This window comes from Methylobacterium sp. J-070 (genome assembly GCF_022829385.1).
Taxonomy (GTDB): Bacteria; Pseudomonadota; Alphaproteobacteria; order Rhizobiales; family Beijerinckiaceae; genus Methylobacterium.
Window position 1 is genome coordinate 1 of record NZ_JAKSXX010000026.1, and the last position, 46,530, is coordinate 46,530.

The window sequence follows — 46,530 nt, forward strand, 5'->3', positions numbered from 1 at the left end:
GTCCGACCCGCGTCCATGAGGGTCGAACACCGCCAATTTGGCAAGCATCGGACCTTTTGAACCAAGGAGCCTCGTCATGAACACGCAGATCCGTCAGGTCCTCGGGATCGTTTCGGGGCAAAGATCCAACCGCATCGGCCTCCGCCCGCGCGGCCGCCGCGAGGGCGTCGAGATCCGGCGGCGGCGCCGGCGCCGGCGCCGGATCGGCCCCCGCACGCTTGGGCGTCAGCGCCGAGAAGGCCGAGGAGGCGCGCTGGCCCTTGCCCGAGAAGACGGTCCAGACCGGAGGTGCCGCCGCCATCACGCGGCCTCTTCGCGGGTGAGCCATTGCTTCAGGATGTTGGCGACCTGCTCCTCGTCGAGCTCGACCAGCTGCTCAAGTCGGCGGATCGGCGAGCGTGCCATCTGATCGGTCAGATCCTCGATGAGGTTGGGCTGCTGGGCCGCCTCCTCCTCGGCGTGCAGCGCGTCGAACGCCACCGCGCCGTCCGGCGTGGCCAGCGCGAGCTCGGTACCCGTGTCGGACCCGTGGGCGAGGATCGCGTTCACGGCCGGGCGCAGGCCGAACCAGATCAGCAGGCAGCCGACGATCAGGATCGTGGCGGCGTTGATCAGGGTTCCGGACTGGCGCATCAGCACGTCGCCGAAGCCGAGCGACGGGGCGGGGGCGAGCGGCTGACCGTCGTTCACGAAACTGACCGCCGCCACCTTGATCTGGTCGCCCCGGCCCTTGTTGAAGCCCGACGCCGAGGCGACGAGCTGCTCGATCTCGGCGATCTGCGGTTCGACCTCGACCTTGACCGCGTCCTTGGTGCCGTCCTTCGCGCCGTCCTTGGCCCCGCCGGCGAGGGATTCGAGCCGGGACCGGTTCACCAGCACGGCGACCGACAGGTTCTTGACGGAGTAGCCGTCGCTGACGGTCGAGACCGTCTTCGAGGAGATCTCGAAGTTCGACAGCTCCTCGCGGCGCTGGCTCTCGGAATTCGAACTCTCGTTCCCCGCGGACTGGACGTTCTGGCCGGGCAGGTTCTGCTGGGCGGTGGTCGGCTTCTGCGGGGCGCGGTTCTGCGAGTTCTCCGATTCCTTGATGGTCCGCAGCGAGCGCTCGACCTTCTGGTCCGGGTTGAAGATCGTCTCGTCGGTCTTGGTCTTGTCCGTGTTCAGTCGCGCGACGACGCTGACCTCGAAGTTGTTCGGGCCGAGATAGGGGGTGAGTGTCCGGCGGATATTGTCCTGGATCTCCCGGTTGACGGTCTGCTCCAGGGTCGCCAGGCGCCCGGCCGGCGCCGTCGTGGCGTCGTCCCCGGCGAGCAGGACCGTCCCGTCGGTGTTGAGCACGGTGACCTTGTCGGGCTTCATGCCGGGGATCGCCGCGGCCACCAGCTGGCGGATGGCGGGGCGACCGACGGATCGTTGGCCGGCTCCGTCCGCACCACCACCGAGGCCGAGGCGGGCTGCTGCTCGCGGCGGAACGAGCCCGGATCCGGCATCACGATGTGGACGCGGGCCGCCTTGACGCCCTTGAGGGTCTGGATGGTGCGGGCGATCTCGCCCTCCAGGGCGCGGACCCGGGTGATGTCCTGCATGAACGAGGTCAGGCCCAGGGAGCCCAGGTCGTTGAACAGCTCGTAGCCGGCCTTGCCGCTCTGGGGCAGGCCCTTCTCGGCGAGCAGCATGCGCGCCTGGGCGGTCTGCCCGTAGCTGACCAGGACCGCGGTCCCGTCCGCGCTGACGTCGAACGGGATGCCGGCATCCTTGAGCGCGGCCCCCATGCGGGTCACGTCGTCGCGGCTCAGGCCGGCGTAGAGGGTCTCCCGCAGGGGACGGCTGAGGTAATAGGCGCCCAGGCCGACGGCCAGGAACACGGTCAGTCCGACAAGTCCCAGGGCGATCAGCCGCCGGGGGCCGAGCTCCAGAATATTGGTCCAAAGCTTTTCGAGGTGCGCGCGACCGGGCATCGACGGGACTCAGACCTCCAGCACCCCACGGGCTCGTCGTCAGCCTTGGCCGATCAACCTTGCGCGGAGATGGCGGCGCGCGCCGGACCACGACGAAAAAGGGCCGCGCGCCCGAAGACGCGCGGCCCGCATCCGCCCGGGGGCGGATGCTGTCGTTGCTGTGCGTTCCGCCTTACGAGCGGAACAGGCTCAGGATCGACTGCGTGCTCTGGTTGGCGATCGTGAGCGCCTGGATGCCGAGCTGCTGCTGGGTCTGCAGGGCCTTCAGGCGGGTCGACTCCTCCTCCATATCGGCATCCACCAGGGTGCCGATGCTGGTCGTGTTGGCCTTCGTCAGGGCGTCGATGAAGTTCTTCTGCGACTCAACCTGGAGCTGCATCGAGCCGAGCACGCTGGCCGAGTCCTGGATCGACTTCTGAGCCCGGTCGACGACCTGGATGAACGCGCGGATCTTCGAGAGGTCCGTGTTCTGGCTGGTCGTGATATCGATGTCCTTGACCGCCAGCTGGTACTGCTTCCGGAAGCCGTTCTCGTCCGTACCGAAGACGGCGTACTGGGTATTCAGGATGCCGCCCTTGCCGTCTGCGCCCTTCGTGGCCGCCTTGTTGGCGGTTTCCACGGCCGTATCGAAGGTCGACTTGGCCGTGTTGTAGGTATTCGTCGCATTCGTCCACGTCGTGAGATCGCCGGCGGTCTGCGCGCTGGTCTTGTAGGTCGTCGCGGCCGCGTCGTAGCTGGACTTGGCGGTCTGGTAGGTGGCGAGGGACGTCTGCGAGGCGTCCGTGCCGCTCGTGCCGGCGGTGGTGTTCTTGTCGTAGAGCTTGACCGTGTTCAGATCGACTTCGAGGTTGTCGACCTGGATGTTGCCCTGAACGCGGGTGAAGGACGACACGATCTTGCGGATGTTCTGATAGCCGCTGCCGCTGGTCGAGTCGATCGAGAGCCAGGACTCGCCGCCCTGGGACGCGCCGGTCGCGACCTGCTTCAGCTGGGTCAGAAGGGAGTTGATCTCGGTCTGCGTCTTGAACTTGTCCGTTCCGGGCGACAGCGAGAGGTTCAGCTTGCCCTGGATCGACTTCAGGATGTCGTTCGCCTGGTTCAGGCCCTGGTAGGCGATGTTCACGGAGTTTCCGCCGAGGCCGAGGCCCTGCTTGACGGCGCCGATGCTGTTGTTGTCCGAGCGGAGGGAGGTGGCGATCGACCAGTAGGCCGCGCCGTCCTTAGCGGTGTTGATCGAAAGGCCCGTCGAGACGCGCTCGTTCGATTGCTCCAACGACTGGTTGGTGCTCTTGAGGGTTTGCAGCGCCGTCAGCGCGGAGGTGTTGGTCAGCAGGCTCGACATGAAGATGTCCCTTCAATGATGAAGACGTTCGGGGGACATGTCGGGTTTTCACCGGCATGGCAGGGCGGCATCATGCCTTCGACCCGTCGCGCCGAGCACGGGGTCAACCTGCCATCAATCTCGTAGGCACTGTCGCGATCGCACCGGCGTGGGCGGATCGCTCTTCTGCCTTCCGACACTGTTCACATGGACAACTCCGCGAGACAAGTCAACGACGGATTCATAATTTTGCTTGCCCGCGGAGTGTCGATGCCCGTTATGAAGTAAAAATTCGACGTATAATTAGAAATAAGACTTTACGAGACCGCTGATAAGCATGTTCCAGCCGTCGATCAAGACGAAGAACAGGATCTTGAACGGTAGAGAGATCACCGTCGGCGGGAGCATCATCATGCCCATCGACATGACCACGACGGCGATGACCATGTCGATGACCAGGAAGGGCAGCGCGATCAGGAACCCGATCTCGAAGCCGCGGCGCAATTCGGAGATCATGAAGGCCGGGATCAGCACCCGGAGGTCCGTCCGGCCGCCGTCCGGGGCGTTGGGCAGATTCGCCGCCGCGATCTCCGCGAAGGTGTCGAGGTCCTTCGGGCGGACATGCGCCAGCATGAAGTCCCGGAACGGCGCGGTCACCTTGGCGAAGGCCTCCTCCTCGGTGATCCTGTTCTCGGTCAGCGGGCGGACGCCGTCCTGCCACGCGCGGTCGAAGGTCGGCCCCATGACGTAGAAGGTCATGAACAGCGACAGGCTGATCAGCACGAGGTTCGCCGGGGAGCTCTGCAGGCCGAGGCCCGACCGGAGGAAGGAGAGCGCGACGACGAATCGGGTGAAGCTCGTCACCATGACGAGCAGGCCCGGCGCGATCGACAGCACGGTCATCAGCGCGATGAGCTGGATCATCCGGCCGCTGATTGACCCGTTCCCCGGGGGCAGCACCTGATCGAGGCCGAAGCCCTGGGCGCTCGCGGCCGTGGCGGCGAGGAGCAGCGGGCTCGCCAGAAAGACGCGACGCAGCATGGCGGGACCGGTCCTGATGTTCGTTCGGCGGCGGGTGCGCTTGGCGCCGGGTGGGGCCGGTCCCGGCGACGGGGCGCGCGTTGAAGCGAGGCCGCCCCGGGGATCGGCCGGTCGCGCTACTGGACGATCAGCGTCTCGATGAAGAAGTCGCGGGCCTGACCCTTGCTGCGCACCTGGACCCGCTCGGCCAGGTCCTCGCGCAGGTGGCTCAGGCCGCTCGGCCCCTCGATCTGGGCGAGCGACAGGGTCCGCAGGTAGGCGACGATGTCCTGGCGGATCTCCGCCGCCATGGCCTCGGGGTTGGTGAAGGTTCCGGACTTCACCACGAAGGACGATTCGAGCCGGATCCAGACGTCGCTGGGGCTCGCGATGTTCGTCACCACGGTGCCGAGATTCGTCACGGCGGAGCCGGCCTCGTAGGTGGCCACCTCCTGGACCTTCTCCTCCTGGGCCTTCTTCCGCTCGTCCACGGCCTGCTCGGCCCGGTTCATCATGTAGAGGCCGCTGGCGCCGCCGACGCCGACCGCCAGGAGCGTGAGGACCGCGAGGAGCAGCAGCCAGCGGGTCCTGGCCGGGCCGGATTCGGTGTCTGATGCCATGAGCCTGTCCGATGCCGCTTCAGAACGGCGTGACCAGGTCGTAGACCTGCTGAACCACGGCCGGCTGCTGCACCTCCATGAGCCGCCCCCGTCCGCCGTAGGAGACCCGCGCCTCCGCGATCTTGTCGTAGTCGATCGTGTTCCGGCGCGAGATGTCGCGCGGCCGGACGATGCCGGCGATGTTCAGGACCCGGACCTCGTAATTGACCCGCACCTCCTGGGAGCCGCTGATCAGGATGTTGCCGTTGGGGAAGACGTGCGTGACCACCGCCGCCACCGACAGCCGGAGCTGTTCCTTGCGGTCGATGGTGCCCTGCCCCTTGGTCGACGAGTTGCCGTTGACCTCGTAGTGGTTCTTCGACTCCGGCGACAGGCCGAACAGGTCGAGCTGGACGTCGAGGCTCGACTTCTCCCGCGAATCCCGCGACCGGTCGGTGGCGTTGTCGAACTGGGCCTTGTCGTTCATCGCGACCATCACGGTCAGGACGTCGCCGACGTTCTTGGCGCGGGGGTCCTGGAACAGGTCGGCGCTCTGCTGGGCCCAGGTCGAGTGGTAACCCGGCCGCGCCGATCCGACGTAGAGCTGCGGCACCGAATCGTGGTTCGGATCGATGCCGAGGCCCACGGGACTCAACGCCGGCGCCTTGCCGATCTCCTGGATGGGTGTCGCGCAGGCCCCGAGAGCGGTGAGCACCGCGAGGGCGGCGACGGCCGCCCCCGCACGCGCCGCCACCGCCAACGGGTCCGGGCCCTCGACCCGGCGCGCGCCCCTGCGCTGCGCCGGCTGCCGCGTCGGCGGGGAGCGTTCCAGCCGCTTCATCCTGATGTCTCGCTGTCCTGCGGGCGGCGTTCCCCCTGATCCTGGCGCGGCTCGGAGGGCGCCTTGGTTGTCTCGGCGGGCCGGAACGGCACCGGTTCCTTCGGGGGGGTGTTGGTGATGACGTTGGCCAGGCGCGCGGCCCGGCCGGGATCCATCTCGTTCATGATCGCGCTGGCGACGCGCGGCTCGAGGCGGGTCAGGATCGCGGCGGCCGCCTCGGTGTCCATGGCGGTCAGTTGCTGCGACGCGGCCTCGGGGCGCATCTTGGCGTAGATCGCCGTGACGCTCTCGTCCGCCTTGGCGAGGAAGGCCTGCCGGCGCTTCAGCCACGTCTCGTACTCGGCGCGCTTGGCCTCCAGCTGGCCGATGCGCGCCTCGACGTCCTTGGCCAGGGCCGCGAGCGCTTCCTTCTGCCAGGTGAAGCGGGCGTCGGCGGCGGCGCTGGCGATGCCCGCGCAGTACTGCGCGGACCGCGCCTCCTCGGCCTTCGGTTCGGCCGGCTTCTGCTGGGCCGTCGCGCGGTCCGCCGGCAGCAGCCCCCCCGGCAGCAGGGCAAGTGCCCCGAGGGCGAGGCCAAGCCGGCGGTGCCGGTTGCCTGTGCGGCGCACGGGGGCGGAGCCGGTCATTGGATCACCAGCTCCGCCTGAAGGGCGCCCGCCGTCTTCACGGCCTGCAGGATGGCGATCACGTCCGTCGGCTTCATGCCCACGTTGTTCAGGCCGCGAATCAGGGTCTGCAGGTCGGGTCCCGACACGATGGCCAGGCGGCCCAGCTGCTCGGCCGCCTGGATGTCGGTGCGCGGCACCACGGTCGTCTGCCCGTCCGAGAACGGGGCCGGCTGCGACACCTGCGGCGTCTCCGTGATGCGCACCGTCAGGTCGCCGTGCGTCACCGCCACGGTGGAGACCTGGACGTTGCGGCCGATGACGACGGTGCCGGTCCGCTGGTCGATCACCACCTTCGCGGGGATGTCCGGCTGGACCTGCAATTCGCCGATCTCCGCCATGAACCGCGTCCGCCCGACCTGGCCGGGCCGGGACAGGACCACGGTGCGGTAGTCGCGCGGGCTCGCGGCGCGCCGGCCGTACTTCCGCAGCGTGTAGGCGTTGATCGCGTCCGAGATCAGGACGGCGGTCTGGAAGTCCGGGTTCTTCAGTTCGAGGGCCATGCCGGGCAGGTCCCTGAAGGTGCCGGCCACCGCGTGCTCCACCAGGGCGCCGTTGGGGATCCGCGCGGCCGTCGACACGCCCGAGATCAGCGATTCGGCTTGCCCGGTGGCGCTGAAGCCCGAGACCACGAGGGCGCCCTGGGCCACCGCGTAGACCTGACCGTCGCCGCCCGAGAGGGGGGTCATCAGCAGGGTGCCGCCGCGCAGGGAGGTCGCGTCGCCCATGGAGTTCACCGCGACGTCGACCCGCGAACCCGGCTCGACATAGGCCGGGAGGTTGGCCGTCACCATCACGGCCGCGACGTTGCGGGTCCGCAGCCGCTGGTCGCGGACATTGATGCCCAGCCGGTCGAGCATCGATTGCAGGGATTGCTCGGTGAACTGCGAGTTGCGCAGGGTGTCGCCGGTGCTCTGCAGGCCGGTGACGAGCCCGTAGCCGACGATCTGGTTGTCGCGCACGCCCTGGAGCGCCGCGATGTCCTTGATCCGCGTCGCCGCCGCGGGGGCGGGCCAGAGGGCGAGGCCGGCCAGGACGAGGAGGACGAGCCCGCGCATCACGGCTGCCCCGTCCGCACCCGGCCGTCGGGCTGGACGACGCCCTGGACCACCCGCCCCGTGGCGGTGTTCCGGACGTTGACCGCCTCGTTGACCGCCGCGTTCGCCAGGGCCGTGCCCAGGGTCGAGATCGAGACGCCGTGCTCCTCGAAGACGATCGTGGTCGGCGCGCCGCGGGTCACCAGCCTCGCCTCCTCGATGGCGATGGACGGGATCGTCTCGCCGGGCAGCAGCGTCCGCCGCGCGATCCGGCCGACGGCGCGCCCCGTCGAATCGACGACTGGCAGACGCGGCCTGTAGTTCTCCGGGAACGCCTGCTCCCGGAGCATCGCCGGCTTGATCACGTCGCCCGCGTAGATCGTCGCCACCGGGACCGGCAGGGTCTGCTCCCCTGCCGCGGCCGGGGCGGCGGCGAGGCCGACCGCCCAGGCGGCGCCCAGGGTCCGGGCGATCCGGGCCGCGATTCGCACGGGGCGAGCGTCCTGAGCCATGACGTCAGCGGATGCCCTTCGAGACCGTGCCGGCCATCTCGTCCGCCGCCTGGATCACCTTGGAGTTCATCTCGAACGCCCGCTGAGCCGAGATCAGGTTGGTGATCTCCTTGACCGGATCGACGTTCGACATCTCCAGATAGCCCTGATTGACCTTGCCGAAGCCCGGATCGGCGGCGAACCCGGTCACCGGCAGGCCCGAGGCCGCCGTCTCGCGGTACAGGCCGTTGCCGAGGGGCTCGAGGCCGGCATCGTTGGTGAAGTTGGCGAGCTGCAGCTGGCCGATCGTCTGCGGCAGCTGCTGGCCGTCGATCTTGACCATCACCTGGCCGGTCTCGTTGACCACCACGTCGATGGCGTTCTGCGGGATGATGATCGCCGGATCGACGCTGTAGCCTTCGGCCGTGACCAGGCGCCCGTCGGCGTTCTTGTTGAAGGAGCCGGCGCGGGTGTAGTTGATCTCGCCGTTCGGCATCGTGACCTGGAACCAGCCGCGGCCGTTGATCGCCAGGTCGAGGGGGTTGGTGGTGTTGGTGAGCGGGCCCTGGCGGTGCAGGTTCCGGATCGCCGTGTTGCGGACGCCGAGGCCCAGCATGGCGCCCTCGGGGATCGCCGCCTCGCCGGCCTGGATCGGGACGCCCGCGGGCCGCTCGGCCTGATAGATCAGGTCCTTGAACTCCGCGCGGGCCGCCTTGAACGCCGTGGTGTTCAGGTTCGAGATGTTGTTGGCGATGACTTCGACGTTCAGCTGCTGGGCGTTCATGCCCGTGGCCGCGATGGCGAGCGCTCTCATGATCAGGTCCTTGCGCCGGAAAAGAAGGGGGCCGTGTTTGGGGGATCGGCGGCGCATCGTCCCTGGGCGGGGGCGCCGCCGGGGCGGGTTGCCGGGTCAGATCGCCATGCGGACGATTTCCAGGTAGGCCGACACGACCTTGTCGCGGATCGCCACCGCGGTCTGGAGCGTCTGCTCGGCCGACATGACCGCCTCGACCACCGACTGGGTCGAGGCCTTGCCCTGGATCCCCGAGATCGCGGTCGCTTCGCCGGTCTTCACGGTGTCGCGCATGTGACCGGCGACCTGGGCCATGAGATCGCCGAAGCTGGCGGCGCCCGCCGCGGGGGCGGTCTGCCGGACCCCCGGTATCGCGAGGCCGAAGTCGCTCGGCCCGAAGACGGAGGTCTTGTCGGACGTGCTTGCGAGGGCGGCGAGAGACTGAAGCATCACGTCCTCAGCAGTTCGATGATGCCGGCGACCATCGAGCGGGTCTGCTTGATCATCTGCAGATTGGCCTCGTAGGACCGGTTGGCCTCCCGCATGTCGGCCATCTCGATCAGCATGTTCACGTTCGGCAGCTTGACGTTGCCGTTCTGATCCGCCGCCGGATGGCCGGGATCGTACTCGACCCGGAACGGCGCCTTGTCCTCGCCGATCTGGCGGACCGCGACGGCCGCGGTCCCGGAGGCGCGGTCGAGGGCGGTGCGGAACGTGATCGTCTTGCGCGTGTAGGGATCCGAGCCCGCCGTCTGCCCCGTCGACTGGGCGTTGGCGATGTTCTCCGCGATGACCCGCATGCGCTCGGACTGGGCCCCCATGCCGGAGCCGGCGATCCGCGAGGAGGCGACCAGGGGATCGATCACTGCCCGCTCCTCACGCTCATGGCCAGCATCCGGTTGAACGACTTGACGATGCCGCCGTTGAGGGCCTGATCCCGGCTCACCTCGCCGGCCTTCATCAGCTGTTCCTCGATGTTGACCGAGTTGCCGGAATGCACGACGTCCCAGCCGTCCGAGGAGGCCGCCCGGGCCGGCCGCGCGCCGGGCCCGTCGATCTCCAGGTGGCTGGCATGCGTGGCCGCCATCGACAGGGCGGTCTTGTTCAGCACGTCCCTGAACGGGGTCAGGTCCCGGGCCTGGTAGCCGGGCGTGTTGACGTTGGCGACGTTCCCCGAGATCACGGCCTGGCGCGCCGTGAGGTGCTGCAGCTGCCGGGATGCGAGATTGAACAGGAAGATCGGGTTCATGACCGGTCGGCTTTCCGTCTTGGCGAATGCGAGGCGGTTCCCGGCGTCGGGGGACCGACCCCCGCCCGCCGCGTTGGGTGGGTGGCCCGCTCTGGCGTGACAGTTCGCTGTCGGCGGATCTTTGCGCGGGCTGTCTTGTCCGAAGCTTGCGGTGGTGCGGGCCTGGCTGGCCAGGATCGTCCGGCTCAGGGCGCCGGGCCGGACAGCGCAGGCCGGCCCGATCAGTTCACGAAGGCGTATCCGAGATAGCGCCGCACCTCGATCGGATCGAAGCTCAGTTTCTGCCGAAGCTTCTTCCGAAGCTTGCTGATGTGCCCCTCGATCACGCTCTCGTCCACGTCGTCGGTGAAGGCGCCGTAGACCGCGTTGAACACCTGCTCTTTGGTCATCCGGCGTCCGCGGTTGCGCACCAGGAATTCGAGGATCTGGCGCTCGCGCCGCGGCAGCGTGATCTTCTCGCCGTCGATGTCCGGGTCGCGGCCGTCGAAATAGACCTTCAGCCGTGCCGTCCGATCCGCCATCGCGGTGTCCTTGGCGGACTCGCGCTGCGACCGCCGCCAGACCGCCTCGGTCCGGGCGAGGATCTCGCGGACATGAACCGGCTTGCGGACGACGTCGTCGATACCGGATCCGAAGAGCTGCAGGGTCTCGGTCAGGCAGCGCGTCTCGATCATCGCGATGATCGGCGCGCTCGACCGCTTCTGGATCAGCTCCGGCCATTCCGATCGCTGCGCGCAGTCGCCCAGGAGGAAGCCCTGGACCGCATCGAGATCCGTCCCGGGCGCGGTCTGCAGCCAGTCCTTGAAATCGGAGGCCAGTAATCCGACTGAAGAAACACCTTCTCTACAAAAATTGGCGACATATCCATCTGTCACCATCGGTCTCTCATCGACAATGACGTACATTGTCCAAAGATCCTTTCCGTCAATAACGCAGTAATTGATGGTCAAGACGCTGGGTGATTGAGTTACTGCGACGTGTTATGCAAGGCTGAACCAAATGGAACGGTGGGTCAACAATTTGACGGCATCGTTGTTGTCCGCGTCGATCTTCAAAAACATAGAAAAAATTCAAGATCCATGGCGAAGTTGAGAGCATTTTGACAAAAATTATACGCACGATCACTGATCGGGAACAACATAGATCTGTCATGCTGCGGTATCGCTGCGGCGGTCTGGTGCCGCGCCGGCCTCGAGAGTTTCGCCTGATCCGATGCACGAACGACACGCTCTGAGGCCCGCATCGGCGCGAGCGGATGCCGGCGCACCCCACCCGGCCGCCACGGACCACGTCGTCGGCAACCGGAATCGCTGGTCGCGGGTGGTCCTCGCCTTCGCGGGCCTCGCCGCGGACCAGTGGTATGAGTTCGGCGCATGCATGCTCTGCGAGTCCGTGGAGGCGGCCGCCGCCGCCAAGGACTTCGCGGCGATCGGCCTCGCCTTCCTCGCCGAGGACCGGTCGGAGATCGATTTCGCGCATGTGCCGGGGCTGGCCCGGACCTCCATGGATGCACACGGAGACTGGCTCGCCGGGCCCGGGGCGGGCGATGGCGCGCGCGTCCTCCCGGTCCGGCGCCGCTTCTACCTTCCCGACCCCGCCGCCGAGGTGGCGGTCGTCATCCGGAGCTGGCGCAACACCCGGCCGTTCCGAATCATCGACCCGGAGATAAGGCCGGCCGGGCCCGGCGCAGCCCCGCCGGCGGACGCGGTTTTGCCGCCGGCGGGCCGGCTGACGCGGGACGGCCGGATCCGCCTCGGTGTCCGGCCCGTCTGGTTCCGGCACGGGCTCGTCCCGGGCCGCGGCCTCGTCGTCAAGGGGCAGGTGCTCGCGCGGGGGCCGTCGCAGGGCGCCCTGGCCCGAATCGTCTTCCGCGACGCGCGCGGCGGCCCGCTCCCGCCGCCCTACCCCGACACCCTGGCCACGCTGGCAAACCCCGCCTTCCTGGACATCCCGGTCCATCGGCAGGCCTATCGCTTCACCTTGAAGATCTCACCGCCGCCGCAGGCCGCGACCCTGGAGATCGGCTTCGCCGTCTGGGAGGCGGGCGCGGACCTCGCCCTGGCGGGGCCGCCGGACGTGTTCCTCGACGACGACCTGAGGCTGGCGGACCTGGCGGACGACGCGGATCCGGGCGCCGGGGCGTTCCTGGCGCGGCTGCTCGGCCGCCTCGGCGGCTCCGGGGCGGAGGGTGCCGCCCCCCCGGCGTCGATCCGGCCCTACCTCGATCCCGCCCGCCTGGCGGAAAGGCCTTCGCCGCTGCGCGGCTTCGCGCGCCTGCGCGACGGACGCGCCGCGTGCGTCCTCGCGGAGGGGGCGGTCCGGATCGCGCCCCAGCCGGCCTGGACGCTCCCGGAGGTGCCAGACTGGGCGGCCGATCCGTTCCGGTCGCGGGCGTGGCGGCTGGCGTTCCAGTCCCTCGCCTGGGCCGGCGCCGCCGCCGAGGACCCGGACCGCGGGGTTCGCGCGGGCGCGGTCGCCGCCGCCGTGTCGTGGTCCCGGGCGAATCCCTGGGGCCGGCCGGCGGACGGGCTGAGCCTGCATCCGGCCTGCATGGCGCTGCGTCTCGAGGCGATGCTGGGCCTGCTGGGGGCCGCCACGCAGGACCCGGCGGCGGGTCTCGCGGTCGAGACCCTGGGCGGCGAGGTCGTCCGGCACGCCGCGGCCCTGGCGGAGATCCTCGCCCAGCACACGGTGGCGGGATCGCTGCTGGATGTTCAGGTCGCCGCCGCCCTGCTGTCGGCCGGTCTCGCCCTCCCGGATTTCCCGATGGCGCGGCACTGGACCGATCTGGCCGCCACCGCCCTGCGCGGCGGCTTCGCGGCGCTGATCGGGCCCGACGGCACCGTGGCGGAGCCGTCCTATCACCGCAGCCTGGAACTCCTCACCCTCGCGATCGCCCTCGCGCCCGCCCTGAGCGGCCGGCCGGATCTGGCCGCCCTCGCCGAACTCCTCGACCAGCGCCTCCCCAGGGTCTGGGCCGGCCTCGCCGCGCTGATCGAGCCGGACGGCGCCCTCCCCCCGTTCGACGACGCCCCCGATCACCCCGACCGGACGGGCTGGCTGCGGCGGCTGGCGGCGTCGCGGGCCTGGCCCGAGGCGCCGTCCGCTGTGCCGGGGCCGGCGGGCGGCGGGCCGAGCCCCTCCGACGCGGGCCGGCCCGGCACCCTCGCGGTGCGCAGGCCGGACGACGGGGCGGGATGGTCCGCCTTCACGGCGGATTTCTCCGAGCAGGTCCATCCGCAGGATCACCGGGATTGCACCGCGTTCACCTTCGCCACCGGCGGCCTGCGCTGGATCACCGAGGGGGCGGGCCGGCACGCGGTGACGGCCCGGGCGCACAACGTCGTCATCCCGGACGGCCGCGAGCCGGGGGCGGGCGGGGCCTTCGCCCGCGCCCCCGTCCGGCTGGGCGCGGCCACCCTGCACCGCATCGAGACCGGCGTGCACGGGCCGGATTATGGGCACCTCCGCGCCTTCGTCCTGCTGGAGGATCTCTCCGGCCTGGCCGTCCTCGACCGGTTCCTGGCCGGGGACCGTCCCGTCTCGGTCGAGGGGTTCCTGCATTTCGACCCGTCCGCGGCGGTCGCCCTCGACGCGTCCCGGCGGGTGTTCTGCCTGCGCGGCCAGCGGCAGCTGCACGTGGTGCCCCACACCGTCTCCGGGCGTCTCGCCGACCTGGCGGTGAGCCGCGCCTGGGCCGGTCCGGGATCGAATCACGGGGCGTCGGGCGGCGCCGTGGTCCGCTACGGATTGTCGGGCGTGCGGAGCGTGGCCGGCGGCGTGCTGATCGCCGCGTCGGCGGACAGCCTGAGCCGCCTCGCGCGGGCGGTGGAGGACGACGCGTTCCGGCAAGCCTTCGCGGACTGACGCGCCCGCGCGGCGGACGCGACCGGGGCTGCGGCGGTCCCTGCATCCGGTCCGCGCCACCGCGCCGGGACCCCGGACAGCCCGCGGCGGCACCCGGTCGACGGTCAACGCGGCCGCCGGGTCGGGCCGCCGCGCATCCGCCTAGCTGCGGATGTCCTTCCTGGTGACGAAGTTGAAGTTCTCGACCATCACGTCCTTGACGATGTCGGAACCCAGCCGCTCATTGACCCGCCGCTTGATCTCCTCCAGGCGCCTGTTGATGTCGTACTTCTTGAGATTGCGAAAATCGAGGTCGCCGTCGCCGTAGATTTGCCGGAACGATTCGTCCATCACGAACGGCGCCGGCGTCACGCCCATGCCCTTGATGAGGTGCGAATCGGCCGTGAAGATCATCGTGGCCATGACGTAGCCCTGGACGCTGCCCTCGGCGATGATCGGAATGTTGAGCGGGCGCAGCTTCTGGTAGATCAGGCCCTCCAGGTACTCCTCGGCCTTCGGCTTGGGCAGGGCCGGCAACCAGGTGATCACCGCGAAGCTGGACAGGACCGTGATCGCGCAGATCCAGAGTCCGGTGACGACGATCCGGGTCACGGGCGATCACTCCTGGAAGCGCAGGGCGGCGGAGTAGGTGCCGTCGGATTCCGCGCTCTGGATCATGGTCGAGACGATATCCGAGACCTCCTGCATGGCGCGCAGCTGGATGCCGAGGAGTTCGTGGTTGCGCCGGAGCTTGCCGCGGAGGCGTTCCAGGCAGTCGATCTCCGGGGGGCTGAGCTGCGTGCCATCGACCGCCCGGCCGAGACGCGCGAGTTCCACCAGACTCTGGCTCTTGCGCCGGTTGAACTCGTCCTGCTCCCGCAGGTCGTGCGCCGCGAGCGCGGCGGTCTCGGCATCGATAATGGATTCGAGGCGGCTCAGGGATGACAGCAGCATGGTCCGGGTCCGTTGAAGGGGCGCTCTCAGGCCGTCGGCGTCCGGCCGCCGGGCGCCGGCTCGCCCGATCCGGGATGCGCGGCGTCGATCATCCGGGCGATGCCGATGCCGCCGGCCTTGGCGAGCTGGGCGCCGAGCTGCTCCGCCAGCATCGACTTCCAGATCGCCCCGGCATTGCCCTTGCCGAACACCGCCGCGGCCCCCTGCGGCAGCATCGAATCGACGAAGCTCTGCAGGACGAAGGCCTCGAATTGCTGGGCCGGGCTCCCCTTGGGACGCGGGGCCGCGAGGGTCGCGGCGGTGCGGAAGCGGGTCAGCACCGTGTCGGGGCTCGGCTGCGCCATGGCGGGGACGCCGGGCCGGCCGGCCGCGGCCGCGCCGAGCGCGTCGGCGAAGGTCGCCGGGGCGCCCTGCGCGAGAGTGCTGACGGCCGCCTGATAGCGGGCCGGGTCGGCGGCGCGCGCCACGTCAAGGACGATGTCGGAGGGCGGTTGGACGCTCACGGCACGCTCGTATCCGGATGGGCGGGACCGCGACCGGCCTGGTCTTCGGGGCCGGTCGAACCCTGCGCGGTGGCGGGACTATCGGGCTCGTCCGGATGCCTATCCGGCTTGGCTGGCGGGAGGCTTGCCTCGGCGGTGGAGAGGCGGTCGAGCCGCTCGGCCCAGTCGCGCTTCTCCAGGTGCTGCCGGTGCTCGGCTTCGAGGCGGCCGGTCCACAGCTCGGTCTGCCGGTGCTGGCTTGCCCGCTCGAGGAGCTTCCGCGCGGAGACCTCCCGCTCGGCCCGCAGTCCCTGGGCCGTGACCGCGAGGCTCTTCAGGCGCGGGATCGCGGTCGCCCGGAGCGGCTCGTGGAACGCGGAGGCCTCGTTGAGCGCGCGAATCAGATCCGCCTGCGCGGCGTCGGCCGCCTGAACCCGGCGCTCCAGGACGGCGAGTTCCCGCTCGGCGAGCTGGCGCATCCGGTCCTGGAGGCGCAGGAGCCGCGTGGCCCGGCGGAGCCGCGTCTGCATGTCAGCCCCTCCTGAGCCAGTGCTCGTAGGCGCCGATGAACTGCGCGAGCATGTCGTTGGAGAGGAACATCAGCAGGAGCAGGCCGCCGAACAGGACGAACGGGGTCGCGATGAAGAAGACCGGGATCTGCGGCGTGAGCTTGTTGGCAAGCCCCATGGCGAGGTTCACCAGCACGGAATAGATCACGAACGGGCTCGTCACCCGCACGGCCATGATGAACGCCTCGGTGATCCGGTCGACGAAGCCCGCCAGCATCGGCCCCGCTCCGAACGGGGTCCCGGCCGGGATGCGGTCGTAGGAGGCGACCAGGCCGCGCAGCAGCTCCCAGTGCAGATCCATGGCGAAGATCAGCATCGTCGCCGCGATCATGACCAGCGATCCGGCCAGCGACACCCCCTCGCTCTCGGCGACCGGGTTGCCCGGGATGCCGCCGAGGCCGATCATGGTCGCCAGGGCGCTCGCCATCGTCTCGAGGGCGAAATGGAAGGCCCGGCCGAAGAAGCCGATGGCGAGGCCGGTGAGCGTCTCGCAGCCGATCCACCACAGGGTGTCGGCCGGCGCGGCGTCCCGCAGCTGCGTGCCGAACTTCGGCAGCAGCAGCGGCGCCACCGCGAGGGTCACCGTCAGGGCGATGAACAGGCGGACGCGCTGGGCCACCCGGGTGCTCGACAGGCCCGGGGCGACCATCAGGCAGCCGCCGACGCGGCAGAAGATCACGAACACGCCGAGGAGCGCCTCCGGGATCATCGGCGGTCAGGAGACCGTGCCGAGGGACTTGATCTCGACGCCCCGGGCGATCTCGACGTGCGACAGCACCGCGACCGTGGGGAAGAGGCGTTCGATGATCATCCGCACGTAGCTGCGGACCTCCGGCGCGGTGACCAGGGCGAATCGGTGGGCGGTCTTCATGTGGGTGCGGATCGCCTCGGAGGCCTCGACGCCGAACTGCTCGATGAGCCGGGGATCCATGTCGATCTCCGCCACGTCGCCCTTGGTGTCGCGCTTGAGGGCCTGGTGGAAGCTGAGATCCCAGCGGCTTCCCAGGCGCAGGACGCTGAGGACACCGTTCTCGGCGATGTCGCCGCAGATCTGCTGCGCGATCCTGAGGCGGACATGCTCGGCGATCTGCTCGGCCCGGCGCGCGTGGGGGACGATCTCCGCGATGGCCTCGATGATCAGGTGCAGGTTCCGGATCGACACCCGCTCGGCGACCAGCAGCTTGAGCACCGCCTGCAGCCCCGAATACGAGATCTGCGACGGGCAGATGTCGTCGACCAGGCGCTTGTACTCCGGATCGAGCCGGTCGATCAGCATCCGCATGTCCTTGTAGGACAGGAGCTGCGGCAGGTTGTTGCGGATGACCTCGCTGACATGGGTCAGCATGACGGAGTGCCAATCGATCGGGCTGAAGCCCTCGCGCCGCGCCTCCTGGGCATAGGCCTCCGGCACCCAGACCGCCCGCATCCCGAAGGCCGGCTCGCGCACCTCCTCGCCCGCGATGGTGGGCAGCGGCCCGTCGCCCACGACGATCATCGTCTCGCCGGGGCGGACCTGCTGCGCGGCGATGACGGTCCCGTGGATCGCGATCTCGTAGGTCTTGCTCGGGACCATGACCGATTCGACGAGCTTGATGTCCGGAATGACGAACCCGTACTGCTGGGCGAATTTCCGGCGCATCCGGCCGACCCGGTGGGCCAGTTCCTCCTGCGTCGGCTGGATCTGGACCGCGAGGTGCTTGCCGAGGCGGAGCTCGATCTCGGCGGTCTTCAGCGAGTCCTTCACGGCCTCGCTCTCCTGGCGCTCGAGCAGGAGCTGCCGCTCCTTGGCCTCGGTCTCGGCCTCGACCTTCGACTTCGCCTCGGCGATGCGGCGGGGGATCAGGTAGGCGATCGTGGCCATCAGGGCGCTCAGGACGGCGAACGGCACGAACGGCATTCCGGGCATGATCGCGAAGACCAGCATCAGCCCGGCGGCGACGTAGAGCGCCCGGGGATAGGCGCCGAGCTGGCCGAGGACCGCCTGCTCGGCCGTGCCGCGGGTCCCGCCCTTGGACACCAGCAGACCCGCGGCCAGGGACACGATCAGGGCCGGGATCTGCGAGACGAGGCCGTCACCCACGGAGAGCTTGGTGAACACGTCGGCCGCCTTCGCCAGCGGCAGGCCGTGGCGGGTGACGCCGATGATGATCCCGCCGAAGATGTTGACCGCGATGACGATCAGGCTGGCGACCGCCTCGCCGCGCACGAACTTCGAGGCGCCGTCCATGGAGCCGAAGAATGCGCTCTCCTCCTCGAGCTCGCGCCGCCGCTGCTGGGCTTCCTTGTCGTCGATGAGGCCCGCCGACAGGTCCGCGTCGATCGCCATCTGCTTGCCGGGGATCGCGTCCAGGGTGAAGCGCGCCCCGACCTCGGCGATCCGGGTCGCGCCCTTGGTGATCACCAGGAAGTTGACCGTGATCAGGATGGCGAAGACCACCAGCCCGATCACGAAGTCGCCGCTCATGACGAACTGCGAGAAGCCCTGGATCACGTGGCCGGCCGCGTCGACGCCCGCATCGCCGTTGGCGAGGATCAGGCGCGTCGTCGCGATCCCGAGCGCCAGGCGCAGGAGCGTCGCGATCAGCAGGATCGTCGGAAAGGACGAGAATTCCAGCGGCTTCTGGATCCAGAGCGCGACCATCAGGATCAGCACGGCCAGCGCGATGGAGAGCGCCAGCCCGATGTCGATCAGCACCGCCGGAACCGGCAGGAACAGGACCGCGAGGATCGCGATGATCCCGATCGCGAACCACACATCGCGCCGGACCCTGCCCTCCGGCGCGAGCGCTTCTACGGCCGCTGCCACGCTCTCGACCCCCTCTGTCTCGAAGCCGCTTCTGGACCAGCAAGCTTGCGCCTGGGTTGCGCCGCGCCCGGCCCCCGTCCGGCGGGGCGTCCGGTCTTCCGGCGCCGCTCAGAAGCCGGACACGATCCGGCCGTAGACCAGCTCGGTGAAGGCGTAGATCTGACCGCCGACGAAGGACCCGGTGACGATCATCACGATCAGGACCACCACGATCTTCGGCACGAAGGTGAGGGTGACTTCCTGGATCTGGGTCAGCGCCTGGAACAGGGCGATCAGCACCCCCACGATCATCGCCGCCGCCACCGACGGTCCGGAGGCGATGATGATCGTCCAGATCGCCGTGCGGACGAGTTCAAGGGCATCGATCTCGTTCATGATACCGGCCGGATATGACGGGGACGGCGGCGTGCGCCGGGAGCGCGGGTCATCGGATCCGGGCCGATCGGCGCGCCCGGGGGCACGGGCGTCCCGGGATCACGGACCAGGGGGTGCATCAGCGATGGCGCCGCATGGTCTTACCCGAACCGGCCTCCCCTGCGGCGGACCGTGCGCCCGGGCGCGCCGCGCCTTCGGGGCCGTCGGCCGTGCGGGACCGCGCGTCGCGCAGGCCCGCGTGTGCCGCTCCGGCTCGGACGGTCCCGACGGCGCCGCGACCGGTTCAGGCCCGGCCCATCGTGCCAAACGTCCGGATCGGCAGGACGCGCCACGTCTTCGATCCGCGTGGTCCCGTTCCGGAAGCCCTCGGCCGCCGCCCGGGATGCTCCCCCCGGGCCGGCCGCGCGGGACCGACCGCTACGAGATGATCATGCCGGCCTCGTACGGGACCTCCTTGCCGGTATCGAGATGCGTGAGCAGGCCGTTGTTGACGACCTCGACCGAGGCGACGGTTCCCGTGGTCTTCCCATCCGCCGAGGTCACGGTGCGCCCGACGAGGTTCCCGGCCTGCGACATCGTCGAGGATGCGAGCAGCGCGTCGAGCTTGCTGTTCGTGTTGACCCCCTGCTCGACCTGCGAGAACGTCGCGAGCTGGCTCATATACTCCGTCGACTTCATCGGGTCGGTCGGATTCTGGTTCTTCATCTGAGCCAGGAGGAGTTTCAGGAAGTTGTCGTAGTTCAGCGTCGCCTGCTTCGCCGCAGTCGCGGTGCGGTTCGGCGTGGCCGGCGTCGGCGTCTTGGGCGTCGTCGCGTTGGTCTGGGGTACGGACATGGTTCGCTCTCCCTCCGGTATGGGTGTTGGGACCTCGGGACGCCCTCAGGCGACCCGATCGGCGATCGCGCCCGCGAGGTCGGACGTCCGTGAGCCGTCCGATTCGAACAAGCCCCGCAGGATCCGCAGGCCCTCGAAGGGCCGGGCCACCGTGAGAAGGTCCCGGACCGCCGCCAGGGCCGACACGACCTCGGGCCCGGGATCGTTCGCGAGGATCGCGCTGTCGACCTCGTCGTAGGCCGCCCGGACCCGGTCCGCGTTGCTCGGGTCGATCAGCATGGCCTGGGCGATGAAGTAGAGCTGGCGGATCGGCGTGGTCGCCTGTTCCGCCTGCAGCACGTGGGCTTCCAAGAGGAACGTGGCGTCGTTGAGCAGCTCGATCGTCACCTTGCGGTCGACCCGGAGCACGGCGCCGTTGACGAAGATCCGCTCGTTGCCCCGCAGGCTGAGATTGATGGAGCGGCTCATTGCAGACCGTCGCGGATGAGAGAGTTGACGTAGATCAGGGCCTCGAAGCCGCTGGCGTCGCCCTGCAGGATCTGGTCGGTCCGGCGCATGTTCCACAGGCCGATCGAGATCAGGTCCGCCCGCAACTGCTTCGGCAGGCCGTTCTCCGGTTTGACCAGATCGTCGATCAGCAGGCTCCAGAGGCGCTGCAGGTAGCTCGTGGCCTCCTGGTGCAGCGCCAGCGGGGCATCCGCGGCCGCGGCCCGCCGCATCAGGTTGATGGCCCGGTCGAAGGCGGCCCGCTCCCGCTCCCGGGCGAGCGCGGGCGAATCCTCCATGATTTCTGCGTAAGACGCGCCGTACATCGCGGAAGTGCCTCTTGCGTGAATGCGTGACACGATTTCAGGGCGGCCGTCGAAGACTGCGCGGCCTTGAACGGTTCGGAATGGCGTGACTACCGGACGTAGTCCATCAGGCTGAGCTTGTTCACCTGGCTCGTCAGTGAATAGGCGATCTCCAATTGCTTCTTGAGATCGTTCACGCGGGTCGCGGCTTCGGCCTGATCCACCGCTTCGAGGGCGTTGACCCCCTCCTGCAGGATGGTTTTCTTCGCATCCATCTGCTGTGCGACGGTCGCGACGCGCGCCTGGACGGTGCCCACGTCCGACTGCAGCCCCGTGACACCCCAGGTCGCGCTGGCGGCCAGGGCGCGCATCTTGTCGTACACGACCGTCTGGGCGACGGCGGACAGACTCGACAGGCCGATCGACGAGCCCAGGGTGTAGAGCATCGCCAATTGCCGCAGGGGCTGGGCATTGGCGCTCACGGAGGTGTCGCCCATCTCATTGCGGGCGATCTCGCTGCGGATCTTCACGTCCGACGCCGAGGACCATTTGGCGGCCCATTGCGCGTCGGTGAAGAGGTTGGCGAAGCGGCCGCCGTCCGCCAGGAAGGTCTTCATCTGCGTGTCGGTGATGCTGCCGGAGTCCGGCTGCTTGCCCGGAGGCGCGAAGCCGAATTCGGCCTGGAACGCATCCAGGAAGGCCTGCTTGGCGGGCGAGGTCGTCGCGTCTTCGTAACTCGCGATCGGGCGCACCCCCGTGTTGATCCCGCCGAACAGGTACTGTCCGCCGGAGCCGGAATTCATCTGCGCGATGAGGGCCGCGAGCCTTGAGGCGGCCGCCTTCTCCACCGTGGGACCGCTGTCGCCCGTCAGCTTTCCCGGCATGACGATCGCGAGGAAGGACTCCCCATCCAACCGGACCTGATTGAGGGCCTGGTACGTGGTGTCGAGTCGGTTTTTCGTCAGGCCGTTGCGCTGACGCTGCGCCTCGAGGTCATCGAGTTCCTGACGGAAGTCCAGGGTCTCTCCGGTCCGATATCCCAGTTCGAAGCCGACATCGGCGTAGCGGCCGGACCCGGCCTCGATGTTGGCCTTGTCGAGATCCGCCTGGAGGCGGCCCATGCTGGACCGCGGCGTGTTCAGGAACGTGGCTGTCGAGATGTAGCTCGTCCGCATGGGACTACCTCACCGCATCGAGGAGGGTTTGCAGCATCGCGTTCACCGTCGCGATGATCTTGGCGGAGGCCGCATAGGACTTCTCGAGCTCGAGCATCGTCGCGGTCTCCTCGTCGCGGTTCACCCCCGTCGCGTTCGACAGGGCCGTGGAGGTGCGACTCAGGAAGGCCGATTCGGTGTCGACCTGCGTCGAGGCCGCCTTGCGGGTGGCTTCCAGCCAGCTCGCCGACGACTGGGCGGCCGTCAGCACCGAGGCCGACAGAGGCAGTTCCGAATCGGCGGGGTAGGTCTGGTCCGCCCGGAGCGCCGACTGGAGGGCGCGCAGGTGGTCCGAGAAGGCGGCGGCGTTCGTCGTGTTGTAGAGATATTGCGCCCCCACATTCATGCCGCCGTCCCGCAGCGTGAACGGATTGCCGCCCTGTTCGGGGTCGGCCGTCGGGTTGACCCGGATGGAGGCCGCCAGTCCCGCGGTCCCGGCGGCCGGCAGGGTCGGGCCGCCCTCGTAGGTCAGGAGGCCCGCCAGGGCCGTCCCGGTCGCGGAATTCTTGTCGGTCTCGGCGAAGGCGACGATCACCCCCCGGGCGACCGCGTCGAGCTGCTTCTGATACGTGACCGCGATGTCGTCGCGCACCGCCATCTGCCCGACGATGCGCCCGGTCTGGAGGGGCATCAGCGACCCGCTGCCGGTGGCCCGCACCCCGTCGATGTACACGGCGTTGCCGGTGGTCCCGGCCCCGAAGGCGGCGGTCGGCGCGAAGGTCACGGTCCGGGGGATCTTGTCGAAGAGCGGCGAGCCGTTGTCGGCGTAGATCGCCATGTCGTTGTTGGCCCGGACGATCGTGTTGATGCCCAGTTCCTCAGACAGCTGCGCGAGGATCTTGTCGCGATTGTCCAGCGCGTCGCTGATGTCGGCTCCGACGACCGTCCCGACCACCACCGCCTTGTTGGCCGCGTCGAACCGCGTCAGCAGGTCGTTGATCGTCGTGACCGAATTGTCGATCTCCTTGTCGGCCGCCGCGCGGACGGATTGGACCTTGCCGCTGCCCTGGTTCAACGACCGGGACAGGTCCTTCGCGGCCGCGACGGCGGCCTTGGCCAGGTTGAGATCGCTGGGGGCGTTCGCGGCGTTGTCCAGCGCCGCGCTCAGGGCGCCGACCTTGGCGGCGATGGAGCCGCTCACCTCCGTGTCGCCCACCGTCTCTTCCAGACTCTTCAGGGCGGTCAGGACCGCCTTGCGTCCGGCCAGTTCCGACGTGCTGCCGAGCATCCGGTCGAACAGCGCCGTGTTGCTGGCGCGGTTGACGACGACCCGGACGGGGCCGTCGGTCGTGACCATCGAGGCGATCTTGCGCGAATAGGCCGCATCGCCGACGCCCGCGATGTTGCGGGACACGACGTCCGTCTGCGTCCCGTTCGCCAGCAGCGACCCGCGCGCGGTGTTCAGCGCAACAGAGAGACTCATCTCGCCCGTCCTCTCATCACCGTCAGCGCTTGAGGTTCACGAGCGTTTCGAGCATCTCGGTCCCGGTCTGGAAGACCTTCGAGTTGGCCCCGTAGCTCGTCTGCGAGGCGATCATGGTCGCCAACTCGTCGCCCAGATCGACCGTGGATTGTTCGAGTCGGCTCGACAGGATCGACCCGCGGCCCCCGATATTCGGGAAGTCGGTCTTCACCACGCCGGAGGTGGCGCTGACGTCGTAGACGTTGCCGGCGCGCGGGGTCAGGTTGTCCGGGCTCGCCACCGTCACCAGCGGGATCCGGTAGGCGGCGTAGCGCGAGCCGTCCTCGTAGACCGCGTAGACCGTGCCGTCCGTGGCGATATCGGTGCTCTTGACCGCGCTCGGCTTGTTGCCGTCGATCGCCTTGACCTCGACGTTGAAGTCGCCCGCGACCTGCGTGATCGTCGACAGGTCGAGGGTGAAGGGCTGACCGTTGGGAACGGTCCAGGTCAACTTCGGGGTGCCGGTCGGCTTGCCGCTGCCGTCGAAGGCCATCGCGGTGGTCGCGAGCTGGGCGACGGGGGGGCCGCGATCGTAGGCGGCGACCTGCCACGTGCCGCTGCCCGTCTTCAGGTAGTAGATGTCGGCCAGGACCGCGTGACCGAGATTGTCGTACGTGGTGATCGACTTCGTCTTCGTGTAATTGTTCGGCCCGGGGGCCCCCGTCCCGGCGACGTCGTCGCTGTTGAGGTTGCCCTGCAGCGTTCCCTTCGTCGACGGGGTGGTCTTCATGTTCAGGCTCGCCGTGTTGACCGGCACGAGGCCGTCATAGCTGTTCAGCGACACCTTCGGATCGCCGTTGGCGAGGCTGTAGCCCTGCAGCGTCATGCCGGCGGCATTGACGAGGTTGCCCGACGATCCGTCCACGACGTAATTGCCCGCCCGGGTGAGGTGCGGGGTGCCGCCCCGGTCCTTGACGATGAAGAACCCCTCGCCATTGATCGCGAGGTCGGTGTTCGACGTCGTATCCATGGTCGTGCCCTGGTTCTGCAGGCCACCGATCCCGTACCGGATCACGGTGTTGACCGATCCGGCATTGTAGGAGCCGGCATTCGAATCGGTCAGCATGGAGGTGAACTGTGCTTTGCCGCGCTTGTACCCGACCGTGTTCTGGTTCTGGATGTTGTCCGCGACGACGCCCAGCCGGTTCGACTGCGCGTTCATTCCGGACACGCCGGCGTTCAGCACCCCGTACAGACCCATGACCGGGACCTCCTCGTTGAATGACGTTGCGTGAACTCTGATCAGGCCTCGCTTGCGCGGGGCTGACGGCGCCGTGCTTCGCGGGCCGCCGGACCGGCGCCGCCGCGCGCCATCCGGCCGCGCCGCGGGATCGCGCTCAGCCCCGGAGCGCGTTCGCCAGGTCCAGGAAGGCATCGTGGCTCTCCGGCTCCGTCGGGTCCTGCCGCAGGGCGGCGTAGATCTTCGGGATCAGGGCGACCGCCTGGTCGAGTTCGGGATCGGCCCCGGCGTGGTAGCCGCCCATCAGGCGCAGATCCCGGGAATCCTCGTAGCGGGCGATCAGGTTCTTGAGGGTCCGCACCAGCTCGCGCTGCTGCGGGGTCCAGACGAGGTCGGCGAGGCGCGAGATCGAGCTCAACAGGTTGATCGCCGGGTAGCGGCCCTGGTCGGCGATGGCCCGGTCGAGGACGATGTGCCCGTCCAGGGTGCCGCGGATGCTGTCGGCCACGGGGTCGTTGTGGTCGTCGCCGTCGATCAGCACCGAGAAGACGCCCGTGATGCTGCCCCCGCCCTCCAGACCCGGCCCGGCCCGCTCCAGCAGCCGCGGGAGGTCGCCGAACACGCTGGGCGGGTAGCCCCGCGCCACCGGCGGCTCGCCGGCCGCCAGCGCCACCTCCCGGGACGCGTGGGCGAACCGGGTCACCGAATCGATCACCAGCAGCACCGACTGGCCCTGGTCCCGGAAGAACTCCGCCACCGCGACCGCGAGCTTCGGCGCCTGCCGGCGCATCATCGGGCTCTCGTCGCCCGTCGCCACGACCACCACCGAGCGGGGACGGCTCTCCAGGATCGGGCCCTCCAGGAACTCGCGCACCTCGCGGCCGCGCTCCCCCACCAGGGCGACGACCACCGCGTCGAAGCCGGAGCTGCGGGCCAGCATCGACAGCAGCGTGGTCTTGCCGACGCCGGACCCCGCGAAGATGCCGATGCGCTGGGCCGCGCAGAGGGGCGTGAACAGGTCGATGGCGCGCACGCCGGTCCGAAGCGGGCGGTCCACCCGCCCCCGCCGCATCGCCGGGGGCGGGTCGGCATCCAGCGGCATGGCGCGGTCGCCCCTGGGCAGCTCGCCCTTCCCGTCGATGGGCTGCCCGAGGGCGTTGACGACCCGGTCCTTCCAGGCCTCGCAGGGCCGGGGGGCGGCCGCCGGCACCCGGTAGGCCGGCGCCCCGAGGCCGGCCTCGATCCGCCCCTCGAACGGCTTGAGGATCACCCCCGCCTCGTCGATCCGCACGATCTCGCCGTCGAGGGACCGCCCCGCGGCCTCGATCCGCATGCGGTCGCCGAGCCGCAGCAGGGGGGTGGCGATCCGGATCCGGCAATGGCCGAAGCCGATCTCCCGCACGGAGCCGCCGACCCGGACGAGGGGCTGGTCGTCCCGGTCCTCCAGCGCGTCGGCGAGGCGGTCCAGCGCGTTCATGCCGATCTCCGCAATGGTTTGCCCCGGTTCCCGCGACCGCCGCGGACCCGCGGTGGCGCGCCGACGCCCCGTCCGCCGGGATCCTCGGTCGGTCGCGGTGTGCCGCCGCAGCGCCGGCGGCCGCGCGTCTGCGGCCCGTTCAGGACGCCGGGCCGAGGCCGCGGATCGCGTCCGACAGCGAGGATTCCGATTCGGCCACCGCGGAGGCGGCGCTCTGGAAGGTACGGGTGATCTCGATCAGCCGCGCCATCTCCATCACCGGGTTGACGTTGGCGCCCTCCTGGAACCCCTGCTGCACCCGCACCGTGGCCTCGCCGCGCTGGTTGAAGTCGAGGATCGGCCGGCCCGGGACGTTCGACGCCACCGCGCCGTCGGCGGCGCGGCTGAGCGTGGCGTTCGGGTCCAGGCGAAACACGCCGAGCGCGCCGATCTGGTTGACGCCCTGGGTGATGATCCCGTCCTGCCCGATCGTGATGGCCGGCCCTTCCGGGTCGACCGTCAGGGGCGACCCGCCGGGGTCCAGGATCGGGCGCCCGCTGAGATCCTGCAGGTCGCCGGCCGCCGAGACCTGCATGCGGCCGTCCCTTGTGTAGACCATCCCCTGCGGTCCCCGCACCGCCAGCCAGCCGTCCCCGTTGAGGCCGACATCGAGGGGCGAATCGGTCTTGGTCAGGGCGCCGCCCTTGCGCGACAGGAACGTGTCGCCCGGCGTGGCGAAGGCGACCTCGCGCCGGCCCGCCTCGGACAGGATCGTGCCGAACTTCACCTCCTCGGCGCGGTAGCCCGCCGTCCCGAGATTGGCGACGTTCGTCGCCACCGTGTTCAGGCGCTGTTCGAGCGCCATCTGGGCGGACAGCGTGACGTAGAGCGACGATTGCATGTCAGTGGAGTCCCAGCCGGATGCTCTGCAGCTTCATCAGGAGATCGGCGCTGAGCCCGCTCCCGGATCCCCCGAAGATCGACAGCGCCGGGACCACCGGCGGGTTCTTCTGGATGTCCCACATGACGCTGAAGCGCTTGATGAACTGCTCGAGCTTGACCGGATCCTTGAAGCTCGCCAGGTCCACCTTGCGCTGGAGCAGCCGGGCCTGAGCGTCGATGCTGCCCGTGGCCACCTCCGGGGGCAGGCCGAGCGCGGTGCGCACGACTTCGGCCAGGGCCTTGTCGGCCAGTATGCCGTACACGGACGCGACGCTGCCGGCCTTGCGCCGGAAGTACAGGGCGAGCCTGACGCCCTCGTTGTCGTTACCGGCATCGACCTCGACCGATTGAACGGCATAGGCCTTGACCGTGGCCGCGCGGGCATCGCTGCGCACGCCCTCGAACCGGTCCAGGAAACCGGTCAGCGTCTTCGGATCGTGCAGCGTCCAGACGTCGAGCTTCCCCGCGATCGTCTTGGCCTGATCGGCGGGGCTCTGAGAGGTCAGGTCGGCGGAAAGGCCGAGGGTTTTCCTCACGACATCGGTCAGGACCGGATCCTGGACGAGATCTGAAGCGGAGTCGATCGTCCCGATCTTCGCACGGAAATACTGGGCCAGCTTCGCCGTCTCCGCATCGGAGTCCGCGTAGGTTCCCGCCGTGCGGTAGTAGGGATCGACGATGGCGTCGCGGCCGGCCTGACGGGCGGTGCGATATTGTTCGAGGAACTGCTCCAGCTTCTCGGGATCCTGGAACGTCGTGGCGTCAACCTTGCCGGCGATCTGCCCGGCCTGCGTTCTGGCGTCTTCCGCCCAGCCCAGACCGAGGGCGGCCCGAAGCACCGACGAAACCTTGGGATCGGCAACGATATCCTTGACGATATCTTTCTTCCCGGTCCGGAAATCGTCGGCAAAGCTGCGGACGTAATCGACCTGCTTGTCCGTCTCGCTGTCGTAGTCGGCCTTCGCCTGCAGATCGACGAGGGCGTTGCGGCCCGCCAGCCGGGCGGTGCGATATTGCGTGACGAGCACATCCAGCTTCGTGGGATCCTGGAATGTCCCGGCATCGACCTTGCTGGCGATCTGCCCGGCCTGCGTCTTGGCGTCGTCGGCGTCGGGATTCAGGCCGACCGCAGTCCGGACGAAGGACGACAGCTTGGAATCGGCGACCACCTCCTTGACGAGATCGCGCTCCGTCGTGAGCGTGTCGGCGAACGTGCGGACGTAATCGATCTGGCTGTCGGTCTCGGTATCGTAATCGATCTTCGCCTGCGGATCGACGATGACGCTGCGACCGACCTGCCTAGCGACCCGATACTGATCGAAGACCTGCTTCAGCTTCTCGGAATCCTGAAAGGTCGTGATGTCGACCTTGCCGGCGAGCTGCTGGGCCTGCGTGTCGACGTCGACGGCCGGCCGGAGACCGACCGCCGTCCGGACGATGGACGCCATCATGGGATCCGCGGCGATGTGCTTGATCAGGGTATTTGCCGTCCTGAGGTTGTCGACGAAACCGCGCACGTACCCGATCTGGTTGTCCGTCTCGCTGTCGTAGGTGGCCCTCGCCTGCGGATCGGCGAGGGCGTCGCGGCCGGCCTTGCGGGCGGCGCGGAAGCGATCGAAGAACGCGTCCAGCTTCTCGGGATCCTGGAACGCCGCGGGGTCGAACCGGCTCTCGATCTGCAGGGCCTGCGCGTCGGCGTCCTCCGCGGCGGTGGCCGGGCGCAGGCCGACCGTCGTCCGGACGACGGCCGATACCTTGGCATCCGCGACCACATCCTTGATGATGTCTTTATTGGTTTCGATATTCTGCACGAAGATCCGCGCATAATCGACCTTTTTAGATGTATCGGCGTCGTAATCGGCCCGCTTCTGATAAAGAGTCTGGTCGACCTTGGGGGAGGAGCCGCCCTGGATATCGCTGTCCAGCGTGGACGGATTCTCGCCTGATGCCTTGAAGTTGAATGCGGCGGCGAAGTCCTGGTACCGGGAATCCTGCAGACGGTCGGCGAGGCTACGCCCGCTGCTGTCGGGCTCGCCCGTCAGGACTTTGCGCATGAAGCCCTTCGACGGGATCATCTCCTCCAGGCCATAGGCGCGCATGGCAAAGGCGTAGAGACGGTTGTTGCGGAAGAAGTCGTCAACCGTATTGATGTCGCCGATATGCTCCAGAAAGTAATTGGTATCGCTCTTCTGACGAGATTCGGACGATTTCAGCGCGATCGAAGCGTCGTAATTCGCGGTGATCTGCCGATAGGATGTCAGAGTCGAGATCATGGGCGAGGCCTTCATCTTCAGGCATGTCGGATTCTATGGGACGGATCTTGCCTGAAACTTGCCCGGACCGAAAGTCGAAAGATCGGGATGGCCGCTGGTCCCGCTCAAGCCTTGCGCAAGCATGGCGCTCTAGAGCCGGCGGCTGAATGCAGGGGTTGAGGGCGCCGGGCGTGAGTATCATCTTCGGCTTGCTGATCGCGGTCGTGTGCGTCGGCGGGGGGTTCTCGGCCATGGGCGGCCACCTCACGGTGATCTGGCAGCCCTTCGAGTTCATCATCGTCGGCGGGGCCGCGCTCGGCGCCTACGTGGTGGCCAACTCGACCAAGGTGGTTCTGGGGACCGGCAACGCGATCATGGACGCGGCCCTGGGGCGGGTGCCGAAGGAGGAGGATTATCTCCAGCTCCTCGGCCTGCTGTTCGCGCTGACGCGGGAGCTGCGCTCCAAGCCGCGCAACGAGGTCGAGACCCACCTGGAGGATCCCGACAACTCCCCGATCTTCAAGGCCTATCCGCGGGTGACGCGCGACCCGGAGCTGCAGCTGTTCATCTGCGACTACGTGCGCCTCATCCTCATCGGCAACGCCCGGTCCTACGAGATCGAGGCGCTGATGGAGGAGGAGATCGCCATCCATCGCAACGACAAGCTGAAGGTCTACGGCGCGCTCATGGGCATGGCCGACGGGCTGCCGGCCCTGGGCATCGTCGCGGCCATCCTGGGGATCGTGAAGGCGATGGGGGCGCTCGATCAGTCGCCGGCCCTGCTGGGCAGCCTGATCGGCTCCGCCCTGGTGGGCACTTTCACGGGCATCTTCGTCTCGTACGGGCTGGTCGGGCCGATGGCCAACAAGATCAAGGTCGTCCGCGAGACCCAGGCGCGGGTCTACGTCATCGTGAAGCAGACCCTGCTGGCCTACATGAACGGCGCCCTGCCGCAGATCGCCGTCGAGCACGGGCGCAAGGCGATCACCGCCGCCTATCGGCCGACGATCGACGATGTCGAAAGGGCGACGATCACCGGGCCGCAGCGCGGCGGCGAAGCCGTGCGCGAGGCGGCCTGATGATGGACAAGCAACAGGCCGCCGACATTCGGGATCGGCTGCTGGACGCCGCGGGCCTCTCGCTCGACCGCCTGCCGATGCTGCACGTGATCCTCGACCGGGTCGCGACCTTCTGCGCCGATCAGCTCCGGCATTTCGCGGCCTCGCCGGTCTATTTCTCGCTGAGCAACGTGGAGAGCCAGCGCTTCGGCGACATCCTCGAACCCTACGAGTCGAACGCGGTCGCCGGCATCTTCCACGCGCCGGAATGGGACAGCCACATCCTGGTCGGCTTCGACCGCGACTTCATCTTCACGATGGTCGAGGTCCTGCTCGGCTCCGACGGTTCCGAGCCGCCCCTCGACGAGGAGCGCTCGTTCTCCAACATCGAGATGCGGATCGCCCAGCGCCTGTTCGAGCAGATCGGCAAGGCGATGCAATCCGCCTTCGCGCTGGTGGCCGACACGCCGTTCAAGCTGGAGCGGACGGAGCTGCGGATGGACTTCGCCGTCATCGGCCGCCGGAACAACCAGGCGGTCGCGGCGAAATTCCTGCTGCAGGCGCTCAACCGCGGCGGCGAGATGTTCATCGTCATCCCGCAATCCGTCCTCAACCCGATGCGCCAGAGCCTGGCCCGGATCCTGGTCGGCGAGAACTCGGCCCGGGATTCGAAGTGGACCCGGCAGATCGCCGGGGAGGTGCAGAAGACCCCGGTGACGCTGAAGGCGATCCTGGAGGAGAAGCCCCTGTCGCTGGGCGAGATCGCCGACCTGAAGGTCGGCCAGGTGCTGGAGCTCCGGGCGACCCCGCGCAGCCGCGTGAAGCTCGTCGGCAACGACCGCGAGCTGTTCTGGTGCGACGTCGGGCAGGCGGATGGCGGCATCCTCCTGCGGGTGGACCGGTTCATCGATCAGGATCAGGAGTTTATCGAAGATGTTCTCGCTCGCTGAGGCCCTGCTCTTCGCCGCGCTGGTCGCGACGACCGCCTGCCTCGTGCCGATGTACCTGCGGCTGAAGCGGCTGGACCGGTACCACGCGCAGTATCGCGACATGGTCGACTGGAGCGCCTGCGCCCTGGTCGGCGCGAGCAACGCCGTGCAGTCCTTCACGCAGGACGGGCGGGTCGTCCTGGAGGACCTCAGCCGCGAGATCGAGTCCGCCAAGGCGGCCCTGGACGAACTCAAGGCGGAGCGGCTGAGGCTGACGGCCTCGGCGCCGCCGGCCGCCGTCCGGGACCCGGCGCTGGGCGGCAGCCTGACGAGCCCCTGATGCGGGGCGCCGATGATCTTGATCCCGGGCCGCCCGACCCCAGGCCGGCCGCTGCCCCGGTCGCCGCCCCGATGCCCGACCTGGGGGCTCCGGGACCCGCGGCGCGGGCCTTCCCTTCTTCGAGGAGCACGCGATGACACCCCCCTCAGACCAGCCGCAGGCCGAGACCGGGTCCGGAGGCGGCCACAGCGACAGCCTGTTCGCCAAGATCGAGGCCCATGCCGAAGAGCAGCGGGCGCAGGGCGAGCGCCTCGGCGGCGCCCGGAACCTCGACTCGATCCTGCGGATCCCGGTCCTGATGCAGGTGGTCCTCGGCTCGGCGACGATGCCGGTATCCAACCTGATGAAGCTGGGTCGGGGCGCGATCGTCCCCCTGGATCACCGCGTCGGCGAGCCCGTCGACGTCGTGGTGAACGGCCGCGTGATCGCCCGGGGCGAGGTCGTCGTGGTCGAGGACGACAATTCGCGCTTCGGCGTGTCGCTCACCGAGATCGTCGGTTCCGCGCCTGCCGATTCCAACGCCTGAGGGGAAGCCTGGCCATGGCCGTCGGTTCGATGACCAAACCGAGCGTCAGGGTCCTGACGCCGACCGAGGAGGTCGCCGCCGTCCTCATCTCGATGAACAAGGCGACCGCCAGCCGGCTGGTCAAGTATTTCGACGCCGTCGAGCTGAAGCAGATCACGCGCGCGGTGGCGCAGCTCGGGCCGGTGCCGCGGGATCAGCTCGAGACCCTCATCGAACAGGTGGCCGCCCTGTTCGCCGACGGCGCGAACCTGATCGGCACGGCCCGGGAGATGGAGAAGCTGCTGGAAGGGGTCCTGCCGCCCGAGCAGATCGCCGAACTCATGGCCGATGTCCTCGGCCAGGGCGAGCGCTCGATCTGGGACAGGATCTCGAACGGGTCGGACACCGCGCTGGCCTCCTTCCTGATGAAGGAACACCCGCAGACGGTGGCGCTGATCCTGTCGAAGGTGAAGCCGTCCTGCGCCGCCAAGGTGATGGCCCAGCTCCCGCCCCCCCTGCGCAACGGCGTCATGCGGCGGATGCTGACGTTCAAGCCGATCGTCGAGGCATCGATGAAGATGATCGAGCAGACGATCCACGAGGACTTCATGATCAACCTGGCGCGCAACGCCGCGGCGGACACCCATTCGCGGATGGCGGACATCATCAACAAGATGGAGCGCCAGAGCATGGAGGAGGTCCTCGACAACCTCACGCAATCGCGGCCGAAATCGGCCGAGATCCTGAAGGGCCTGCTGTTCACCTTCGACGACATCATCCACATGACGCCGCGGGCGCGCACGGCCCTGTTCGATCAGATCCCGAACGAGCGCGTCATCCTCGCCCTGAAGGGCACGAACCCCCAGCTGCGCGGCGTCGTGCTGAGCGGCCTGACCGCCCGTGCCCGACGCCTCGTCGAGCACGAGCTGGAGGGTGGCGAGCCCGCCTCCCAGCGGGACGTGCTCGAGGCCCGCCGGGCGATCACCGACCAGGCCCTGGAGATGGCGGCCCGGGGCGAGATCGAGCTCAACGCGGCCGATTCGGAAGACACCTACGTCCGCTAAGGGTCGTGCCGGATCGCGGCGCCCTCGGGCGCGGCTCCCGGGCCCCGTTCGATCTCACGCGCTGTCGCCGCCGCGGTGTTCGTTCCGGCGGGGACCCCTCCAGCCAGGCCCGCCGCCATGTCCGACGACGATAAGGAGAGCAAGACCGAGGCCGCGAGCGACAAGAAGATCAGCGATGCGCTCGCCCGGGGGAACACGCCGTTCTCCAGGGAGGCGCCGGTCTTCGCCTCGATCCTGGGCCTGCTGCTCTTCCTGGTGTTCGTGGTGCGGGACCAGGGGCTTCCGCTCGTGCAGCAGCTCGCCCTGCTCCTGGAGCAGCCGCGCAACTTCCCGGTGGAGACGAGCCCGGACGCGATGCACCTCGTCAACGCGCTGTTCGTCGAGATGGGACGCTTCCTGCTGCCCGTCCTGGTGATCCTGCTGGTCGCGGGGATCGCCGCCTCGATCTTCCAGAACACGCCCCGCCTGGTGCTCGAGCGGATTCAGCCGCAATGGTCCCGGATCTCCCCATCAAGTGGCTGGGGCAGGATCTTCAGCGTACAGGGCTTCATCGAGTTCGGGAAAAGTCTGTTCAAGTTCGTGGCGATCGGCAGCATGTCCTTCATGGTGCTGAGCGCCGACCGGCACGAGATCGTGAATGTCATGTTTATGGATCCGATCGGGCTGCCCGAGTTCCTGCTGACCCTGTCGGTTCGCCTGGTGTCGGCGGTCAGCGTGGCGACGATCGCCCTGGTCGCCGGGGACCTGGTCTGGACCCGGGTGCGGTGGCAGCGCGACCTGCGGATGTCGAAGCAGGAGCTGAAGGACGAGTTCAAGCAGGCCGAGGGCGACCCGCTGGTGAAGGCGAAGATGCGCTCGCTGGCGAAGGACCGGCTGCGCAAGCAGATGATCGCGGCGGTCCCGCGCGCCACGATGATCCTGGCCAACCCGACCCACTACGCCATCGCACTGCGCTACGACCAGAGCGAGAACGACGCCCCGATGGTTCTGGCCAAGGGCACCGACCTGATCGCCCTGCGCATCCGGGAGATCGCCGAGAAGAACCGGATCGAGGTGGTGATCGACAAGGCCCTGACCCGGGCGATGTACGACCACGTCGAGGTCAACCAGGCGATCCCGGCGGAATTCTACCGGGCGGTGGCGAACCTCCTGGTCTACGTGATGACGCGCAAGCGCCGCTGACCGTCCCCGAGAGGCCGGGCCCGGTCCGACGGATGGCCGCGTCGCTTGCCGGCCTGCCCGGTCCGACCACCGCGCCGAGGCCGCGGTCCCTGCGCGCCGGGCGATCCCGGACCGGAAAGCCCCGGTTTCGAAAGGTCCGTGACCGTTCGCGGGTGCAGGGCGGAGCCCGGCGCGCGGGGTGGCCGCCCCCGGACCCGGCCGGAGGGCCTTCAGCCCTTCGGAAACCCACGATCCGTCGCGGCGCGCCAGAGGTCCGGTCGGCCTCAGGCCGTCCGGCGCTGGGCCGCGCCCTTGGCCTCCCGGCGGAACCGGTGCAGCACGAACTCCGTGTAGCCGTTCGGCTGCTGCGCCCCCTCGAACACCAGGGCCTCGGCGGCCCGGAAGGCCGGCCCGTCGAAGCCCGGGGCCATCGGCCGGTAGGCCGGATCGCCGGCGTTCTGGCGATCCACCACGCCGGCCATCCGCCGCAGGGCCGCGGCGACCTGATCCCGGTCGACGATCCCGTGGCGCAGCCAGTTGGCGATGTGCTGGCTGGAGATCCGCAGGGTGGCGCGGTCCTCCATCAGGCCGACCTCGTGGATGTCGGGCACCTTGGAGCAGCCGACGCCCTGGTCGATCCAGCGGACCACGTAGCCCAGGATCCCCTGGCAGTTGTTGTCGAGTTCCTCCCGGACGGCCTCAGGGGCGAAGGGGCCCTCGGCCAGCGGCAGGGTCAGCATGGCGGCGCGGGTGGCGGGCGTCCGCTCGGCGAGCGCCGCCTGGCGGGCACGGACATCCACCTGATGGTAGTGCAGCGCGTGCAGGGTCGCGGCGGTGGGGGACGGGACCCAGGCGGTGTTGGCGCCGGCCTCCGGATGGGCGCCCTTGGCCTCCAGCATGGCGGCCATCCGGTCGGGGGCGGCCCACATGCCCTTGCCGATCTGCGCGTGGCCCGGCAGCCCGCAGGCGAGGCCGGCATCGACGTTGCCGTCCTCGTAGGCCTTGATCCAGGCGGTCGCCTTCATGGCGTCCTTGCGGACCACGGGGCCGGCTTCGAGCGAGGTGTGGATCTCGTCGCCGGTCCGGTCGAGGAAGCCGGTGTTGATGAAGAACAGCCGGTCGGCGGCCGCGGCGATCGCCGCCCTGAGGTTCAGGGTCGTGCGCCGCTCCTCGTCCATCACGCCGATCTTCAGGGTCCGCGGGGCGAGGCCGACGAGGGCCTCGACCCGGCCGAACAGCGCCACCGCGAAGGCGACCTCCTCGGGCCCGTGCAGCTTCGGCTTGACCATGTAGACCGCGCCGGTGCGGCTGTTGCGCAGGGGGCCGGTGCCGTTCAGGTCGTGCAGGGCGATCAGCGCGGTCACCGCCGCGTCGAGGAACGTCTCGGGGATCTCGGCGCCGTCGAGGGTCACGGCATCGGTCATCATGTGATGGCCCACGTGCCGGACCAGCATCAGCGAGCGCCCGGGCAGGGTCAGGCGACCGCCGTCGGGGGCCGTGTAGGTCCGGTCCCCGGCGAGTCGCCGCTCGACGGTGCGGCCGCCCTTGGACAGGGTGGCGACGAGGTCGCCGCGCATCAGGCCGAGCCAGCTCCGGTAGACCGCGACCTTGTCGGCCGCGTCCACGGCGGCGACCGAGTCCTCCATGTCCATGATGGTCGAGAGGGCCGATTCCACCACCACGTCGGCGATCCCGGCCGGGTCGGTCCGGCCGATCGGGCTCGTCCGGTCGATCACGATCTCGACGTGCAGGCCGTTGTGGCGCAGCACCAGCGCGGTGGGCGCCGCGGCGTCGCCGGCGAAGCCCACGAACGCCGCCTTGCCCGTCAGGCCGGCGCTCCGGCCCCCGCCGAGGTCGACGGCGAGCCGGCCGCCGGTCACGGCGAAGCCCGCGGCCTCGGACCAGGAGCCGGCGCTGAGCGGCGCGGTCGCGTCGAGGAACGCCCGGGTGCGGGCCACCACGGCGGCGCCGCGGGCCGGGTTGAACCCGGTGCCCGGGGCGAGGTCGCCGTCCTGCGGGATCGCGTCGGTGCCGTAGAGGGCGTCGTAGAGGCTGCCCCAGCGGGCGTTGGCGGCGTTGAGCGCGTAGCGCGCGTTCGAGATCGGCACGACCAGCTGCGGGCCGGCGATGGCGGCGATCTCCGCGTCCACATTCCCGGTGGTCACCCGGACGGCGCCGGGCTCCGGCTGGAGATAGCCGATCCGCGTCAGGTAGGCCGCGTAGGCGGCGGGATCGTGCGGCTGGCCGCGATGGTCGCGGTGCCAGGAATCGATGTCGGCCTGGAGGGCGTCGCGCCGGTCGAGCAGCGCCCGGTTGCGCGGCGCGAGGTCGCGGACGATCTCGGCGAAGCCCGACCAGAAGCGGTCCGCCGCGATCCCGGTGCCGGGCAGCGCCTCTTCGGCCAGGAAGGTGCGGAGGTCCTCGGTGACGACGAGATCCGACATGGCGGCTCCTTGCAAAGCGGCGCGGCGTCGACCCTCAGAAAAAGTCGAACGGCGCGTGAAAATTTTTTGAGATCCCGGAGATAGACCGCTTGGCACCGGCGAAAAAGACGGCAAAAGGGATTTGATTCTTTCCGCAGCGTTGAGAATGCACGATCGAAGCGATCTGGAGATCTTCGCCCGGGTGGTGCGGACCGGCAGCCTGACCCGGGCCGGGGCGGAGCTCGGCCTGTCGGTGGCGGTGGTGTCGAAGCGGCTGAAGCGGCTGGAGGAGCGGCTCGCCGTGCGCCTGCTGCACCGGACCACCCGGCGGGTCGCCCCGACGGATGTCGGCGCGGCGTTCTTCGAGCGGATCGCCCCGATCGTCGACGCCACCGCGGAGGCCGAGAGCCTCGTGTCGCAGACGGCGACCCGGGCCCGGGGGACCCTGCGGGTGACCGCGCCGAGTTCCTTCGGGCGGCTGCACATCGTCCCGCACCTGCGGGCCTTCTTCGCCCTGCACCCCGACATCGTGCTGCACCTAGAGCTGAGCGACGATTTCGAGTCGATCGTCGAGCGCGGCTACGACCTCGCGATCCGGGTCGGCGCGCTGGAGAGTTCCGGGCTGACGGCGGTGCGCCTCGCGCCGGTGCGGCGGGTGCTGTGCGCGCGGCCGAGCTACCTCGACGCGGTGGGGCGCCCCAAAACCCTCGACGACCTGCGCGGCCACGTCTGCCTCGCCACGGAGAACCAGAATCCCTGGCGGCTCATCGGGCCGGACGGGCCCTGCACGGTGAGCGCGTCGGGGCCCCTGCGGACCCATTCCAACGAGGTGGTGCGGGAGGCGGTGATCGGCGGCCTCGGGATCGCGCTGCGCTCCACCTGGGACGTGCACGCGGAACTGCGCGGCGGGACGCTGGAGGTGGTGCTGCCGGCCTATGCGGCGGCGGCCTCGGCGGGGATCTTCGCGGTCTATCCGAGCCGGGCGTTCGTGCCGGCCAAGACCCGGGCGTTCATCGCCTTCCTGAAGCAGACCTATCGCGCGAGCGAGGCCCGGGTGGAGGGGTGACGCGAGGCGCCCTTCCCCGCAGAGGCTACGATGGTCGCGCTTCGAGCCCGAGGCCCGCGACGCCCCCCTCTCCCCGCGCGCGGGGCGAGGGGGGCTCCGCGGTCACCGTCGGCGCAGTGGGCGACACGTGGATCCGCAAGCCCGCAGAGGGGGAGGGAGAGGACCTGCCCCCTCGGCGCCTCTCACCCGTTCACAGAAAAATCCGGATCCGTCCGCGCCAGCATCCGCTTGAACGCGGCCCACTCGCTGTCGGGCGCCCCCTGGAGCGCGACGCGGTCGTAGCCGGCGGCGTATTGCCCGGCGGTCTTGGCCGCCACGGCGGACGAGGGCCGGATCACCGGCGCGCCCGCGGCCTGGACCGCCAGCTGGGCGCGGCACGAGCGCTCCAGGTTGTGCATCAGCTTGAACGCCTCGCCCACCGAGCGCCCGCAGGTCAGGAGCCCGTGGTTGCGCAGCACCATGACCGGCCTGTCGCCGAGATCGGCCACGAGGCGCTGGCGCTCGTCGAGGTCGAGGGCGATGCCCTCGTAGGCGTGGTAGGCGACGCGCCCGGCGAACTGCATCGACCACTGGTTCAGGGCGAGCAGCCCCTCCTCCTGGCAGGAGACCGCGACGCCCGCCACCGTGTGGGTGTGCAGGACGCAGATCGCGTCGTGGCGGGCGGCGTGGATGGCGCTGTGGATCGTGAACCCGGCCGGGTTGATGCCCAGCCCCATCGGATCCTCCACCACCCGCCCGTCGATATCGACGGTGACGAGGTTGTCGGGCGTCACCTCCTCGAAGCGCATCCCGTAGGGGTTGATCAGGAACCGGTGCCCGCCCCCCGGCAGCCGCGCCGAGATGTGGGTGTAGATGCTGTCGTCGAGGCCGAGCCGGTGGATCAGCCGGTAGGCCGCCGCGAGATCGACGCGCATGGCCTGGATCTCGGCCTGGAGTTCCGGACCGGGGGCTTCGTGGTTTTCCGCGACGAGCGAGGGCGAGGCTGCGTTCATGCGACGGCTCCCTGATGGGTCTTGGGATCGCGGGTCGGCGCGGGCGGTCCCGGGTTCCCGGGCGGACGGCGCAGTCCGGGGCCGGGAACAGCCACAGGGTGCACCATCGTTCCTCCGGCGTACAGAGCGGCCGGCTTCGCTCCTCCGCGGTCAGGCCGGCCCGCCACCGGGATCGAGCCGGGCCTGAGCGGAGCGTGCGGACACGCTCGGGGGCAGGCCGTGCTGCTTGATGCGGCCCGCCTCGACCGGGGCGGTCACGTCCTCATGGACACGTCGACGATCCCGCCCCACGCGTCCGGCGAGCGCGCGGATCGAGGGGGCCGGCTCGCGGGCCAAGGGCTTGAGCGGGCGCAAACGGGGTGATGACAGCACCGAGCGCCGCGTCTCGAAGTGTGTGGCTCGGCAGGGCGCTAAGAATTCCAGCCAACTCCCCTCATCCTGAGGTGCGGCGCAGCCGCCTCGAAGGAGGGTTCCAGGGAGCGCGCGGCTGGCTGGAGCGCTCCTTCGAGGCGACCGCTTCGCGTCCGCACCTCAGGATGAGGGCGCGGGTCGGGGCGGGGGGCTCGCGCGCCATCTTGACAAAATTCCTATTCCATGCTCCAAGTCTCTCACCCCGCCGCGACGCGTCGTGAGACGCTTCGGGGCGTCGGTCCGGTCAGCCGCCGGGCCGGCGGCGGTGGGGCGGTGCCTGCGTCTGCCGTCGGCTGCGGCAGCCCCGGGCGCGGGACTCGACACTCCCCGGCTCGGGCTGGGCGGCGGTCGGCGGAGGAAATGCCGCTGGCCGTTCAGGGCCGATGGGCGACCCTGTCCTGGGCTGTGCGGTGGTTATACGGCGCCCTCCATGACGAGGGGGCGTGCGACGAAGGCTCGCTCGGAAGCGCCGGGGGTGATAAGCAGCCCGGGACCGACTTAGCGTAGTTCGAGCCCCCGCGTGACGGACACCGGACGCATGATCGGACGCGGACGACACCGGCCTGCCGGTGCGCGCGCCGCGTCCGCGGGACGCCGGGAAGCCGGCTTTGAGCAACGTTGCGTTCGGGCTTCGCGGCGTCCCGCGTCACTCCGGAAGCGGCGGGTCGGGCCATGCCCCCGGCGGCACGCCGCGCGGGGCCGCGGCCCCATGCGCCAGCCCCCCTGCCCGGCCCCGGCATCCCCCGGCGGCCGCGCCCGAGCCGTCCCGGGGCCGGCCCCTCAGAGCGTGCCGGGATAGGCGCCGCCGTCCATCAGCAGGTTCTGCCCGGTGATGAACCCGGCCTGCCGGCTGCACAGGAACGCGCAGGCGGCGCCGAACTCGTCGGGATGGCCGAAGCGGCCCGCGGGGTTGTCCCGGGCGCGGGCTTCGAGGAACGCCTCCACGCTGGTGCCGGCCTTGGCGGCCCCCGCGGCGGCGTTGCTGCGGATCCGGTCGGTGTCGAAGGGTCCAGGCAGGAGGTTGTTGATCGTCACGCCGTGCCGCACGGTCTGACGGGCGAGCCCGGCGACGAAGCCCGTCAGCCCCGCGCGGGCGCCGTTGGACAGGCCGAGATGCGGGATCGGGGCCTTCACGGCGCCGGAGGTGATGTTGACGATCCGGCCGAACCGCCGGGTGATCATCCCGTCGACGGTCGCCTTGATGAGCGCGATCGGCGCCAGCATGTTGGCGTCGAGGGCCCGGATCCAGGCGTCGCGGTCCCAGTCGCGAAAATCGCCGGGGGGCGGGCCGCCGGCATTGTTGACCAGGATGTCGGGCTCCGGGCAGGCGGCCAGCGCGGCGGCCCGGCCGGCCTCGCTGGCGATGTCCCCCGCCACGGTGGTGACCGTGACCCCCGTCTCGCGGCGGATCTCCGCGGCGGTCTGCTCCAGCGTCTCCGCGGTGCGGGCGGTGATCGTCACCGCCACGCCCTCGCGGGCCAGCGCCAGGGCGCAGCCCTTGCCCAGTCCCTTGCTCGCCGCGCAGACGAGCGCCCGGCGCCCGCTCAAGCCGAGATCCATGTGGGCCTCCCTGAACCGGCCCTCGCCGCGAGGACCTCCGCCTGCATAGCGCGCGCGATGCCGAAGTGGATCCCGGTCCGGCGGAGTTGCATCGAAGCGGACGGCCGGGCGCCCGCGCCGCGGGCGACCCCTCGACCCCGCGGGCCGCTCAGGCGCAGGCGCTGTAGCCGGAGCGCTCGGCCTCCTGGCGCGCCAAGCTCAGGACGCGGCGGCGCGCCTGGCCGTCGCCGATCGCCAGCCAATGGCGCACCAGGGCGAAGAGCTCGCCCGCCTCTCCGTCCGGAGGCGCGTCCAGGAACGTCTCCGCCGGCATGTCCAGCGCGCGGGCGAGATGCTCCAGCAGCGCGCCGTGACGTCCGGCGAGGCGGTCCCGCCCGGCGGGCGACGCCTGTCGGGACGGGCTCCCGCGCGCTGGGCCGATATCCCCCTCGGTGGAGGGCTCTCTCAGCAGCGGCTGAGCCGGAGGCACGATCGTCAGCAGGGTCATCCCCTATAAGAGCGGCGGCCCCGGAGGGTTCTCGCGCCGTCGGCGCAGGGTGAAGAAACCCTCAACGGCGCCCGGCACTCACCCGCCGGGCGGCTCGCGGCGGCCGGACCGTCGGGATCCGGATCCGTCCCGGGGGCGACGAAGCCCGCCCACAGCACCGCCGCCACGCCGGTGAGCAGCGGAAGCGTGGTGCTGAGAACGAGGCTGAGCGTCACGGCGGACCCTGTCGGCCCGCCGCCGTCCAGACGACGCGGCATAGGATCCTTGCCCGGAAACGCCGCGCCGCGCCCTTAAACAGGTTGGTCGAATCGCGGCCGGCGGCCTTCTTCGGCGTGCGGCCGGCCGGGCCCGCTCAAGGCTCGGGCGTGTCCGGGGTCAGCCCGCCGAATTCGGCGACCATGCATTCGTGCATGCGCCGCAGCCACGCCCGCGCCTCCGCCGTCTGGGCCTCCGCCCGGTCGGCCCGGTCGGCCGCCGCGCGGGCCTGCGCCTCGGCCCGTTCCCCGCGGGCGATCGCCTCGCGCAGCAGCGACTCGGCGTGCTCGGCCCGCTCTTCCGCGGCGCGCACCGCCGTCTCCGCCTCGCGCCGGGCGCGCTGGCCCTCGCGAATCGCGTCGCGGGCGCTCGTCTGCAGGGCGCGCACCTGGGTCGCGACGCCGCGCACGGCGGTCAGGGAGGCCGACCAGTCATCCGCCTCCGGGATCGGCGCCGGGCGGGGTCCGGAGAACAGCGCCACGACCCGGTCGACCGGGTCGGGCCGGCCGTCGCGGGCGCGGCCGATCCCGGCCGCCCCCTGGCTCTCCGGCGCGGTGAACGTCGTGCGGGCGGGGTTGCTCACGCGGCGGCCTGATCGGTCAGGTCCGAGAACTCCGACAGGATCGCGTCCTGGACGCGTCCGAGCCATTCCTCGGCGTGCTCGGCCCGCTCCTCCGCGGCGCGGGCGCGCGCCTCGGCCGCCTTGGCCCGCTCCTCGGCAGCGATGACCTGCGCCTCGGCGCGCACCTGGGCGTCGCGGGCCTGCATCTCGGCGATCCGGGCGCGGTCGTTGGCGGCGGTGATGTCGTCCCGGACCCGCTGCAGCACGTGCTCGATGCGCTCCTCCCGCTCGCGGGACTGCGCCTCGATCACCCGCGCCTGGCGGGCCGCCGCCTGCACGCGATGGATCAGCGCGTCCCACTCCTGCGGCGGCGCCGGCGGCGCCGGTGGCGCGGCCTGTTCGTCCGTGGACGAGACGACGCGCAGGACGCCCGCCGGGTTGACGTCGGGCGCGGCGCCGGGCTCGCGCTTGGTCTTGTCCGCGAGCCGGAACCGGGGATCGTCCAGAAGCCTCTGCAGCTCGCTCACGGGTCTACTACTCCTGCCGACCGGACTCTCCCGTTATTAGTCTGTTCACAATGGTTAACAAACGGTTAAAACCGGGCGGTCACCAGTGTAGACGTACCAAAATAGCGGGCCGCCCCGGACCCGGGCCGCAGGATCGGGCCCGACCCGGGCGCCCCGCTCTCCTCCATCCCGGAGTCCGGCTCGCATCCCGGAGTCGGGCGGATGCCGTGCCGCATCCAGCGACGACGGCGTCGCGGTCGGCTACGGCGCTGAGGTCTCGTCCCGGAGCGGCTGCCCTCGGGTCTGGGTCAGGCCGCGGTAATCCGTCGATAGCTCGCGACGAACGCTTCGGCAGCCTCGCGGGTGAGGTCGGTGACGACGAGGCCGGAGGCGTAGATTGTCCAGCGCCCGTCCTGGTCCTCGGACATGCGGATTTCGCCCATGGCACGCCTCCCGGTCGATGAAGCAAAGCGGCGGCGGGCTGACGGTTCCCTGAACGCCCCGCCGCGACCGCGCTCGCCTCGTCCGGGCGCCGCTACAGACGTGCGAGGGCTTCGTGCGCCAGGCGGCTGATCAGCATGTCTCGCTTCGCCTGCCGGATGACGATGCGGGCGGCCGCGCGCGCCGCCGCGGCCCGCAACGTGCCCTGCGGCTTTCCATCGCGCAGCGCGCGCCACGCGAGCTTCCGGAACCAGTTCACATTGGCCACGGCAATCGACCGCCGCTCCGCGTAGCGACCCCGATTGCCCGACTCCACAGCTGGCAGCGTCAACATGTTTTCGATCCCCATAGAGGGATGCCAAACGCCTGTTCGATACTGGAACACAAGATCACATCATTTTCAGGCGGCTGCAATACTGATTTGCTATCAAGATTTGATTTTTGTTCGGCGGGCACGACAACGAAGGACATGCGGCCGGACGCGGCCCGGCATTCCAGCCCGGGCGGGCGGCGGGACTGAGCTTCGAATGATCTGCAGTCTTTGACATAAATCAGTTGCGGCGGAAAGAATCTGACTGTCTTCGAGGTTTGATGATTGCATACCGCGCGCATTTATGGGCTAGCTGACAAGCTGAGGCTTGGCTATTGAGGCTCGGCTATCCGGCTTGGCATTGAAGCAGGGCTGTCATGGTTTTGAAGCGGATCGTAGCCCTCGGGATCGTGCTCCCGGCGACGACTGCGTGCTCCCTGTTGCCGACGGGGCGGGGGGTCTACAGTGCGTTACCGCCGGTGGCGGCGACCAGCCCGGCGATTCCGGTCGACGATACCGCTGCGGCCGTCTCCGACCTGGACATCGATCTGCCCCCGGCCCCCATCCCGGGCGCGCCGACGACGCTGGAGAGCGCTGCCGGCCGGGGCGGCGTGAATCCCTCCGCGGTGCTCGAAGCCTCGATGCGCGCCCGCACGGGCTGGAAGGTGTTGCGTCCGACCGACATCCCGGAGCGGTCGGCCCTCGCCGCGCGCCTCGACAACCCGGCCGGACCCGACGTCGCCAGAACCGCCGCCATACCGGCCGCGACGAGGCCGCCCCTGGGCGCGAACGCGTCGACCACCGTGATGGCTCTCGAAGACGGCCGGTCGGCGGCGGCGATGAGCCGTCTCGCCCGGAACGGTCGCGAGGCCGAGAAGACCATCTGCTCGGGCTGCTGAGAGCGGCGCGCCCGCCGGATCGCGCACCCGCCACGGCAGAGCGGCGGGCGGTTGGTGACGATCAGGCCGGTGAGGCGAGGGGCTTGCCCTTCTCGACGGTGTAGGTCCCCGCGACGCGGGTCGCACCGGAGCCGTTGCGCAGGCTGTGCGGCGTGACGGCGGGGATCTGGAAGCTGTCCCCTGCCCGCAGGGTGCGGTTCGGCTGGCCGTCCACGAACAGCTCCGCCTCCCCGGCCAGGATCACGGACGATTCGATCCCGGGATGCGTGTGGCGGGCGACGGTGGCATCCGGGGCGATCTCGGCCGCCACCTGAACGACGACGTACTGTCCGCCCGGCAACTCCTCGGTGCTGAGGATCTTCCGGGTGACCCCGGAGGTCTGCCCGGCCGGCTGCCCCTGGGCTTCGACGGCGGTCGCCGCGAAGCCGGTCATCACGGCGCAGAGGGCGCATTCGACGAAGCCGCGTCTCGTCAGCATGGACATGTCCTCCCGTGGCGCGCGTGTTCTCCCTGACCGACCGCCGGTGTCGCTCTCGGTCTGGGGCCCGCACACCGCATCGTAACTTGATGCATGGCCCGGCGTCATGTGTGACGGACTGATATCGTGGTGGAACGGGAGGGTTTGCACAGAACATCGGCGCAATGTCGCGCGTCGAATGCTGCTGCAATTTGCCGGCGGGCGCCGGCGGGCCGGATCCCGTACCGCGCCATCAGGGCGGCGCCCTGCCCCCCCGGACGGACGCGGGGCGCGGAACCGCGGAGCGGCTCCGATCTTGCCCCGTATGCCCGAGACGAAGCCTGCCAGGAAGAAGCCGTCCCCCGTGCCGGCGCCCATGCCGGTCGCGGCGAAACCGCCGCCGCGGGTCGGGCTGCCGACGCAACTCGCCGCGATCCAGGACCGGTACCGTCGCGCCATGAGGGAGGCCTTCGAGCGACCCCGCGCGGAGCAGGGCGACCACATCCGCGCCGCCCTGGCGACGTTGCTGGCCGAACGGGCCGCCCTGGGCATGAACGATGATGAGGCGGCCGCCGACACGCCGGATTAGGCCGGATCCCCTCCCCGACCGCCGGTCCCGAGCCGGCAGGTCGCGAGGCCGGGGCGGCCGGCGTCTGACCGCCGGTCCCCCGCGCGGCGGGTGCCGCCCCGGAATCCCCGGCGCGCAGGTTTCGGTGGCGGACGCGCACTGGTATCGGCCTTCCGTGCCGTTCGTGGGCGGCCGCGCCGCGGTCCGTCGGACTGAGTAGGAAAGTCGGATATGCCGAACACGTTTGGCCTCAACCGCACCTTGGGGGGCGCCATCGGCCTCATCGCGCTGCTCACGGTGCTCAGCGGCGGCGCGGTGCTGCTCACCCGCAATCAGCTCCAGACGGCGAACGAGGCCCTGACCCATTCGGGTCAGGTGATCCGCGCCCTCGACATGTTTCGCGCCGCCATGCTCAACCAGGAGACCGGGCTGCGCGGCTACCTCATCACCGGACGGGAGGGGAGCCTCGAGCCCTACCGATCGGGACGGCCGGCCCTGGACGCGGCGATCAGCCGGCTGCGCAACCTGATCGGGGACGATGCCGAGCGGTCGTCCCTGCTGGCCGACGCCGTGGCGGCCGCGCGGATGTGGCAGGCGGATATCGGCGAGGCGGCCATCCGCCGATCCGCCGATCCGGCGACGCGGGCGGAGGCGGTCGACATCGAGGCCGACGGCAAGGGCAAGGCGATGTTCGACACCCTGCGCGGGAAGCTCTCCGCCATCGAGGCCCTGGAGGAGCGGATGCAGGCGATGCAGAACGCCCGCGTCGCGCAGGCCGAGCGCAACGAGAGCCTCGCCCTGTGGGGCGGCACCCTGCTCACGCTGCTGATCTGCGCCGGCATCGGCTTCGCCATCAACCGCCTGATCGTCCGACCGCTCGTGCGGGTGATGGGCTTCGTCGAGCGGGTCGGGGATGGCGACCTGTCGGGGCAGCTGGAGGCGGGCACGGGGGGCGAGGTCGGGCGTCTGGCGGGGACGCTGAACGCGATGGTCTCGGGCCTGTCGGACCTGGCGCGGACCAACCGGACCGCGACCCTCGACCTGAACGCGGCCGCGGCGGAGATCCGGGCCTCGGCGCAGGAGCAGGCGGCCTCGGTCGAGCAGCAGTTCGCCGCCGTGCAGGAGACCGCCGCCACGGTGGACGAGATCACCCATTCGGGTGCCCAGATCGCCAAGCGGGCCACCGAGGTGATCGCCACCGCCCAGGCCACCGCCCAGACCTCGCGCCAGGGCCTGCGCGCGGTCTCCGACACCGCCAAGGCCATGGAGGCGATCCGCGAGCAGGCGGAGGCGGTGGCCGGCAACATCGTCAGCCTGTCGGAGAAGACCCAGACGATCGGCGACATCATCGAGACGGTCAACGACATCTCCGAGCGCACGCACCTGCTGGCGCTCAACG

49 protein-coding genes and 1 pseudogene are annotated in these 46,530 nt (G+C 69.9%); 11 read left to right on the forward strand and 39 right to left on the reverse strand.

Going from position 1 to position 46,530, the window contains the following annotated elements; genetic code table 11:
• From MKL01_RS01045 to MKL01_RS01110, 14 genes and pseudogenes are all read right to left on the reverse strand, one after another.
• Window positions 1-301 (reverse strand): hypothetical protein (locus tag MKL01_RS01045; protein WP_243903386.1); only part of this gene is annotated, 301 nt, incomplete at its 3' end.
• Window positions 301-1,958, reverse strand: a pseudogene (fliF, locus tag MKL01_RS01050) (flagellar basal-body MS-ring/collar protein FliF). The gene MKL01_RS01045 and the pseudogene fliF, both read right to left, overlap by 1 nt.
• A gap of 172 nt (window positions 1,959-2,130) precedes the next feature.
• Window positions 2,131-3,300: a flagellin gene (locus MKL01_RS01055; protein WP_243903387.1), complete on the reverse strand. Its 1,170-nt coding sequence runs from the start codon at window positions 3,298-3,300 to the stop codon at window positions 2,131-2,133.
• A 282-nt stretch (window positions 3,301-3,582) separates the two neighbouring features.
• Complete coding sequence (fliP, locus tag MKL01_RS01060) at window positions 3,583-4,320, reverse strand: flagellar type III secretion system pore protein FliP (RefSeq protein ID WP_243903388.1); 738 nt, start codon at window positions 4,318-4,320, stop codon at window positions 3,583-3,585.
• Window positions 4,321-4,436: 116 nt separating this feature from the next.
• Window positions 4,437-4,919, reverse strand: coding sequence for a flagellar basal body-associated FliL family protein (locus MKL01_RS01065; RefSeq protein ID WP_243903389.1), 483 nt, complete (start codon window positions 4,917-4,919; stop codon window positions 4,437-4,439).
• Window positions 4,920-4,938: 19 nt separating this feature from the next.
• Window positions 4,939-5,739 (reverse strand): flagellar basal body L-ring protein FlgH, encoded by an 801-nt coding sequence (flgH, locus tag MKL01_RS01070; RefSeq protein WP_243903390.1) that lies wholly within the window; start codon window positions 5,737-5,739, stop codon window positions 4,939-4,941.
• Window positions 5,736-6,365, reverse strand: a complete 630-nt coding sequence (locus MKL01_RS01075; protein WP_243903391.1) for a MotE family protein — start codon at window positions 6,363-6,365, stop codon at window positions 5,736-5,738. The genes flgH and MKL01_RS01075 overlap by 4 nt, the downstream gene beginning before the upstream one ends.
• On the reverse strand, window positions 6,362-7,462 hold the full coding sequence (flgI, locus tag MKL01_RS01080) for a flagellar basal body P-ring protein FlgI (RefSeq protein WP_243903392.1): 1,101 nt from the start codon (window positions 7,460-7,462) through the stop codon (window positions 6,362-6,364). The genes MKL01_RS01075 and flgI overlap by 4 nt, the downstream gene beginning before the upstream one ends.
• Window positions 7,462-7,932 (reverse strand): flagellar basal body P-ring formation chaperone FlgA, encoded by a 471-nt coding sequence (gene flgA, locus MKL01_RS01085; RefSeq protein ID WP_243903393.1) that lies wholly within the window; start codon window positions 7,930-7,932, stop codon window positions 7,462-7,464. The genes flgI and flgA overlap by 1 nt, the downstream gene beginning before the upstream one ends.
• Before the next feature lie 25 nt (window positions 7,933-7,957).
• Window positions 7,958-8,746 carry a flagellar basal-body rod protein FlgG gene (gene flgG / locus MKL01_RS01090; protein WP_243903394.1) on the reverse strand — a complete coding sequence of 263 codons (789 nt, stop codon included), beginning with the start codon at window positions 8,744-8,746 and terminating at the stop codon, window positions 7,958-7,960.
• Window positions 8,747-8,842: 96 nt separating this feature from the next.
• Window positions 8,843-9,175 carry a flagellar hook-basal body complex protein FliE gene (locus MKL01_RS01095; protein ID WP_243903395.1) on the reverse strand — a complete coding sequence of 111 codons (333 nt, stop codon included), beginning with the start codon at window positions 9,173-9,175 and terminating at the stop codon, window positions 8,843-8,845.
• Window positions 9,175-9,591 (reverse strand): flagellar basal body rod protein FlgC, encoded by a 417-nt coding sequence (gene flgC, locus MKL01_RS01100; protein ID WP_243903396.1) that lies wholly within the window; start codon window positions 9,589-9,591, stop codon window positions 9,175-9,177. The genes MKL01_RS01095 and flgC overlap by 1 nt, the downstream gene beginning before the upstream one ends.
• Window positions 9,588-9,974: a flagellar basal body rod protein FlgB gene (flgB, locus tag MKL01_RS01105; RefSeq protein WP_243903397.1), complete on the reverse strand. Its 387-nt coding sequence runs from the start codon at window positions 9,972-9,974 to the stop codon at window positions 9,588-9,590. The genes flgC and flgB overlap by 4 nt, the downstream gene beginning before the upstream one ends.
• Before the next feature lie 221 nt (window positions 9,975-10,195).
• Window positions 10,196-10,879: a winged helix-turn-helix domain-containing protein gene (locus MKL01_RS01110; protein WP_243903398.1), complete on the reverse strand. Its 684-nt coding sequence runs from the start codon at window positions 10,877-10,879 to the stop codon at window positions 10,196-10,198.
• 307 nt (window positions 10,880-11,186) lie between these two features.
• On the opposite strand from MKL01_RS01110, the gene MKL01_RS01115 reads away from it, so the two are divergent.
• Window positions 11,187-13,841, forward strand: a complete 2,655-nt coding sequence (locus tag MKL01_RS01115; RefSeq protein ID WP_243903399.1) for a heparinase — start codon at window positions 11,187-11,189, stop codon at window positions 13,839-13,841.
• Window positions 13,842-13,982: 141 nt separating this feature from the next.
• Here the strand turns inward: MKL01_RS01115 and MKL01_RS01120 are convergent, their stop codons facing one another.
• The 16 genes from MKL01_RS01120 to MKL01_RS01195 all read right to left on the reverse strand — a co-directional run bounded on the left by MKL01_RS01120 (window position 13,983) and on the right by MKL01_RS01195 (window position 29,158).
• Window positions 13,983-14,432 carry a hypothetical protein gene (locus MKL01_RS01120; RefSeq protein WP_243903400.1) on the reverse strand — a complete coding sequence of 150 codons (450 nt, stop codon included), beginning with the start codon at window positions 14,430-14,432 and terminating at the stop codon, window positions 13,983-13,985.
• Window positions 14,433-14,438: 6 nt separating this feature from the next.
• Window positions 14,439-14,774: a flagellar protein FlgN gene (locus tag MKL01_RS01125; RefSeq protein WP_243903401.1), complete on the reverse strand. Its 336-nt coding sequence runs from the start codon at window positions 14,772-14,774 to the stop codon at window positions 14,439-14,441.
• A 26-nt stretch (window positions 14,775-14,800) separates the two neighbouring features.
• On the reverse strand, window positions 14,801-15,277 hold the full coding sequence (locus MKL01_RS35915; RefSeq protein ID WP_243903402.1) for a rod-binding protein: 477 nt from the start codon (window positions 15,275-15,277) through the stop codon (window positions 14,801-14,803).
• Window positions 15,274-15,786: a hypothetical protein gene (locus tag MKL01_RS01135; protein ID WP_243903403.1), complete on the reverse strand. Its 513-nt coding sequence runs from the start codon at window positions 15,784-15,786 to the stop codon at window positions 15,274-15,276. The genes MKL01_RS35915 and MKL01_RS01135 overlap by 4 nt, the downstream gene beginning before the upstream one ends.
• Window position 15,787: 1 nt before the next feature.
• Complete coding sequence (gene fliR / locus MKL01_RS01140; RefSeq protein ID WP_243903404.1) at window positions 15,788-16,534, reverse strand: flagellar biosynthesis protein FliR; 747 nt, start codon at window positions 16,532-16,534, stop codon at window positions 15,788-15,790.
• 6 nt (window positions 16,535-16,540) lie between these two features.
• Window positions 16,541-18,631 (reverse strand): flagellar biosynthesis protein FlhA, encoded by a 2,091-nt coding sequence (gene flhA, locus MKL01_RS01145; RefSeq protein ID WP_243903405.1) that lies wholly within the window; start codon window positions 18,629-18,631, stop codon window positions 16,541-16,543.
• A 108-nt stretch (window positions 18,632-18,739) separates the two neighbouring features.
• On the reverse strand, window positions 18,740-19,006 hold the full coding sequence (gene fliQ / locus MKL01_RS01150; RefSeq protein ID WP_243903406.1) for a flagellar biosynthesis protein FliQ: 267 nt from the start codon (window positions 19,004-19,006) through the stop codon (window positions 18,740-18,742).
• 417 nt (window positions 19,007-19,423) lie between these two features.
• On the reverse strand, window positions 19,424-19,840 hold the full coding sequence (gene flgD, locus MKL01_RS01155) for a flagellar hook assembly protein FlgD (protein WP_243903407.1): 417 nt from the start codon (window positions 19,838-19,840) through the stop codon (window positions 19,424-19,426).
• 45 nt (window positions 19,841-19,885) lie between these two features.
• The gene (gene flbT, locus MKL01_RS01160; protein ID WP_243903408.1) at window positions 19,886-20,308 is read right to left on the reverse strand and encodes a flagellar biosynthesis repressor FlbT; all 423 of its coding nucleotides are present in this window, start codon (window positions 20,306-20,308) and stop codon (window positions 19,886-19,888) included.
• Entirely contained in the window at window positions 20,305-20,652 is a 348-nt protein-coding gene (gene flaF / locus MKL01_RS01165) for a flagellar biosynthesis regulator FlaF (RefSeq protein WP_243903409.1), read from the reverse strand. The genes flbT and flaF overlap by 4 nt, the downstream gene beginning before the upstream one ends.
• 89 nt (window positions 20,653-20,741) lie before the next feature.
• Complete coding sequence (locus MKL01_RS01170; RefSeq protein WP_243903410.1) at window positions 20,742-21,806, reverse strand: flagellar hook-associated family protein; 1,065 nt, start codon at window positions 21,804-21,806, stop codon at window positions 20,742-20,744.
• A 4-nt stretch (window positions 21,807-21,810) separates the two neighbouring features.
• Window positions 21,811-23,268 (reverse strand): flagellar hook-associated protein FlgK, encoded by a 1,458-nt coding sequence (gene flgK / locus MKL01_RS01175; RefSeq protein ID WP_243903411.1) that lies wholly within the window; start codon window positions 23,266-23,268, stop codon window positions 21,811-21,813.
• Window positions 23,269-23,290: 22 nt separating this feature from the next.
• Window positions 23,291-24,508 (reverse strand): flagellar hook protein FlgE, encoded by a 1,218-nt coding sequence (locus MKL01_RS01180; protein WP_243903412.1) that lies wholly within the window; start codon window positions 24,506-24,508, stop codon window positions 23,291-23,293.
• Window positions 24,509-24,644: 136 nt separating this feature from the next.
• A complete protein-coding gene (gene fliI / locus MKL01_RS01185; protein ID WP_243903413.1) occupies window positions 24,645-25,964 on the reverse strand; it encodes a flagellar protein export ATPase FliI in 1,320 nt (439 codons plus the stop codon).
• A 139-nt stretch (window positions 25,965-26,103) separates the two neighbouring features.
• Window positions 26,104-26,844, reverse strand: coding sequence for a flagellar basal-body rod protein FlgF (gene flgF / locus MKL01_RS01190; RefSeq protein ID WP_243903414.1), 741 nt, complete (start codon window positions 26,842-26,844; stop codon window positions 26,104-26,106).
• A gap of 1 nt (window position 26,845) precedes the next feature.
• Complete coding sequence (locus MKL01_RS01195) at window positions 26,846-29,158, reverse strand: DUF1217 domain-containing protein (protein WP_243903415.1); 2,313 nt, start codon at window positions 29,156-29,158, stop codon at window positions 26,846-26,848.
• Between the two features lie 170 nt (window positions 29,159-29,328).
• On the opposite strand from MKL01_RS01195, the gene motA reads away from it, so the two are divergent.
• The 6 genes from motA to flhB all read left to right on the forward strand — a co-directional run bounded on the left by motA (window position 29,329) and on the right by flhB (window position 34,215).
• On the forward strand, window positions 29,329-30,216 hold the full coding sequence (gene motA / locus MKL01_RS01200) for a flagellar motor stator protein MotA (RefSeq protein WP_243903416.1): 888 nt from the start codon (window positions 29,329-29,331) through the stop codon (window positions 30,214-30,216).
• A gap of 2 nt (window positions 30,217-30,218) precedes the next feature.
• Window positions 30,219-31,145, forward strand: a complete 927-nt coding sequence (locus MKL01_RS01205) for a flagellar motor switch protein FliM (protein WP_243903433.1) — start codon at window positions 30,219-30,221, stop codon at window positions 31,143-31,145.
• Complete coding sequence (locus MKL01_RS01210) at window positions 31,129-31,464, forward strand: hypothetical protein (protein ID WP_243903417.1); 336 nt, start codon at window positions 31,129-31,131, stop codon at window positions 31,462-31,464. Before MKL01_RS01205 ends, MKL01_RS01210 begins: the two co-directional genes overlap by 17 nt.
• Before the next feature lie 133 nt (window positions 31,465-31,597).
• Complete coding sequence (gene fliN, locus MKL01_RS01215) at window positions 31,598-31,990, forward strand: flagellar motor switch protein FliN (protein WP_243903418.1); 393 nt, start codon at window positions 31,598-31,600, stop codon at window positions 31,988-31,990.
• A gap of 14 nt (window positions 31,991-32,004) precedes the next feature.
• Window positions 32,005-33,033, forward strand: a complete 1,029-nt coding sequence (locus tag MKL01_RS01220) for a flagellar motor switch protein FliG (protein ID WP_243903419.1) — start codon at window positions 32,005-32,007, stop codon at window positions 33,031-33,033.
• A 117-nt stretch (window positions 33,034-33,150) separates the two neighbouring features.
• Entirely contained in the window at window positions 33,151-34,215 is a 1,065-nt protein-coding gene (flhB, locus tag MKL01_RS01225) for a flagellar biosynthesis protein FlhB (RefSeq protein WP_243903420.1), read from the forward strand.
• 263 nt (window positions 34,216-34,478) lie between these two features.
• On the opposite strand, the gene MKL01_RS01230 is transcribed toward flhB, so the two are convergent.
• The gene (locus MKL01_RS01230; RefSeq protein ID WP_243903421.1) at window positions 34,479-36,638 is read right to left on the reverse strand and encodes a malate synthase G; all 2,160 of its coding nucleotides are present in this window, start codon (window positions 36,636-36,638) and stop codon (window positions 34,479-34,481) included.
• Between the two features lie 145 nt (window positions 36,639-36,783).
• On the opposite strand from MKL01_RS01230, the gene MKL01_RS01235 reads away from it, so the two are divergent.
• Window positions 36,784-37,683, forward strand: coding sequence for a LysR family transcriptional regulator (locus MKL01_RS01235; RefSeq protein ID WP_243903422.1), 900 nt, complete (start codon window positions 36,784-36,786; stop codon window positions 37,681-37,683).
• A 182-nt stretch (window positions 37,684-37,865) separates the two neighbouring features.
• Here MKL01_RS01235 and MKL01_RS01240 read toward each other — a convergent pair whose 3' ends face one another.
• From MKL01_RS01240 to MKL01_RS01265, 7 genes are all read right to left on the reverse strand, one after another.
• Entirely contained in the window at window positions 37,866-38,675 is an 810-nt protein-coding gene (locus tag MKL01_RS01240) for a class II aldolase/adducin family protein (RefSeq protein ID WP_243903423.1), read from the reverse strand.
• A 1,191-nt stretch (window positions 38,676-39,866) separates the two neighbouring features.
• Window positions 39,867-40,646: an SDR family oxidoreductase gene (locus MKL01_RS01245; protein WP_243903424.1), complete on the reverse strand. Its 780-nt coding sequence runs from the start codon at window positions 40,644-40,646 to the stop codon at window positions 39,867-39,869.
• Window positions 40,647-40,794: 148 nt separating this feature from the next.
• Window positions 40,795-41,133, reverse strand: coding sequence for a hypothetical protein (locus MKL01_RS01250; RefSeq protein ID WP_243903425.1), 339 nt, complete (start codon window positions 41,131-41,133; stop codon window positions 40,795-40,797).
• A 352-nt stretch (window positions 41,134-41,485) separates the two neighbouring features.
• Window positions 41,486-41,971 (reverse strand): hypothetical protein, encoded by a 486-nt coding sequence (locus MKL01_RS01255; RefSeq protein ID WP_243903426.1) that lies wholly within the window; start codon window positions 41,969-41,971, stop codon window positions 41,486-41,488.
• Entirely contained in the window at window positions 41,968-42,477 is a 510-nt protein-coding gene (locus MKL01_RS01260; RefSeq protein ID WP_243903427.1) for a hypothetical protein, read from the reverse strand. The genes MKL01_RS01255 and MKL01_RS01260 overlap by 4 nt, the downstream gene beginning before the upstream one ends.
• Window positions 42,478-42,764: 287 nt before the next feature.
• Entirely contained in the window at window positions 42,765-42,899 is a 135-nt protein-coding gene (locus MKL01_RS35585) for a hypothetical protein (RefSeq protein WP_279604333.1), read from the reverse strand.
• Window positions 42,900-42,991: 92 nt separating this feature from the next.
• Entirely contained in the window at window positions 42,992-43,231 is a 240-nt protein-coding gene (locus MKL01_RS01265) for a hypothetical protein (RefSeq protein WP_243903428.1), read from the reverse strand.
• Between the two features lie 455 nt (window positions 43,232-43,686).
• Between MKL01_RS01265 and MKL01_RS01270 the strand changes: the two genes are divergently transcribed.
• Window positions 43,687-44,106 carry a hypothetical protein gene (locus MKL01_RS01270; protein WP_243903429.1) on the forward strand — a complete coding sequence of 140 codons (420 nt, stop codon included), beginning with the start codon at window positions 43,687-43,689 and terminating at the stop codon, window positions 44,104-44,106.
• 61 nt (window positions 44,107-44,167) lie between these two features.
• Here MKL01_RS01270 and MKL01_RS01275 read toward each other — a convergent pair whose 3' ends face one another.
• Window positions 44,168-44,584, reverse strand: a complete 417-nt coding sequence (locus MKL01_RS01275; RefSeq protein WP_243903430.1) for a cupin domain-containing protein — start codon at window positions 44,582-44,584, stop codon at window positions 44,168-44,170.
• Between the two features lie 304 nt (window positions 44,585-44,888).
• On the opposite strand from MKL01_RS01275, the gene MKL01_RS01280 reads away from it, so the two are divergent.
• Window positions 44,889-45,152, forward strand: a complete 264-nt coding sequence (locus MKL01_RS01280) for a hypothetical protein (RefSeq protein ID WP_243903431.1) — start codon at window positions 44,889-44,891, stop codon at window positions 45,150-45,152.
• 210 nt (window positions 45,153-45,362) lie between these two features.
• A partial coding sequence (locus MKL01_RS01285; RefSeq protein WP_243903432.1) for a methyl-accepting chemotaxis protein occupies window positions 45,363-46,530 on the forward strand: 1,168 nt, incomplete at its 3' end.

Excerpts from the sequence above, each read along its gene's own strand:
- MKL01_RS01055 (WP_243903387.1), bottom strand. The coding sequence starts at position 3,300 with ATGTCGAGCCTGCTGACCAACACCTCCGCGCTGACGGCGCTGCAAACC.
- MKL01_RS01170 (WP_243903410.1), bottom strand. The coding sequence starts at position 21,806 with ATGCGGACGAGCTACATCTCGACAGCCACGTTCCTGAACACGCCGCGG.
- flgD (WP_243903407.1), bottom strand. The coding sequence starts at position 19,840 with ATGTCCGTACCCCAGACCAACGCGACGACGCCCAAGACGCCGACGCCG.
- MKL01_RS01205 (WP_243903433.1), top strand. The coding sequence starts at position 30,219 with ATGGACAAGCAACAGGCCGCCGACATTCGGGATCGGCTGCTGGACGCC.
- MKL01_RS01235 (WP_243903422.1), top strand. The coding sequence starts at position 36,784 with ATGCACGATCGAAGCGATCTGGAGATCTTCGCCCGGGTGGTGCGGACC.
- flgI (WP_243903392.1), bottom strand. The coding sequence starts at position 7,462 with ATGCGCGGGCTCGTCCTCCTCGTCCTGGCCGGCCTCGCCCTCTGGCCC.
- flbT (WP_243903408.1), bottom strand. The coding sequence starts at position 20,308 with ATGAGCCGCTCCATCAATCTCAGCCTGCGGGGCAACGAGCGGATCTTC.
- MKL01_RS01250 (WP_243903425.1), bottom strand. The coding sequence starts at position 41,133 with ATGACCCTGCTGACGATCGTGCCTCCGGCTCAGCCGCTGCTGAGAGAG.
- flgG (WP_243903394.1), bottom strand. The coding sequence starts at position 8,746 with ATGAGAGCGCTCGCCATCGCGGCCACGGGCATGAACGCCCAGCAGCTG.
- MKL01_RS01095 (WP_243903395.1), bottom strand. The coding sequence starts at position 9,175 with ATGCTTCAGTCTCTCGCCGCCCTCGCAAGCACGTCCGACAAGACCTCC.
- MKL01_RS01065 (WP_243903389.1), bottom strand. The coding sequence starts at position 4,919 with ATGGCATCAGACACCGAATCCGGCCCGGCCAGGACCCGCTGGCTGCTG.
- MKL01_RS01210 (WP_243903417.1), top strand. The coding sequence starts at position 31,129 with ATGTTCTCGCTCGCTGAGGCCCTGCTCTTCGCCGCGCTGGTCGCGACG.
- MKL01_RS01230 (WP_243903421.1), bottom strand. The coding sequence starts at position 36,638 with ATGTCGGATCTCGTCGTCACCGAGGACCTCCGCACCTTCCTGGCCGAA.
- fliN (WP_243903418.1), top strand. The coding sequence starts at position 31,598 with ATGACACCCCCCTCAGACCAGCCGCAGGCCGAGACCGGGTCCGGAGGC.
- MKL01_RS01115 (WP_243903399.1), top strand. The coding sequence starts at position 11,187 with ATGCACGAACGACACGCTCTGAGGCCCGCATCGGCGCGAGCGGATGCC.
- MKL01_RS01275 (WP_243903430.1), bottom strand. The coding sequence starts at position 44,584 with ATGCTGACGAGACGCGGCTTCGTCGAATGCGCCCTCTGCGCCGTGATG.
- flgK (WP_243903411.1), bottom strand. The coding sequence starts at position 23,268 with ATGAGTCTCTCTGTTGCGCTGAACACCGCGCGCGGGTCGCTGCTGGCG.
- MKL01_RS01110 (WP_243903398.1), bottom strand. The coding sequence starts at position 10,879 with ATGTACGTCATTGTCGATGAGAGACCGATGGTGACAGATGGATATGTC.
- MKL01_RS01195 (WP_243903415.1), bottom strand. The coding sequence starts at position 29,158 with ATGATCTCGACTCTGACATCCTATCGGCAGATCACCGCGAATTACGAC.
- flaF (WP_243903409.1), bottom strand. The coding sequence starts at position 20,652 with ATGTACGGCGCGTCTTACGCAGAAATCATGGAGGATTCGCCCGCGCTC.
- MKL01_RS01280 (WP_243903431.1), top strand. The coding sequence starts at position 44,889 with ATGCCCGAGACGAAGCCTGCCAGGAAGAAGCCGTCCCCCGTGCCGGCG.
- MKL01_RS01265 (WP_243903428.1), bottom strand. The coding sequence starts at position 43,231 with ATGTTGACGCTGCCAGCTGTGGAGTCGGGCAATCGGGGTCGCTACGCG.
- fliP (WP_243903388.1), bottom strand. The coding sequence starts at position 4,320 with ATGCTGCGTCGCGTCTTTCTGGCGAGCCCGCTGCTCCTCGCCGCCACG.
- fliI (WP_243903413.1), bottom strand. The coding sequence starts at position 25,964 with ATGAACGCGCTGGACCGCCTCGCCGACGCGCTGGAGGACCGGGACGAC.
- flgH (WP_243903390.1), bottom strand. The coding sequence starts at position 5,739 with ATGAAGCGGCTGGAACGCTCCCCGCCGACGCGGCAGCCGGCGCAGCGC.
- fliR (WP_243903404.1), bottom strand. The coding sequence starts at position 16,534 with ATGATCCCGGAGGCGCTCCTCGGCGTGTTCGTGATCTTCTGCCGCGTC.
- MKL01_RS01135 (WP_243903403.1), bottom strand. The coding sequence starts at position 15,786 with ATGCAGACGCGGCTCCGCCGGGCCACGCGGCTCCTGCGCCTCCAGGAC.
- flgF (WP_243903414.1), bottom strand. The coding sequence starts at position 26,844 with ATGCAATCGTCGCTCTACGTCACGCTGTCCGCCCAGATGGCGCTCGAA.
- MKL01_RS01075 (WP_243903391.1), bottom strand. The coding sequence starts at position 6,365 with ATGACCGGCTCCGCCCCCGTGCGCCGCACAGGCAACCGGCACCGCCGG.
- fliQ (WP_243903406.1), bottom strand. The coding sequence starts at position 19,006 with ATGAACGAGATCGATGCCCTTGAACTCGTCCGCACGGCGATCTGGACG.
- MKL01_RS01245 (WP_243903424.1), bottom strand. The coding sequence starts at position 40,646 with ATGGATCTCGGCTTGAGCGGGCGCCGGGCGCTCGTCTGCGCGGCGAGC.
- MKL01_RS01220 (WP_243903419.1), top strand. The coding sequence starts at position 32,005 with ATGGCCGTCGGTTCGATGACCAAACCGAGCGTCAGGGTCCTGACGCCG.
- MKL01_RS01240 (WP_243903423.1), bottom strand. The coding sequence starts at position 38,675 with ATGAACGCAGCCTCGCCCTCGCTCGTCGCGGAAAACCACGAAGCCCCC.
- flhB (WP_243903420.1), top strand. The coding sequence starts at position 33,151 with ATGTCCGACGACGATAAGGAGAGCAAGACCGAGGCCGCGAGCGACAAG.
- MKL01_RS01180 (WP_243903412.1), bottom strand. The coding sequence starts at position 24,508 with ATGGGTCTGTACGGGGTGCTGAACGCCGGCGTGTCCGGAATGAACGCG.
- flgB (WP_243903397.1), bottom strand. The coding sequence starts at position 9,974 with ATGAACCCGATCTTCCTGTTCAATCTCGCATCCCGGCAGCTGCAGCAC.
- MKL01_RS35585 (WP_279604333.1), bottom strand. The coding sequence starts at position 42,899 with ATGGGCGAAATCCGCATGTCCGAGGACCAGGACGGGCGCTGGACAATC.
- MKL01_RS01125 (WP_243903401.1), bottom strand. The coding sequence starts at position 14,774 with ATGCTGCTGTCATCCCTGAGCCGCCTCGAATCCATTATCGATGCCGAG.